The following is a 57671-nucleotide window of genomic DNA, read 5'->3' as shown; positions in this document are numbered from 1 at the left end:
CCAGACGGTCGATTTGTTCAACCAGCACAATGTCACCCTCGCCTGACTCGGCAATCAAACGCATCAACTCAGGTCGGTGCAATGTAGCACCGGAAACATTCTCTATATAAAAGGCAGCGATTCGCTGGCCATGCTGAGCAGCAAACTGAATGAGTGATTCGCGTGCCCGTTCAGCATTTTGTTCTTTGGTTGATGCACGAAGGTAAGCTCGAATGAACATCTAGGTCTCCACAGTCTGTTATAAGTGGTGCTTTATCTCTGGTCTGGTTTAGGTGGTTCTGTTGGTAGTAAAACCAGTCTGATGGCTAGTTCCGTTGATGTGTACTCAAAAGGAACCAGCTAAGGACCAAAAATCAATCATCAAACCTAATATGGTTTCGGTAGTCGTAATCAAAGCTATCAGGAATGCCAATACCAGTACCTAAATGCCCGCGTTTATCTATATCTATTGAGGTGTAATCACCATAGAACTCTGAATCGTACTTACGACTTTTCACCCTTTTACGATTCTTTATTGGGTAATTACTATCTAAATCAATTGGATATTTAAAAATTGCAACCACTATATATCCAATCCAAAGCGCTAAAGACATTTGCCAACACAAATAAGTAAGTGCACACCAAAATGGAACGGCTAGCCACCATTTGCGTTGGATAAATGTGAAAGCTTTAAAACACCAAATAGCTAATGGCAAACCTGCAAGCAAGAATCCCCATCCAGAGTCTTGAGTCAGCATCAATCCGAATAGCAGAACACCAAGCAACATTATATTTACTAAATCATTTTTGAGATTTTGACTCATGTTTTCCCTCCCACTCTTCAGCTTGAGGTTTGCTTTGGCCTGACAATTTCTGGTTGGCCCTATAGCTGTAAAGACACCAGAAGGTGACCAAACTAAAAAATAGGAATAGCCCAAGCATTCCCCACTCAAATGCAGTCATAGCAACCTCCGTTCACTCGAGTATCCAGTCCTTGCACACTGAATAACTTGGAAAACATAAAATCAGTCATTTCATCGAGTTCAGATGGTTCGAATTCGGGCACGGTAAGGGGCATACCGAAATACTGAAGGTTCCGGTAGGATGATGGCTCGAAAATGCCTTGCGGATAACGGTCGAACGTGTTGAAAGCCTGATTCAGTCTAAGATCAACAGTCCAACCACCTGAAAGCTCAATCCAGCTATGGGGATAGACTAATTCTCCCGTGCTCTTGCATTTGACACATCCAACTCTAGGCTGATGAAACACCGAATTTCTCGTCAATAGATGACTGATCAGGTAAGTAAGAATTATGGGATCCGTTTGGACTTCATCCATCGCCAAAACAATATTGTCTAGATCCTGATATTCACTTTTCATAATGCAGGCTCCTTAAACAGCAGTTGTTCCCCTTGCTCATACAACACTGGATATGGGAGAGATTGGCCATTCTTCACCACATGGTTTGGTGGAAAATAGATCACCATCCACGATGGCAATGCAGCACTGACGGCTCTATAAAACTCATCAATTGGAAAATCTTGTGATCCTGACTGACGGAACACAAAGCGAGAATAGTTCTTCAGGTGATTAGCGGCGATGTTATAGCTTTCGGACTCTCCATCTTTAATGTAGAGCGGACTCTTCCAGAGATAAGGAGTAGTAATGTTGTAAGCAACCACACATTGACCAATACCGCATCCATGCTCAGCGCTTTCAACAGACCAAAGAATCATGGGATGACCATCAATTTCTGGCGTTTCTACATTACTCAGTTTAGTGACATTCAATGCCATATCATCGGCCACATGCTGGATAGCCTGATCGACAAGATGCACATATTTCTCATAAGCCTGAGATTCTGAGGTAGCAGCAGATGCGGGCATCCATCCCATTAGACTTGGTCTAGCCGAGGGATTGTCTGGTGCCATCATTATATCGGTAGCGTTAAACGCGAACGTCTGCGTACCAGAAAGACGCCGAAGCGGATCATCAAATGAAGTAGTTAGCCTAGCGAGATCAAGCAATGGAACCAACATCCCCTTGCTATAAGAGTGGGTACCATCGTGGGAATCTCTCAAATCCAAATCGTAGATGCCCCCGGCTCGCGCTAAATTCAAAGCCCGAGATTCGTCTTGAGCATAATGACGAGGTCCAGCTGCACAACCTGACAAGGACACACATAAAGCAATTAATGATAAAGACGGGTATTTTTTCATGATTACCTCCTGCTTTATAAAGATTCGCATGGAGGAAGAAAAACGCAAGAGGATTTACTATTTTATTATTTAAAATCAATAGTTTGCACTAATAGAACAAACTTCAAAATGAGTAACAATAAAGATAATAATTTTGTCCCACTTTCCCAGATATCCCACTTTAAAAATGCTGCAAATCGCCTAGAATGGGTTCTTCCATGGCAAAACCTAACAAAAGGTTGCACTCCATATGTGCGCCAATAGCTTTCTAACACTTTGAGTGGTTTTACATTTTTAGTTTCTGTATTGGGAAGTAAGCTGACAAACCCTAACACTGATTCGGTTTAACGACAGCCACATTCACTGCCTGTGTCTTACGCCGGGCAGGTAGTGTAATACAGACCAGACAGGTGAAAATCAGTGCGACTCCGGCCCAGCCGGCGGTGGTGAGTTGTTCGCCGACAATAATGGCGGCGAGTGCGGCGGCGACAACCGGTTCCAGCAGTGTAATTGTGGTGGCGGTACTGGCGGGAATACGTGCCAGTGCATAACCGAAACAGACATAGCCCAGAAACATCGGTACACAAGCCATGTAAATGCCGACTGCGGCGTTCTGCCACGAATCCAGGAATGGTGCGCCGTAAAGTGCTAATACTGGCATCAGCAGTAATCCCCCGATCCCGAAAATACCGCCCATAGCTGCCCGTGACGGAATGTTGCGCTGCATCAGGCGGCGCGCGGCCCAGGAATAAAGCGCATAAGTAAAGGCGGCGAGTAATCCCAGTATGACACCTGTCAGTGTGGCGGATGCATCCGCTGCAGCAATCTGTTCCGTGCCGCCGGAAAGGGAAAGAAGCGCAATACCTGTCAGGCCGAGTACTGCACCGCTCAACCAGCGCAGTGTCATGCGGGCTCCGTCCATGATAATTTCAATAATTGCCGATAAAACCGGTGCCGTTCCGATCGATACTACGGTGCCGATAGTCACCCCGGCCAGTCGCATTGAGCCGTAAAAGGCGAGCGGATATACGGCAACAGCAACGGCACCCAATAACAGCAAATGCCATTGCTGCCGGAAAGTGCCGAGGCTGCGGCGGATCGGTGTGATGGCAATCGCGGCCTGGAGCAACCCGCCGAAACCCATGGCGGCAGCACCGATAGCAACAGGACTGACATCCGGTGCGAAGGTGGCAGAAACCCCGGTGGTTCCCCATAAGAAGGAGGCCAGGATAATGACGGCAATTCCGGCAAAGTGGCCTTTGGGTGTCTGGATCACAGCGCCTCCAGCATGGTTTTTGCCATGGCGGCAGCCTGTAATACCCGTGCCCCGTGCTCTTCCAGCCCGGCGAGTACAATCGCACCTTCCAGTAAGAACGCCAGGTGTGCGGTCAGTTGCTCTGCTTTCGCGGTGTCTTCCGGCAGCAACTGATAAAGGTTCTTGCGGATAATATCAGCTACTTCAGATTTGTGAGCACACACTTCGCGACGTTCCTCACTGCCGGCCGGAAACTCAGCGGCTGCGTTCAGCAGGCCGCATCCCCGGAATCCCCGTTCATAGGCAAACTCAGCATGGTCGTGATAAGCATCAAATACCGCCAGGATCCGCTGTACCGGGGTTGTTGCCTGTTGCAGACGGACATCATATAACGCCAGCCATTCTTCATGCCGCAGCCGGATGTAAGTGGTCACCAACTCAGCTTTGGAGCTAAAATTGTTATACAGACTTTTTTTGGCGACACCGGCCTTTTTGGTGATCGTATCAATACCGGTTGCCGCAATGCCCTCGTTGTAAAACAAGATGCCTGCGGCTTCCAGTAAACGGTCTCTGGCACTGAGCCGGGTCTGTGTTGCGTCGGTGTCCTTCATCCGGAAAATCTCTTGTGTTTAATTAATAGGTAGACCAGTATACCTATTAGCTCTGTGTGCACAAGAAATAATCACTGTCGTGAATACACTCAGCCGTTAAAAACCCTTGTTCAGCTGAAAACGTAATGAGAATGTCACCCTCCGTTTTGCACCTGGTGGCGGCGTACCGACAGCAGCAACCCTGATGACAGCATCCATTGCGGCGTTATCCAGTAATTCATAACCGGAAGAGCGGGTAACGACCGGTGCAAAAGGTTTGCCGTTATCGTCGAGAGAAAAGGAAATGGTGCTGATCCCCCGCTGCCCGGCGCTGCGGGCCCGGCGGGGGTAATGTTTTTGCTCCTCAATTTTTTGCCGCAGCAGGTTAAAGTAATCCTCCTGTGCTTTCCGGTTATCGGCTCCTGCGGTGGCAGAATTTGTCGGGGATACTGCCTGTCCGCCGGACTGCTGCTGTGTGGTTTTATCCTCTCCGGTATCTGCGGTGGTTGCTGTGGTAACCGGTTCTGATTTCTCCGCCTTTTTGTTCACCGCTTTTACTGCCGGTTTTGCTGATGGCGGTTTGGTTGTTTTCTCCGGTGTTTTCCGGCGGGCGGTTGCCAGTTCTGCCTGAGACGGTGATTCCTGTGGTGGTGGTAATTGTTCCGCTTCCGGCTCTGTTTCCTGATATACAGGTGTTGCATTCATCTGAATGGCAACGGAAACCGCTGGTGTTTGTCCCCGGTTATCAATCTGATGCTGTTGCGGGGTGGTCACCGGGGGGCTGCCCGTGATGAGCAGCCCGGCGACGGAGAAACACACACCGATCGCAGCAACAGAAACCATCTGCTGCCACGTTCCGGTTCTTTCCCGGGAAAACAGGAAAGGCGGATGCGGTAATGCTATTGCGCCGTACATAAATCAGAACCTCGCAGAGACATTGAATTTTACGGCCCGGCCCGGTGCAGGCATCATCGACCGGGTGAGCGGGTCGAGGTAATATTCATTGGTCAGGTTGGTGGCCGTCAGTTCGAGGGCAACATCCGGGGTGATTTTATATTTGGCATAAGCATCTACGGTCAGTACTGAATTCCATCGCATCGGGTAGTTATTAAAATTGCTGTATTGGTTAGGGACAATCGTCATCAGGCGTTTCTCCTGGCTGTTTTCCACTGCACTGTGGTAGAGCCAGCGGCTGCCGATTTCTAATGACTCCTGCAATAAACGCCCGCCGAGGTTAAAGGTCACAGAGTAGTGCGGCTGAATTTGGGTGCGCAGGAACCCGCCCGGATAACCACCGTCAATGCATGGCGGAATATCTTTCAGCCCGGTAGGATCCATAAAGGCATGGGATGTTTCATCACAGACTTTATTGGTGAGGTTATAGGTCACCCCCAGATCACTGAAGATCCAGCCATGATCATAACGGGCCTGGATTTCAATCCCTTTCAGGATCTGCTTATCCATCTGTGTAAAACGGAAATAATTATCACGATCAAAGACATTGAGGATATCCGTATGGAAGTAGTTCAGCCGGATATCTGCATGGCGGTCAGCATGAAGCAGTGATTTCCCGTTAAAAACTACACCGTATTCCCGTGTTACCGCACGTTCCGGTTTATAACGGTAACCGATATGCGGGACAGAGGAACCGGAAAACCCGACAGTATCCTCAAACAGGCTCGGCATACGTACGGTTTCCGCATAGCGGCCATACAGACGCAGATCATCAGTCAGATGCACCGAGGCAGACAGCATCGGTGTCCAGGCGCTAGCCTGGCGGCGGGGTTTTTCTTTCCAGGTGTGGGTGACTGCCTGAAGTTCTCTGTCACCGTGCGAAATAGGGAGGCTGCCATACTCATAGAGATAGGTTTCCTGCCCGGTATAGGGATCAATACCCCGTAATGCGGTATCGATATCCGGCCGGTCTTTCTGTTTCAGGCGTCCGTCACTGGTATCCACCGGCCAGAATGCCTGCTCATGTACCATTGGCCGGTCTTTCCGGTTGTTGAGGTAATCACGACGCCATTTTGGGTATATAGACTGAAAAATTTTTCCCCATGTTGCTTGTTTTTCTTCCGGGGTCAGTTCGTGCCACATACCCTGCTGCCGTTTTTTATAAACCTGTGATTCTATTTCGGTCATATTCCGGAAATAATTCAGGTAATAACCGGTAACTTCATAGTTTTGTTTGCAGTAGGGGTCTTTGCGGGCGGCGCACTCATTGGAGAGATCATCCACACTCCAGTATACGGTTTGTCTGCCGCCGGCACTAAGTGACAGCCAGGAGACCGGCTGCCAGTCCAGGCTGACGGATTGCTGATATTCAAAGCGGCGGCCTTTACGGGCGGGAACAGCGAACATAAAGAGTTTATAGTTTTCCAGGCTGGTATTACTGTCCAGATGCTCAAACTGCATATTGGCGGCCAGAGTCACCGACAGTTCCGGGGTAAAAGCAAACTTATTGCTGAAATCCAGCCCGTAGCGCTGATTCTGTACATTCAGGGCAGCGGTGTTAATCAGTGTTCCATCGATTGCCGGGTTGATGGTGTTGATATCCCCCTGTTTATAGCCGTAGTCCATATTCTTCGGGTAACGCGGCCAGCCGCCGCCGGAGTTGGTATTGCTGGTGGTCAGGGTGGTCCACAGGCGGATATCTGCATCAATATAGGTAAAATGTGCCGGTTGGGATTTCAGGTGAAGATAACCGGCCTGTGCATGCAGGTCAGCCAGCGGCCACTGCGGAATAATATTATCCTCAGCGCGGATCCAGCCCAGCCGGGAAGGCATAATATCGCCGAAATCCGAGCGGGTATCGCGCCAGCTGAGTTGCAGCGCGTGGTCATCATTCAGATACCAGGTATTTTTTATCAGCCAGGATTCCGTTTTTGCCGATGTATTGGGAACTTCATTACCCTTGCGGTAAATACGGGACACAAACGGCATATACGGGTCGTAAGTCATATTCGACATTTGCAAAATACCGATATCACTGTCAGACATTTCATCATTATAGTTTTCGCTGTGGCGTTTACCGGCAAAATAGTTTCCCCGGTCGCGGTAAGCATAAGCCAGCAGCAGATCCATATTTTCCTGACGGGTACCCACTGCCAGACGCCAGGCGTAGTCGCTTTTATTCAGTGTGGGGGCATTATCACGATTTTCCGGGGTTAAATGGGTGCCGGGGTCGTCAATGATAAGCCAATCAAATTGCATATTATCCACAAGGCGGTAATCTTCCCCGAGCCCCAGATTGGGTATCCGGGCTTTGGTGGTGTTACTGCTGTTTTCCAGCATCAGTGCAGCACCAAACTGGTCACCGTTTTTCACCACGTCATTGATAGTGAGCGTTTTCATGGCAACACCGCCGCCTACCGACGTTTTCAGGAGCGGGTTAAGGGACGGGCCTTTTTCAATCTCAATTTCACTGATCAGCATCGGGTCAAGGTAGTTACGGTTATTGGCACCGTTATAACCCCGGTACACCGTCACGGCCTGTTCGGTGCCGTCGATGGTGACCGGTACACGGCCCGGCCCCTGTATTCCGCGGATATTGACATCCAGCGCGTTGCCGTTGCGGGCATCACCGCTGAATACCCCGTTGGCGCCTTTGAGAATATCGGCGGCAGAGGCGCCTTTATAGCGCTCTATTTCTTCTTTGGTGAGGATCAGGGTGGAGACATTTTTGTCATAGATTTTATCTTTGGCGCTGTCAGCAGCGGTCTGTTCATTACGGAGCGTAATATCGCCCAGGTGCTGATCTTTTTCCTCTGCCGCCAGTCCCGGCAGCGGGATAAATAACACGGGCAGAAGCAGTGTGATTGTTTTATATGGGTGACCAGATAATGGTGAATGCGAAGACATAACGATTCCCGGATGATAAAAAATAAATAATCAGAAAGGGTTAAAACAGCCGTTCAAAACGCAGCATGATTTCAGTCTGCCGGTAGCTATAAAGCCATGGGACAGAACTGCGGTTGCGGGTGTGGATCAGTGAAAGCTGAGGTGAAATTTGCGCGAATGACGGCGGATAGAGCGCGAGTGTTGTACTGTACTGTCGGGTGAGATCCTCCCTGGCCTGGCGGTGTAACGGATGTGTATGGTGATAACGTTTACGGGTGTAAACGGCATGAACAGACTGGGACACAAAAGGGTGCCACAGATAGGTCAGGCCGGTATGCAGGGCAGCCGTCTGGTAATGTTTATAGGGATCATTTTTTTTGTGGACGGTGGTTTCTGCCTGTAAATACAGCGTGGCTGCCGGATGCGGACGCCAGGTTATCTGTGGTATCAACTGGTATTCAGTGCCGTTATGTGAATGCAGATAAGGCTGATAACGGTGCTGTCGAAGTGCAGCCAATCCGCCGAGAGACCACTCCGGGCTGAGTTGCTGATTCAGATACGTTTGTAAGCCGTAAGCTGAGGAAAAACGGCGCCCGGCGGAAAAATGCTGCTCCAGCAGCGGAGTCAGTTGCCATAAAGTATGGTGATCCTGATAGTGATAACCCGTTTTAGCAGTCAGTGTTAAGGTATTGGCTGCCTGATTCGCGGCATCATACCGGGTGGATACCCGGTAGTGCTGCGTCAGAAAATGGGAGCCGGACAGCGGCGTCAGCCTGCGCAGATCCCAGTCGCTGCGCCATTGTAAGACGGTGTGGGGGATCTGCGGAATAAGGCTGGCGTAACAGGAACCATCGGGGCTGTAGTGCAGGCAGTGTGTTTTCGGCAGTGGAGTCTGATAATAGTTATCCGTGTAATGGCTACCGGCGCTGAGCAGTAATGACCAACTGAGTGCCCGGGTGAGTTCGGTAATGGCGCGGGTAATCTCCGGATAGTGGGGAGAGGTCACCGGCAGGCGCTGGCTCAGTTCCCGGAACAAAAGCAAGGCGTTCCCGAGCTGACGATCAGCCCGGTAGCTGCGGGCCAGTTCCAGTTGTGCGGTAAAGAAATGGGGTTTCTGTTGCAGAATAGTGTTATATAACCGGATTGCAACCCCGGGGCGCTGGTTTAAATAGGCCAGTTTTGCCTGGCTGAAGATTATCAGTAACGGGTCAGCCTGATGTTCCTGCTGATAAACAGATAAGTAATGATAAATTGCTTTGAGGTTATTTTTCTTTAGTGAGAGATATAAATTTCGTGCAGTATTATCATTCTCTGAATGATTATTTTTTTGTATGGTTGCAGATACCGGTAATGAAAAAGCAAGTAATAATAAAAAAAGAATAAATCCGTAAATTAACTTTATCTGCGATGACATATTTATATCCGCTAAACACCAGGAACAGATAATCTGTTCCTGATGAAATGTATCAATAATGAATTAAGACTTGGTTCCGCCGAACGCGATATTCTTCGCTTTATCACTGCTGAACTCAGCATAACCGGCAACCTGCTGTGCATTGTCACCAAAGAAATGCCCGTTGGTCGTACCGCTGACGGCTGTGGTATCGGTACCGGTGGTGCTGACAGATGCGGTTCCATCAAAGGTTGAACCACTGATATCCCCGCTCAGGCTGTAGCTGAGCTCGGTTGAGCTTAGAGAGCCGCTAAAGGTATTGGCATCAAAATCCGTACTAAATGTACCGCTGATCTGTTCACCGCTGCTGTACCCGCTGAGTCCTTTAATGCTGTACTGTGCCGTCCCTTCGGATGGCATGGCGGCGGTAATATCTTTCCCGGCGTAATACACCATATGGGAATCATCGCTGAAATCAGTACCGGAAACCCATTCACCGTAATAAATATCGGCATCGGCTATTTTGGCAAAATTAAAAGAGCCCATACTGCGGTGTGACTGCGGAGTTGAGGTGATAACAGAAACACCGTTATCGTTTGGTGTTGCACGGTTGGGTCCCTGCAGTCCGGCAAAGCTGACTTTGGTTCCGTTGTGCATGCCGGAATAACCAATTCCCGGTTCTCCGCCCGGTGACGGATGCCCCTGACGCTCTGATGCAGCGGTTACGCCGACAGATATATAGTTACTTAAGCCTTCGGCAGATGATGATCCATAGCCCGCATCAGCCTGAGCCTGTACCGCGGAGAATGCGGCACACAGGGTAACCAGTGTCGCCAGCGGGGTTTTCATATTAAATGTATTCATAAACTAAACTCCTTGTAATTTAATGAATGACCGGATGAGTGAAATGCCTTTTTCCGGTATGATTGCCGGAAGCAAATAAACGATAAAGGAGAATGAATTTTCTGTAAATGAGAATTATTATCATTTGTTTGCAATGAGAATAATTTGATTAGAATGCTAATTAAATAACGAATTAAAAAATCACCATTTTTTATTTTTTGTGACAGATTTATTTCAAATATAAGAATGAAAATATGTGATGCACATTCAGAGTTTTTCTGTGCGGTAAACCGGGTTATTAATTCATAAATATCATTAAAAGTGATGATTATTTTTTCTTTTATTGATGGAGCGATTTTAAACGTAATAATAATGTATTTAATTAATGGTTATTATCGCATTTGATTTGGTATTTATGTTTCATACTGTCTGGTGTTTTAAGCTGAACGGATAGTCTGACAATGAAACAAACGCTGATATTTTTGCTGTTAACGGTGCTGGCCTGCGGATCCGCATCGGCCACATGGCCGCAAACCGGGAGAAGTGATTTTTCTGAGCGTTATGAGGTGATTACCCTGACACCGGCTATGCCGGTGCCCGGTGCGGTTAATAATGACCCGGCAACAAAAGGCCTGCGGCTGATCGGCCTGCGGCGTGACGGTAACGGGCAGTACACCGAGGTTACGCGCCAGTTTTCCCCCGGAGCGACGAAACACATCCGTTATAAAGGACGGCAGTACCGCATAGTCGGGGATGTTTACCGTGCAGATAATCTGTCAGATACCGGACGCTGGGATAAAGGGCAGTCCGTGGTGACGGAAGAGTATTACGAGATTCTGGATAAAGACGGAAAACGGACAGGAAAGGGATTTTATTTTTCGTCGCGTGACCGCTGATGTAAGTACAAATAAGGTATCAGCAATAAAGGTTGTATTAAGTTTTCTGCCCGGAAAACCGGTAACATACCGGAATCACCCTGATTAGCGGAGAAGTACATGTCATCAGTCCGGATCCTCAGTGTTGCACAGTGTCATGAATCGCTGCTGGACAGCGCGGAAGCACTGATTGCGGAACAATGGCCATTGTTTATGTTATCCAGTCCGGTTTCTGACCAGTACTGGGATGCACTTTATCGTGAGGAAAACTTGCCTTTTCAGCAGGTTGCGGTTGTAACCATTGCCGGAGAGGAGCAGGTCGTCGGGCTTCTGAGTGCGATTCCGTTTTATTTTCCGGAAGATGCACCGCTGACTGATCTGCCGGATGAGGGCTGGGATGCGGTGCTGACGCAGGGGGCAACCGATACCCGGAAACCGACATTTGTATCCGCACTGTCAGTGACCGTTGACCCGGATTTTCGCGGACGCGGTATCCCTGCACAGCTTATCACCGCGCTGAAAGCGGCCGTTGCACAGGCCGGGCTGAAGGGCGTGGTGGTACCGGTGCGTCCTACGCTCAAGGCACAGTATCCGTTACAGGATTTCGCGGAATATTGTCAGTGGCAGACCCCGCAGGGTGAGCCGTTTGACCCGTGGATCCGCACACATGTCCGGCTGGGCGGGCAGATTATCAAACCGGCTATGCGTTCGATGGATATTACATCCTCCGCTGATAACTGGTCTGAATGGACCGGCATGGCCTTTCCGCACGCCGGTCAGTACATTGTGCCGGGGGCTTTGGTACCGGTTCAGGCCGATCCTGAAACGGATCGGGTCATTTACCATGAGCCTAACCTGTGGATCTATCATCCGCTGGCTGAATAGTCAGGGGATCAGCCGTTCAGGGTGGGTATAGATGGTGGCCCGCCCTTTTTTACAGAAGCCGGCCAGTGTCAGGCGGCAGCGTTTGGCGGTTTCAATTGCCAGCGTGGTCGGGGCGGAAACCGCAAACAGAATTTCCGCGCCGCACTGCGCACTTTTCTGCACCATCTCATAGCTGGCGCGGCTGGAGACCAGCACAACACCATCAGTCCACTGTGCTTTTGCCCGCATACCGAGCAGTTTATCCAGCGCCACATGACGGCCGACATCTTCACAACCGCCCAGTAATTCACCCTGCGGAGAAATCCAGCCTGCGGCGTGAGTGCAGCCGGTCAGCTTTCCTATTTCCTGTACCTGCGGCAGCAGGCTGAGTGCCTCATCGAGGTGGCTGAGAGAAAAGGTCTGTGTGAAATCCAGCGGCGTGATCGGGCGGAAAATCTCGCTGATCTGCTCGGTGCCGCAGATGCCGCAGCCGGTGCGCCCGGCCATATTGCGGCGGCGCTCTTTCAGCCCGGCAAAACGGCGGGCGGATAATTCAACGTGGACTTCAAATCCGCCGTGGCAGGCATCCGTAATATCAATCCCGCGGATTTCATCAGCGGATTCAATAATGCCTTCGGAAAGGGAAAAACCGACCGCAAAGTCGTCGAGGTTTTTCGGGCTGGCCATCATCACCACATGGGAGATACCGTTGTACACCAGGGCAACCGGCGTCTCTTCTGCGACCCAGTCATTTTCATTATGCCCGGGTTTATCTTTTTGTTGCACATTTGTGAGATGCGCACCGCGAATTAGGCAATTATGTAACGATTCTATGGAATAAATGTCATCCATCAGATGAATTCCTGCGCTTAATAATACATAATAATAGTATGGGTAAAAGTTTACACCATTCCACCAGGCAATGAACCTGATCGCACGCACCACTGTGCGGATAAAAAGAAAGTTCGCTGTGGCTTATTTTGCAGCGGCATAAGAGCAATGTAATAAGGAGATCTCCATGCAAGTCAGCAGAAGGCAGTTCTTTAAGATCTGCGCTGGCGGTATGGCGGGTACAACGGCGGCGGCTCTGGGCTTTGCCCCGGCGGTCGCTATTGCCGGTTCACGTCAGTATAAGCTTTTACGCGCACGTGAAACCCGTAATACCTGCACGTACTGTTCCGTCGGCTGCGGGCTGTTAATGTACAGTCTGGGTGACGGGGCAAAAAACGCCAAAGAATCTATTTTTCACATTGAAGGGGACCCGGATCATCCGGTAAACCGCGGCGCACTGTGCCCGAAAGGCGCAGGTCTGATCGATTTTATCCACAGCGAAAGTCGTCTTAAGTATCCTGAAGTCCGTGAGCCGGGCACCAACGAGTGGAAACGTATCTCGTGGAATGAGGCGTTTGATCGTATCGCCCGCCTGATTAAAGATGACCGCGATACTAACTTTATTGAAAAGAACAGCGATGGCGTTACCGTCAACCGCTGGTTAACCACCGGGATGTTATGCGCATCTGCTGCCAGTAACGAAACCGGATTTGTCACCCAGAAATTCTCCCGCGCCCTCGGCATGCTTGCCGTGGATAACCAGGCGCGTGTCTGACACGGACCTACGGTAGCAAGTCTTGCTCCGACATTTGGTCGCGGTGCCATGACCAACCACTGGGTTGATATTAAAAATGCCAACCTTGTTGTTGTGATGGGCGGAAACGCTGCGGAAGCTCACCCTGTCGGGTTCCGCTGGGCGATGGAAGCCAAAATTCATAACAATGCCAAACTGATCGTTATTGACCCGCGCTTTACCCGTACAGCGGCTGTGGCGGATTTCTACACGCCTATCCGTTCCGGTACTGATATTGCGTTTCTGTCAGGTGTCATTAAGTACCTGATGGAAAATGAAAAAATCAACCGTGAATATGTTGAGGCGTACACCAACGCCAGCCTGATCGTCCGTGAAGATTACGATTTTAAAAACGGGCTGTTCACCGGTTATGATCCTGAAACACGCCAGTACGATAAAACCACCTGGAATTACGAACTGGATGAAAACGGCTTTGCGAAACGCGATACCACACTGCAGCATCCGCGTTGTGTGTGGAACAAGCTGAAAGAGCACGTCAGCCGTTATACCCCGGATGTGGTGACCAATATCTGCGGGACGCCGAAAGAAGATTTCCTGAAAGTCTGTGAATATATCGGCGAAACCAGCGCGAAAGATAAAACCGCCTCATTCCTGTATGCACTGGGCTGGACACAGCACACTGTCGGTGCGCAGAACATCCGTACCATGGCCATGATCCAGCTGCTGCTGGGTAACATGGGGATGCTGGGCGGCGGTGTGAACGCGCTGCGCGGTCACTCCAATATCCAGGGCTTAACCGACCTGGGTCTGCTGTCTCAGAGCCTGCCGGGCTACCTGACGCTGCCGTCTGACAAACAGACGTCATTGGAAAGTTATCTGGCTGCCAACACGCCGAAACCAACGGTACAGGGCCAGGTTAACTACTGGGGCAACTATCCGAAGTTCTTTGTCAGCCTGATGAAAACCTTCTACGGTGACAAAGCACAGAAAGAGAATAACTGGGGCTTTGACTGGCTGCCGAAGTGGGATAAAGGCTACGACGTTCTGCGTTATTTCGACATGATGGATAAAGGGGAAGTGAATGGCTATATCTGCCAGGGCTTTAACCCGTTAGCCTCATTCCCGAACAAAAACAAAGTGGTTAAGGCGCTTTCAAAACTGAAGTTCCTGATCACCGTTGACCCGCTGAATACCGAAACATCGAACTTCTGGCAGAACCACGGCGAGATGAACGATGTGGATCCGGCACAGATTCAGACCACGGTGTTCCGTCTGCCGTCCTGCTGTTTCGCGGAAGAGAACGGCTCTATCGTTAACTCTGCCCGCTGGTTACAGTGGCACTGGAAAGGCGCGGATGCCCCGGGCGAAGCTATCAGCGACGGCGAAATCCTCTCCGGGATTTTCCACCGTGTCCGCAAGCTGTATGAAGCGGAAGGCGGTAAGGTGCCTGAGCAGGTGCTTAACATGACCTGGAACTACTTTGATCGCGATAATCCGACACCGGAAGAAGTCGCTCAGGAGAGTAATGGTCTGGCGCTGGTCGATCTGAAAGATGCTGACGGCAATGTTATTGTGAAGAAAGGCGAGCAGCTCACCTCCTTCGCACAGCTGCGTGACGACGGTACCACGGCAAGCGGATGCTGGATTTTCGCCGGCAGCTGGACACCGCAGGGTAACCAGATGGCACGCCGTGACAACGCTGACCCGACCGGACTGGGTAATACCCTCGGCTGGGCGTGGGCATGGCCGCTGAACCGCCGCGTCATTTATAACCGTGCATCTGCGGACCCGGCGGGTAAACCGTGGGATCCGAAACGTCAGATTCTGGAATGGAACGGCAGCAAGTGGATCGGTATGGATGTGCCGGACTACAGCAATGCCGCGCCGGATTCGGATGTCGGGCCGTTTATCATGCAGCCGGAAGGGATGGGCCGCCTGTTTGCTATCGATAAGATGGCGGAAGGGCCGTTCCCTGAGCACTACGAGCCGATTGAAACCCCGCTCGGCACTAACCCGCTGCATCCGGATGTGGTCTCCAACCCGGCAGCCCGTGTCTTCAAAGATGACTGGGCGCAGATGGGTAAAGCAGCGGAATTCCCGTATGTTGGTACAACTTACCGTCTGACGGAGCACTTCCACTACTGGACCAAGCATTCACGGTTAAATGCTATCACTCAGCCGCAGCAGTTTATCGAAATCGGTGAGCGTCTCGCGAATGAGAAAGGCATTTCCCATGGCGATACGGTAAGAGTCAGCTCCAAACGCGGTTATATCAAGGCGAAAGCAGTGGTCACCAAACGCATCCGTACCCTGGATGTGAATGGTCAAAAAGTGGATACCATCGGTATTCCGATTCACTGGGGCTTTGAGGGTGTGGCGGTGAAAGGCTTTATTACCAACACACTGACACCGTTTGTCGGGGATGCGAACACCCAGACGCCTGAATTTAAAGCCTTCCTGGTTAATGTGGAAAAGGTGTAAGGAGATAAATTATGTCAATGCAATCACAGGACATTATTCGTCGCTCTGCCACCAATTCCCTGACCCCCGCACCTCAGGTGCGGGATTTTAAGGAAGAAGTGGCGAAGCTTATCGACGTGACCACCTGTATCGGCTGTAAAGCCTGTCAGGTGGCCTGTTCGGAGTGGAACGACATCCGTGACAAAATCGGTACCAACGTGGGGGTGTATGATAACCCGCAGGATCTGTCCGCCAAGTCATGGACTGTCATGCGTTTCTCCGAAGTGGAAGAGAATGGCAAATTTGAGTGGCTGATCCGCAAAGATGGTTGTATGCACTGTGCGGACCCGGGCTGTCTGAAAGCCTGTCCGGCAGAGGGCGCAATCATTCAGTATGCCAACGGGATTGTCGACTTCCAGTCAGAGCACTGTATCGGCTGCGGTTACTGTATCGCGGGCTGTCCGTTTAATGTGCCGCGTATCAACGAAGAAGATAACCGCGCTTATAAATGCACACTGTGTGTTGACCGCGTGGATGTGGGTCAGGAACCGGCGTGTGTGAAAACCTGTCCGACCGGGGCGATTCATTTCGGCTCGAAAGAGGATATGAAAGCGCTGGCCGGTGATCGTGTGACTGAGCTGCAAAGCCGTGGTTATGCCAAAGCCGGTCTTTATGATCCGCAGGGTGTCGGCGGTACGCATGTGATGTATGTGCTGCACCACGCTGATAAGCCGCAGTTATATCACGGCCTGCCGGAGAACCCCGAGATCAGTGCTGCGGTGAAATTCTGGAAAGGTGCGTGGAAACCACTGGCAGCAGTCGGTTTTGCGGCAACCTTTGCGGCGGCAATCTTCCATTATGTGGGTATCGGCCCGAACCGGGTATCAAAACGCGAGGAAGAAGAGGCCCTGAAAGATATTCAGGATGTTCCGGCAAAGACTGAGCAATCAGCAGGTCAGGAGGAGCAGAAATAATGCAACAGGATGATCGCGAAAAAATTATCCGCCACAAACCCATTGCGCGTATCAATCACTGGGCTGTGGTCATTTGTTTTCTGTTCACGGCCATCAGCGGGCTCGGGTTTTTCTTCCCGTCGCTTAACTGGTTTATGAACATTCTGGGTACCCCGCAGTTATCACGTCTGCTGCATCCGTTTACCGGTGTGGTGATGTTCTTACTGTTTGTGTTTATGTTTTTCCGTTATTTTAAACACAACTTTATCAACCGTGATGATATCGAGTGGGCGAAGCAGATCGGCAAAATCATGAAGAATGAGGAAGCCGGTGATGTCGGTCAGTATAACCTCGGTCAGAAAGGGGTGTACTGGGCGGCCAGTATCTGCCTGTTCCTGCTGCTGCTGAGCGGTATCGTTATCTGGCGTCCTTACTTTGCGGAGTATTTCTCCATTCCGGTGATCCGTATCGCGCTGCTGGTACACTCCATTTCCGCTATCGGGCTGATTATCACTATTATTGTTCACGCGTATGCGGCAATCTGGGTGAAAGGGTCAGTGCGTGCGATGACGGAAGGCTGGGTAACGCGCGGCTGGGCGAAGAAACATCACCCGCGCTGGTACCGTCAGATTGTGGCAAAAGAGCGCGAAGAGGATAAAAAAGGTCAGTGACCGTTTTTACTATTCTCGTGTGACCATTCAGAAGGCAGGGATTTCCCTGCCTTTTCGACATTTTAAGGCAGCCGGTTCATAATAGGGTTTTACTTGCCGGACCGGCTTATCCTCTCCATATCAGAAGAAGAGCAATATCATGAGTATCCGAATTGTATCCAAAGAAGAGCTGGGACAGGCTCAGAAAAATGAAAAAGGGATTGGCTTTATCCCGGCCGTACTGTTTCCTAATCTGAAGAATCTGTATCAGCGCCGTGCCGAACGTTTTGATGAGCTGGCCAAAGATAACCCGTTTGCAGATTACCTGGAATTTGCGGCTGAAATCACCCGCGCCCAGCAGAAAGCCCTGTATGACAATCCGCTTGAAATGGATATGGATGCCCTGATGGCCGCCAATATGCCGGGCAAAGCCCTGCTCGACTGCCACACTTTTCAGCGCACTGAACACTGGCGCAAACTGCTGAAAAGCATTATTACCGAGCTGCTGCCGGTCGCGCCGGATCATGCCCGCCCGACTCTGGAAAACCTGGACAAAGCCTCTGAGAATGAGCTGGAAGACATGGCAACGGCCTTGTTTAATCAGGAATTTTCCGCTGTATCACCGGATAAGTCCGTGTTTATCTGGGCCGCATTATCCCTGTACTGGGCGCAGATGGCGTCGATGATCCCGGGCAAAGGCCGCGAAGAGCACGGTGAACACCGTCAGTTCTGCCCGGTCTGTGCGGCAATGCCGGTCTCCGGCGTGATCCAGATCGGCACCACGCAGGGGCTGCGTTATCTGCACTGCGGATTATGTGAAACCGAATGGCATGTGGTCCGTATTAAGTGCACCAACTGCGAACAGACCCGTGATCTGAATTACTGGTCACTGGAAAGTGAGCAGGCGGCGGTGAAAGCAGAAAGCTGTGGTGATTGCGGCAGTTACCTGAAAATTCTGTCACAGGAAAAAGACGCGAAAGTGGATACCGTGGCGGATGACCTGGCAACCCTGATCCTGGATGCCCGGATGGAAGAAGAAGGTTTTGCCCGCAGCAGTATCAACCCGTTCCTGTTCCCGAATGAATAAGTCAGTGAAGTGAGTCCGCTATGAACGAACGTGCATTATACAGTCAGATACCTGCCATTGACGGGTTATTACATGAAACACCGGTTGCCGCACTGACAGAACAGTACGGACAGACCTGTATCGTCGGTGTGCTGCGGGAGATGCAGGATGATGCACGTGACGCGATCCGTGAGCGGCAGCAGCTGCCGGACTGGCACGGTTGCTGGGCGGATGAACTGTCCCGCCGTCTGGACAGCGATCGGGAAGCACTGCGGCCGGCCATTAACCTGACCGGTACCGTGCTGCACACCAATCTCGGCCGGGCATTACAGGCGGAAGCGGCTATTGAGGCGGTGACCAATGCCATGCGCTGGCCGGTCACGCTCGAATATTCCCTTGATGATGCCGGGCGCGGTCACCGCGACAGCATTGTCGCGGAGCGCCTGTGTCAGCTGACCGGCGCGGAAGCGGCCTGTATCGTCAATAATAATGCGGCGGCGGTATTACTGGTGCTGGCGACGATGGCCGCCGGGCGGGAAGTGATTGTTTCCCGCGGTGAGCTGGTGGAAATCGGCGGTGCCTTCCGCGTGCCGGAAGTGATGAGCCAGGCGGGCTGTCGTCTGGTTGAGGTCGGCACCACAAACCGGACCCATCTGCATGATTATAAAAATGCCGTCAGTGAGCAGACGGCGCTGCTGATGAAAGTCCACACCAGTAATTATCATATTGAAGGTTTTACGGCAGAGGTCTCCGGGCAGGAACTGGCGGAACTCGGCCGGGAATATACTATCCCGTCAGTGATTGATCTCGGCAGCGGTGCTCTGATTGATATGACACAGTGGGGATTGCCGGAAGAGCCGATGCCGCAGCGCTATCTGGCGCAGGGTATTGATATTGTGACTTTCTCCGGTGATAAACTGCTCGGCGGGCCGCAGGCGGGGATTATTCTCGGCAAAAAAGTGTGGATTGAGGCAATACAGCGCCATCCGCTCAAACGCGCCCTGCGGGCAGATAAAATGACTCTGGCGGCGCTGGATGCCACGCTTCGTCTGTACCGCCGTCCGGAAAAACTGGCGCAGACACTGCCGTCACTGCGCCTGCTCACCCGGTCTGCTGACGATATTTATGATATGGCACAACGGCTTGTGCCGAAAATTCAGGCATATTACGGTGATGAATGGGTGATCCGCGCAGAGCCCTGCTCCTCGCAGATTGGCAGCGGATCCCTGCCGGTGGAACGCCTGCCCGGCTGGGCAGTGACGTTTACCCCGCAAAACGGAAAAGGCAGCGCCTTAGCCACCCTGACGCAGTCTCACCGTCAGCTGACCATTCCGGTGATCGGGCGGGTGAGTGACGGGCGTCTGTGGTGGGATCTGCGTTGCCTTGAAGATGAAAACCGACTTTTACAGGCACTGTTACCATGATTTTTGCTACAGCCGGCCATGTTGACCACGGAAAAACGGCTCTTATTCAGGCGGTAACCGGCGTGGATACCACCCATCTGCCGGAAGAGAAAAAACGCGGAATGACCATCGACCTCGGCTATGCCTACTGGCCGCAGGATGATGATACGGTTATCGGCTTTGTGGATGTGCCGGGCCATGAAAAGTTTCTCGGCAATATGCTGGCGGGTATCGGCGGGATCCGCCATATCCTGCTGATTATTGCCTGCGACGACGGAGTGATGGCACAGACCCGCGAGCATCTGGCGATTCTGCGCTTAGCAGGGCGTCCGCAAATCTCTGTGGTGCTGACCAAAGCCGATCGCGTCCCGGCGGAGCGGGTTGAGGAAGTCCGGCAGGAAATCACAGAACTGCTGTTATCTGACGGCTGGCCGGAAAGCCCGGTCTTTGTCACCTCATCCCATACCGGCGAAGGGCTGGATGCACTGCGGGCCCATCTGCGTTTGCACCATCAGCAGCAATCTTCAGAAAGCCGGACAGAAAAACGTTTCCGGATGGCGATTGACCGTGTTTTCAGTGTCAAAGGGGCGGGGCTGGTGGTGACCGGTACCGCGCTGGCCGGGCGTGTCAGCACCGGTGACACATTATGGGTGACCGGCAGTGACAAATCTGTCCGTGTGCGCGGTATTCATGCCCAGAACCGTCAGCAGGAACAGGCTCAGGCCGGTGACCGCGTGGCTATCAACCTGAGCGGGGATGTCAGCAAAGAGACGGTTTCCCGCGGCGACTGGCTGCTGAGCGAAAAACCGGTGCAGTCTGCACACCGCATTCTGGCGGAAATTGAAACAGATGAAGGTCTGAAAAGCTGGCAGCCGGTGCATATTCACCACGGCGCCAGCCATATCACCGGGCGGGTTTCCCTCCTGAGTGACGATAACATCCGTCCGCTGCTGGCGGAAATCACCCTTGATACCCCGCTCTGGCTGGCGGAGGAAGACAGGCTGATCCTGCGCGATATCAGTGCGCAGCGCACACTGGCGGGTGCCCGTGTGCTGAATTTGTCTTCCCCGCGACGCGGAAAACGTCGCCCGGAATTTCTGGCGTGGTTATCAGAACGGGCAGCGGCACAGGATGATCGCGATGTCCTGATGTGCGAACTGCCGCGCGGGGAAATTTCTCTGCCGGTGTTTGCCTGGGCGCGGCAGCTGACAGCGGAAAAACTGGCGGAATGTACTGCCGGGCTGAATCTGCTGATCAACGACGGTTATGTCCTTTCGGCACAACGGGTTGAAACGGCAAAAGCCATTCTGCTGGCTACTCTGGCGGATTATCATCAGTCACACAGCGACCAGATGGGCGTCGGCCGTGACAGGCTGAAACGGATGGCATTACCGGTGCTTTCTGATTCCATCGTATTTCCGGTTATTGCACAATTACTGGATGAAAAACAGATTGTCAGAACCCGTGGCTGGCTCCATCTGCCCGGATTCGGTCTGGCTTTCGATCCGGCACAGGACGCGCTCTGGCACAGTGCGGAACCGCTGTTTCAGCAGGAGCCGTGGTGGGTTCGTGATCTGGCCGTTAAACTCGGCATTGATGAAACCGCCGCCCGTCAGTTTCTGAAAAAAGCCGCACAGCTGGGTCATATTATGGCGATTGTGCCTGACCGCTATTATCACCGGTCACAAATCACGGAATTCGCGCAGGTTATCCGTGAATATAATCAGACACATGAAGAAGGTATCGGCGCGGCACAATTCAGGGATAAATACGGCATGGGGCGTAAGCTGGCCGTACAGATTCTGGAGTTTTTTGACAGGACCGGTTTTACCCGCCGCAGAGGGGACAAACATATTTTGCGGGATGAGGGACTATTCTGATTTTCTTCAAAAAGGATTTAAGACATGAAGATCGATTTGGAAAATTTTGTCAGTGAATTCAATAAAGAGAAATTCCCGGGCTATTACGTCAGAAATGCAAAAATGTATGGCTGGTATTCAGGGATTATGAATCTCCGGATCTTTTTCAGAAGAGCCTTAAACGTGATTTTGATTTTAAAACACTGATTTATGACGGCCGGAATAAGAAATATGAATTCAGCCGGATCCCGCTGGATGAAACAGATACTGTCTCGATAGCCCGCGGAATTACCAATGAGATTATCGGTTTTTATAATGATATCGCTGCCGATTTTTATGCCCGTAAACAGACGGAGCTGACCTGTGCGATTGAATCTCATCAGTACCGTGATCTGCTGAATAAAATGCTGATGTATGAATTACGGAATATCAGCACCGGTAATTACAATACACTGGTGTGTGTTCCGGGTATGCAGACTGAGAACGATTCATGGCTTAAATTCTGGTCTCAGTACTGGTTTCTGACAAAATGTTATCTTGATCAACCGGTTTACGGTGATACCCGCGCCACGACTCCGGACGGTTTTTATCAGTCCGGTAAAAAACTGGCGGATGCCCGGATGGATATCTGGGCGGGTAAAAGACACCGATGCTTATAACGATATTGATCAGCTGACCGAACAGTGTCTGATGAAAAAAGAGATAGATCTCTTTCTGATTGCGGCAGGCCCGGCAGGTACGGTGCTATCTGCAAGGCTGGCAGACAACGGTAAAACAGCGCTGGATATCGGTAATCTGGTCAGCAGTTATAATACGGTTTTCCCTGAACAGCTTCAGGCGGAGTAATGACCGGCAGATAATAAAACAGGCCGCAAATGCGGCCTGTTTTGCACGGTATGCCGGAATCAGGCTTTAGTGGCTAAAATAACGCTGGAAGCTTTTATCAGTGCGACAATTTCATTACCTTCATGTAATTCCATTTCGTCGCGGCTTTCATTGGTAATAACCGCTGTCAGCGGCAGCCCTTTTTCGGTTCTCAGATGAATCGTGCTGTTGACCGCACCGTTCACCATTTTGCTGATTTTGCCGCGGAACTGGTTGCGGGCGGAAAAACGCAGGCCGCAATCCGGATTTGCCAGTACCACCCACGGCGCTTTAATAATCGCGACCGCTTCTTTTCCTTCGCGGATCCCTAATACGTCACAGCTCTCTTTGGTGATGACGGTTGTCAGAATTTCACCATGCTCAAGTGTTAATTCCACTTCATTATTAACAGCGCCGGCAACAACGCGGGAGACTTTACCGGTGAGCTGGTTACGTGCGGAAATTTTCATTGTGTGACCTCTTTCCTTTTAGTGATTAACTGAAATGGTTAATCTTCCTGTTGTATCACACGATATACGCAGCGGCGAGAATCCGTGAGTAAATATTCGACCCGTTCCACACTTGCATTTAAAACTGTCTGAAAGAGTTCCAGCTCGGCGCGGCAGAATCCCTGACACATGCGAGCGGCGGAGCAGATAGGACAGTGATTTTCAATAATCAGCCAGCTTCCTTCCGGTTCTTTTTCCCATTGCGCCATATAGCCTTCCTCTGTGCGGATGGCAACGAGGCGGATAATGCGTTCTTCCAGAGTTTCTGCGCCCTGAAGTTTATCAAAATAGTCGCGGCGGGCTTCATTCTCACGGGCGGTAATAATTTTGCCGATAGCATCCTCGCCGAGTTCGCGGCGGATGGTGGTCAGGATTTTGACCGTCAGCTCAGCGTGACAATCCGGAAAGCGTTTATTGCCCAGTGCGGTCAGGTGCCAGCGCTGCACCGGACGGCCGACACCCCGGCATTCGGAATGTGCCTCAACCATGCCGTCCCGGGCCAGTTTGGTAAACTGCTGACGGGCAGCTTCCCCGGTGGTACCCAGGTGTTCCCCGGCCTCGGATGCCTGCATCGGGCCATGCTTTTTCAGGAGAATAAGCAATTTTTCTCCGACAGATTGTGCGGAACTGAGGTTGCTTTCCAGGTTAGTTCTTGACATATTCTCGTGCCCGGTATTTATTTATCCAAGTTAATTCTTGTTTAATTTATCGTATTCAGCAAAGTATCACAAGACTAAAGGATGGTTCTATGTTGCCCGATGACAGCCGCTGGCGTGACCTTTTCTCAGGGAAAAACGCTGCGATTTCAATCGCTCTCTCGTTCGGTGTTGTTATTCACGCCGTTAATATCTTAATGGCGACCACCATTTTGCCATCCGTTGTTGCTGATATCGGCGGCCTGAATCTGTATGCCTGGAATACCACACTGTTTGTGGCGGCATCCATTATCGGTTCTGTACTCTCCGCCCGGCTGCTTGCCGTATACGGTGCCCGTATCGCCTACCTTATATCGGTGGTGGCCTTTTTCGCCGGCAGCCTGGCCTGTGCACTGGCTCCCCGGATGGAGATTATGCTGCTGGGGCGCACCATTCAGGGCTTCGGCGGCGGTGTTATGTTCGCACTGTCTTATGCCATGATCAATTTAGTTTATGTTCCGGCGCTGTGGCCGAGAGCCATGGCACTGATTTCCGGGATGTGGGGTGTTGCCACATTGGTCGGTCCGGCAGTCGGGGGTATTTTTGCCCAGTTAAACGCCTGGCGTTTTGCTTTTGGTGTGATGTTGCCGCTGATGGTTATCTATGGGCTCTTTTTGCTTACGATTATGCCGAAAAAGCAGAAAGATGACGGCACCCGGCCGCGTCTTCCCCTGATCCAGCTGACATTGCTGACTGCCGCTGTACTGGTGGTCTCTGCTGGGAGTCTCAGTCCGGATGTGTTCCTGAATGTGGGCGGCGTGGTGGTCTCGCTGTTGTTACTGATTGTGCTTGCATTGATTGAGCAGCGCAGCCGCATCCGGTTACTGCCGGAAAACACCTTCCGGCGCGGCAGTCATCATGCCGCGCTGTACATCACTATCTCTCTGCTGGCTATCGGGATGACCTGTGAAGTGTTTGTGCCGTACTTCCTGCAGCGCCTGCACGGTCAGTCGCCGCTGGCATCCGGTTATATGAGTGCGCTGATGGCGCTGGGCTGGACTGTCAGTGAGATCATCAGTGCCGGATGGAAAGGGGCGAAAATGCGTGCCAGTATTCTGCTCGGGCCGGTTTTTGTGCTGGCGGGGCTGGTTCTGCTGGCACTGACGCTCTCTGTACCGTCTGCCGGCACATGGGGCATTATGTCGCCGATCCTGCTGGGGTTATCGCTGGTCGGGTTCGGGATCGGGTTCGGCTGGCCGCATCTGCTGACCCGGATTTTACAGGTTGCCGCGCCTGCGGATAAAGAGATCGCTGCCGCTTCCATCACCACAGTGCAGCTTTTTGCCACAGCTCTGGGTGCGGCGCTGGCGGGAATGATTGTTAACGTCAATGGTTTCAATGACGGTACATTGACGGGCGTGATGTCTTCAGCCTACTGGCTGATGATGTTGCTGGCCATTGCCCCGCTGATTGCGATTTTCACCGCCCGCCGCTGCGCGGCCATTTCTTACGGCTGATTATCCCGTTTCTGATAATAGTGTATGCCGGAATGAGGACTGTATCCCGTTCCGGCGTTTTTTTACACTGACCGGATGTTTTCTGTCAGGGTAATGTCCGCTATGTTTCAGTATCATCTCGAATTTGAAAAACCAATCATTGAGCTGGAAGAAAAAATCGCCGCATTGCAGTCATTTAAAGAGCGCAGCAGCGATTTGGGGTTTGATCCGGATGATGAAATTGCCTGCCTGCGGAAAAAATGCGAAAAACTGACTCAATCGATTTATGCGGATCTCGGTGCATGGGAGATTGTCCGGCTGAATGAAGAACCGGCTCCCATCGAACTGAGAGCCGTTTATGCCAGCCGCCGTGAGGTGTTACCGGTTGTCGACAAATTCCTGCATTTTCTTGAAAGTTCGCTGCGGGATCAGGATAAAAATCAATAGCTGCGGAATACCGTCTGCTTTCCGTCCGCATCATAGGCGACCACATCATACGGCTCTTTCATATCCTTGTATTCCATACCCAGGCTGCCGACCGGCATCCCCGGAACCGAAATTCCTTTGGCACTTTCCGGCAGCGTATCAATGGCATCCAGGCTGTCCGCCGGGACGTGGCCAATCACATATTTGCCGTTCAGCGTGGCGAGGTGACAGCTCATCAGGTTCGCGGTGGCGCCGGAATCAAGCATCATTTTCTCCAGCTGTGCCTGCGGAATAATATTGGTTTCCACATCGTAACCGGCTTTTTCCACCCCTTCCGCCCACTGGCCGCAGCAGCCGCAGGTCGGGGATTTATACACGGTGACGGTTCCTTTCGCTGCCATGGCACCGGCAGAAAGTGTGGTTAATAATAAAGATAACGCCCAGACGGATTTTTTCATCGGTATTCCCTGTAATGAGTCGGATAATAATGATGAGATTAATGGTTTACCTTAGGGGAAGGTCAATACAGGGGAACGTATAGTTATGCGGAGAAGTGTAAAGGTTTAAACGGAGGTCATAATGGTAACGCACCTGACATTACAGATAACAGCAACAGAAACCCGGATTTTTTCTGCGGAGGCTGATGTGCGGCTTCCGCTCGGTGACAGTGTGATTGACGGGTTTGTTTTTCAGCACTCGCCGGTGACAGCTTATGAAGCGGAAGTGGCAATTGAGCATATTGAAAACCGGATTATCCCGGCGCGGGCGGCATTACCGGCGGGAGACCTGATTTTGCATTGCCCTGATCCGCGGCTAAACTATTTACTGACCGGTGATGACGCGGGCTTCTTATCCACTGAGGAAATAGAACGCGCATTTAATGAGATCGTGAATGTTATCAGCGGCAGCCCGGTATCATCAACATCACTCCCGTCAGACAAACAATTCACGGCATTTTTACTGATTATCCGTGAGATCACCCATCACTGGGGACTGGTCGGGCTGGTACCGGGAACTGCCGGAAAAAATGATGTGATTTAACATGTATACAGAATGACTCTTATCAAAATAAATTATAAAATTTGTATTATTATTTAGTCTCCGGGGCTGCCGCTCCGGCGATTGTATGATGACAGAGCAGAACAGATATGAGCATTACACTGATAAATAAGATTAAATCCGTTTCTTCCCGGTTTTCGGCCGGGTATTTCGGCATGGTCCTGGGGCTGATCGGCACCGGGATGGCATGGCGTTACGCAGCGGCTGAGCAGGGGTATCCGGCAATCATCGGTGAGGTGATTATTGGTGCCGGTTGTGCGGTCTGGCTGGTGCTGATCTCTCTGTTTATTATCCGCAGTTTCTGTTTCCCGGGAAAAATGACCGACGAGTTCCGTCATCCGGTCGCCAGCGGGTTCTCCAGCCTGTTACCGGCAACTACTGTTCTGGTGGCGATGGGGCTGACACCATACTTCCCGCTGTTTTCCACCGGATTATTTTCCCTCGGCGCAGTAGCACAACTGTCTTACGCCGCGTGGCTGGTCGGCTCCCAGTGGAAAGGGGAATACCCGAAAGCGGCGACCACCCCGGTACTCTATCTTCCGACTGTCGCCAATAATTTTATCTGCGCCATGGCGTGCGGCGCACTCGGTTTTACCGACCTCGGTATTCTTTTCTTCGGTGCAGGCGTTTTCTCCTGGCTGAGCCTGGAACCGGCGATTCTGAAACGGATCCGCAGTGACGGGCTGATGGATGAAAAATCGCGTCTCTCTTTCGGTATTCAGCTGGCTCCGGCACTGGTGGCATGCAGCGCCTATCTGGCGGTAAACCAGAATCATATTGATTTCTTTGCCAAAATGCTGCTCGGCTACGGGTTACTGCAACTGGTGTTTATGATCCGGCTCATCCCCTGGTTTACACAACAGGCATTTACCCTGTCATTCTGGAGCTTTTCATTCGGAGTGTCGGCACTGGCAAAATCCTCTCTGAATATCAGTATGTCTTCAGATAATGAATTTATTCACCTGCTGGCATTCACCCTGTTTATTTTTTCCAACGCCTTTATTCTGTTGCTGGTGGTGAATTCGCTGCGTCTGCTGGTCAGAAAGCAAATCACCCGCGCCCGTATCCGCGAAGAGAATTAATGTTCAGCCGCCGGTTCCCGGCGGTTATCAATTTGATTATTTATTAATCATTATTCTCATAATGATATCTGCGCTGAAAAACCCCGCTGTCGTGAGATGTTCAGTACGAATAGTGAACAATTTCACAAAGTGATCAAAAATTCCGTTATTAATCACATTTTATAACCCTTCTCCCCGCTAATCCGCCCTCCTGGTGTGGTTATTGCTTTATCTGTTGATACAGATTGCATGACAGCCGTCTGTTCTCCACAAGAGTCCTAAATAAAACAGATAGTTATTAACAGAGTCAGATAGTCAAATTCACGTACAGGAGAGAAGAGATGTCTGATCAACAAAACACAGCATCTGATCTTATTTACCAGCTCGAAGATAAACCCCCGTTTTTACAGGCGATTATTGGTGCCGTGACCCATCTGCTGGCCATTTTCGTTCCGATGGTCACACCGGCGCTGATTGTCGGCACGGCCTTACAGCTATCGCCTGAGACCAATGCGTATCTTGTTTCCATGGCTATGATCGCCTCCGGTGTCGGCACATGGTTGCAGGTAAACCGCTACGGCATGGTTGGTTCGGGGTTATTATCGATTCAGTCCGTTAACTTTTCATTTGTGACAGTGATGATTGCCATCGGAACCAGCATGCGGGCTGATGGTGTTGATGAAGAGCTGTTACTGTCCACTATCTTCGGTATCTCGTTTGCCGGCGCATTCTTAGTTGTGGGATCGTCTTTTATCCTGCCCTATCTGCGTCGTGTCATCACCCCGACAGTCAGCGGTATTGTGGTTCTGATGATCGGGCTGAGCCTGATAAAAGTCGGGATTATTGATTTCGGCGGCGGCTTCTCCGCCAAGTCCTCCGGCACCTTCGGTGATTATCAGAATATCGGTGTCGGGTTACTGGTTCTGCTGGTTGTTATCGGGTTTAACTGCTGTAAAAGCCCGCTGCTGCGCATGGGCGGGATCGCGATCGGGCTGATTGTCGGTTATATCTGCGCCCTGTTCCTGGGGATGGTGGATTTCAGTCAGATGAGCAAAGCCGCGTTTATCACGATCCCAGTACCGTTTAAATATGGTTTCTCGTTTAACTTCGCTCACTTCCTGGTGGTCGCTATTATTTATCTGCTCAGTGTGCTGGAGGCGGTCGGTGACCTGACGGCAACCGCGCTGGTGTCCGGGCAGAAAATTCAGGGACAGGAATTCCAGTCCCGTCTGAAAGGCGGGGTAATGGCGGATGGTCTGGTGTCTGTGGCGGCTTCCGCGATGAGCTCTCTGCCGCTGACCACCTTTGCCCAGAACAACGGGGTTATTCAGATGACCGGGGTGGCTTCCCGCCATGTCGGGAAAATCATTGCGGTTATCCTGGTGATCCTGGGGCTGTTTCCGGGGATCGGCTGGTTCTTTACGACGATTCCGGCACCGGTGCTGGGTGGTGCGATGACACTGATGTTCTCCATGATTGCCATTGCCGGGATCCGTATTATTCTGTCCAACGGTCTGCGCCGCCGCGAAACCCTGATTGTGGCGACCTCACTGGGGCTGGGGTTGGGTGTCTCTTATGACCCGGCGGTTTTCCACGTCCTGCCGACATCCCTTTACGCGCTGGCAGAAAACCCGATCTGTATGGGCGGTGTGACCGCTATTATTCTGAATTTAATTATTCCGATCAGTAAGGAAACCGAACCGGATGATATTGAAGAATCCGTGAGGGAAGAGGAAGTTTAATCAGCACAGCCTGACAGCCCGCTTATCTCAGCGGGCTGTCAGTATACGGACTTACCGGTGACTGAGTGCCAGCTTCACGGCAAAAACATAAAAAGTCCGCCGGTCAGGCGATCCATCCACCGGATAAAGCGCCGTGATTTCAGCAGGCGTGAGGCGTAACCGGTCATCATAATCAGAGTCAATGACCAGAGCGTACCGATAACCACATGAATAGTGACGAGCAGAAATGTCCGGGCTATCAGCGGCTGTCCGGCAGGAATAAACTGCGGCAGGAAAGAGACATAAAATATCCCCTTGTGTTGTACTGAATGATTGACGGGGGTGCAGAATTAACTGAATACCCAGCCAGAGCAGATAAAGTGCCCCGCACCATTTAACGATATCGTAAGCCGTGGCAGACGCGGCGAGCAGTGCACCGAGACCCGGCGCCACGAAAAGCCCCCGGAAAAAGATAAAAAAGTGGTTTAACGATATTTTCCCAATAAGTATCAACTATAACAATAAGAGAAACGGCAAAGAAAGAATACGCTACCATGATTTTCCACACTTTTTTGAAGACAGTAACTGATTTACCAAATTTCCTGTTTTTCTGAACATCAGTGAGTTCTTTATACAAGTTTTCTTTTTCTTTATCTGACATTTTTTCACTGCGGATTTTCTGCAGCAGGCGTGTTTCAGTTTTTGTATGAAACAATGGCATCCATTAATTCAATATATTGCGGAGAGTGCTTATTACTGTTCATTTTGTCCTCATGAGTACTATTCAGTATTGTTCTGACAATAAAAAAAGCCGGCGGATACAGAGCATCAGCCGGCTTATGGATGTGTATTGAGTTACTGTGAAGTGTTACTCAATATTCTGAATCTGCTCACGCATCTGCTCAATCAGCACTTTCAGTTCAATCGCAGAGCTGGTGATATCGGCATTGATGGACTTTGAGGCGAGGGTGTTCGATTCGCGGTTGAATTCCTGCATCATAAAGTCCAGACGGCGGCCGACGGCCTCTTTTTTCTTCAGGATATTATGGGTTTCTTTCACATGGGCATCGAGGCGATCTAACTCTTCCGCCACGTCAATGCGCTGTGCCAGCAGGATCAGTTCCTGCTCCAGACGGTTCGGATCGACCTGAATCTGTGCGTCGTCCAGTTTGCTCTGCAGACGCTCACGTTGCCATAACAGGATATCCGGCATCTGCGCACGGACTTTGCGGACTTCTTCGGTTACACCGTCGAGGCGCTGTTCGATTAAGGTCTTCAGTGCCGCACCTTCACGTTCACGGGCATCGATAAAGGCGGTGATGGTGTCATCGAGAGCGGCCAGCAATTCTTCACTGATGGTGTCCAGATCCTGTTCCTGTGCGGACATTACGCCCGGCCAGCGCAGAATTTCCAGCGGATTGATTTCCCCTTCGTGACTGTAGTTTTTAACCCAGTTTGCGGCAGCAACCAGCTGTTTCGCCAGGTCTTCATTCATATTCAGCCCGCTTTGCGCGTTACTGCTCAGGTCAAAGCGGAGGTTACACTCAACTTTACCACGGGTCAGACGCTGACGCAGACGCTCGCGGATCACCGGCTCCAGGCTGCGGAGCTGTTCCGGCAGGCGGATGTAGGTTTCAAGGTAGCGCTGGTTAACAGAGCGGAGTTCCCATGCGGCAGTGCCCCACGGGCGTTTGACTTCCTGACGGGCAAACGCGGTCATACTACGGATCATGATATCTGTCCTGTGATGGATTTATTGCTCTGATTATAGCGCTGTTATGGTGTTAAGGCATAGGCATTCACCGGTTTAAGCCGTATAATGCGCCCCCAACAGTTAACTGAACCGGAGAATCACTATGAGTCAGTCATCACGTCCCGCTGGCCGGGGAACAGACCAGGTGCGTCCTATTACTATCACCCGTCATTATACCAAACATGCCGAAGGCTCTGTGCTGGTCGAGTTCGGTGACACTAAAGTGTTATGTAATGCCTCCGTTGAAGAAGGTGTACCGCGTTTCCTGAAAGGTCAGGGACAGGGCTGGATCACAGCCGAATACGGCATGCTGCCGCGCGCAACCAATTCCCGTAATGCCCGCGAGGCCGCCCGTGGCAAACAGACCGGCCGCACAATGGAAATCCAGCGCCTGATCGCACGTTCACTGCGTGCTGCGGTTGATCTGACCAAACTGGGCGAGTTCACCATCACCCTCGACTGTGATGTTATCCAGGCTGACGGCGGTACCCGTACCGCTGCGATCAGTGGCGCCTGTGTGGCACTGGCTGATGCCCTGAATCAGATGGTCGCGAAAGGTCAGCTGAAAGCCAGCCCGCTGAAATCCATGGTTGCCGCCGTTTCTGTCGGTATCGTGGACGGCGAGCCGCGTTGTGATCTGGAATATGTCGAGGATTCTGCGGCAGAAACCGATATGAATGTGGTCATGATTGATGACGGACGGATGATTGAAGTCCAGGGTACGGCAGAAGGTGCGCCGTTCAGTCATGATGAGTTGTTGTCGTTACTGGCCCTCGCAAGAGGCGGGCTGGAAACCATTTTCTCCGCTCAGAAGGCGGCATTAGAAAATTAATCAGAAGGCGACGTGATAGTCGCCTTTTTTATGCCTGTGATTCAGGCACGTTATCCGTCAATCAGAATCAGGAGATCCCGATGAAAGCTTATCAGCGCGAATTTATTGAACTTGCGATGAAAAAACAGGTACTGAAATTTGGTGAATTTACGCTGAAATCCGGCCGGAAAAGCCCGTATTTCTTCAATGCCGGGTTATTCAATACAGGGCGGGATTTGGCACTGCTCGGACGCTTTTATGCGGCAGCATTATGCGACAGCGGCGTACAGTATGATGTCCTGTTCGGGCCTGCCTACAAGGGTATTCCGATTGCAACGACGACAGCCGTCGCACTGGCCGAGCATCATGATCTTGATATGCCGTACTGTTTTAACCGTAAGGAAGCCAAAGATCACGGGGAAGGCGGAACATTGGTCGGCAGCCCGCTGAGCGGGCGGATTGTGGTGGTGGATGATGTGATCACCGCCGGAACGGCGATCCGTGAGTCGATGGAAATCATCAGACAAAACAATGCTTCGCTTACCGGTGTGATGCTGAGTCTTGATCGTCAGGAAAAAGGCAAAGGCGAGTTATCCGCCGTCCAGGAAGTGGAGCGCGATTACGGTTGTCAGGTATTTTCCATTATCACACTGAATGATTTAATCAGCTATCTGGCGGAAGATCCGCAGATGGACAGCCATTTACAGGCTGTACGGGCTTACCGTGAGCAGTACGGGATTGAGATCTGAGCCGGACAGCAGGCAAAAAAAAGCCCTCGCCCAATAAAACGGGCGGGGTGAGTAGTTTAACTAAAAACGGTATTACTGAAGTTGTGCAAGGATCAGCGGCCAGCGGGCTTCAAATTCCTGTGTTGGCCGGTACTTAAATTCTGAGCGTACAAAACGGGACAGCATGCCTTCGCAAAAGGCGAGCAACTGAGATGCTAACAGGCTTTCGTCATAAGTAAAACCGCTGCCGTCACGGATCCGCTTTTCTTTTAAGACCTGACGCAACTGAGCTTCGATTCGTTCATACAACTGATTAATTCTGCTCTGTAATTTATCCTGCTCAAACATCAGTGCGTGACCGGTCATGATACGGGTCAGGCCGGGGTTCTTTTCCGAGAATCCCAGAATCAGCATCAGAATCAGTTTTATCCGCGAGATAGTCTCTTTTTCATCCTGAAGGATGAGGTTTATCCGCGAAATCAGTGAGTCCTCAATAAATACGATCAGGCTGTCGAACATTTTTGTTTTGCTGGAAAAATGACGATAGAGCGCTGCTTCTGAAACACCCACACTGGCGGCAAGTTTGGCGGTTGTTATACGCTGACTGCCGTCACTGGACTCAAGCATCAGCGCAAGCGCCTGCAGGATCTCCTCGCGCCTGTTCTTCTTTTTTGTACTTTCTGCCATGTCAGATAAAACCCCTGCGTTAACGCAAAAACAAATCTGCCGACTGACAGCCGTACACCAGTACTGCTGTCAGAAAAGCGACGGAAATAACGGCGTTATTAGTATTATTGACGGCCTGAATGGCCAAATCCGCCGGCTCCGCGCTCGCTTTCGGTAAATTCTTCAACAATATTGAATTCAGCCTGAACAACAGGAACGATAATCATCTGTGCGATACGTTCGCCCGGTTCAATCGTGAAGGTGGTGTCGCCACGGTTCCAGACGGATACCATCAGTTGTCCCTGATAATCAGAGTCGATTAAGCCCACCAGGTTGCCGAGAACCACGCCATGTTTGTGGCCGAGGCCGGAACGCGGCAGTACCATTGCCGCCAGGGACGGGTCTGCAATATGGACGGCAAGGCCGGTCGGCAGTAACAGTGTCTGGCCCGGCTTCAGTTCAGTGGCTTCATCCAGGCAGGCACGTAAGTCCAGACCCGCAGAACCCGGCGTGGCGTAGGCCGGTAACGGAAATTCCCCGCCGATGCGCGGATCAAGAATCTTAATGTCGATTTTTTTGGTCATAGTGTTTCAGTATTTCGTCCAGTAAATGGTGGCTGAGCTCGGATTTGCTCATGTTCGGTAAGCTGATATCGCCGGTATGCCAGTACAGATGCAGGGCATTGTTATCACTGTTAAAGCCTTGGTTTTCAACAGAAACGTCATTGGCGCAAATCATATCGAGCTGCTTTTTCACCAACTTGCCGCGCGCGTATTCTTCCACATTTTGGGTTTCAGCTGCAAATCCAATCACAAATGGCCGGTTTTTTTCCAGTGCACCGACACCGGCGATCACATCCGGATTTTTCACCATCGTGAAGGTGATTTCGTCGCCCTGTTTTTTAATTTTCTCAGGCGCAACCGCTTTGGCGCGGTAATCCGCGACGGCAGCACAGCCGATAAAAATATCCTGCTGCGGGGCTGTTTTCTGTGCGGCATCATTCATTTCACAGGCACTGCTGACATCAATACGTTTAACACCCGCTGGTGTCGGTAGTGTGACAGGCCCGGCAATCAGTGTGACATCCGCGCCGCGTGCTGCGGCAGCCGCTGCAATGGCAAAACCCATTTTGCCGGAGCTGTGATTGCTGATAAAACGCACCGGGTCGAGTGCTTCGCGCGTCGGCCCGGCGGTAATGGCCAGACGGATGCCGGACATATCCTGTTTTTTACGGAAGTGCTGTTCTGCCCGTGAGACTATCTCTGACGGATCCAGCATGCGTCCCGGACCAACATCACCGCAGGCCTGGCTGCCGCTGTCCGGTCCCCAGACCGCAAAACCGAGCTGTTCCAGGTGCGCGAGATTTTCCTGAGTGGTCTGTGCGCGGTACATCTGCTGGTTCATGGCCGGTGAAACGGCAATAGTGGCATCAGATGCCAGGCAGATAGTGGTGACCAGGTCATTTGCCATGCCGGCGCTCAGGCGGGCAATCAGGTCAGCCGTGGCGGGCGCGAGAATAATGAGATCCGCCCATTTCCCCAGCTCAATATGACCCATTGCCGCTTCTGCAGCCGGGTCAAGAACGCTTTCGGCCACCGGGAAGCCGGAAACGGCCTGGAGTGTCAGCGGGGTGATAAATGCGGTTGCCGCAGGTGTCATGGCGACACGGACAACCGCACCCCGGTCACGCAGACGGCGGACAATCTCAGGGGCTTTATAGGCTGCGATACCACCACTGATACCCAGAACTATCTGTTTTCCTGTCAGTTCGGACATTGTGTTTTATCCAGTTATTTTTCGGAGATACGCGATTTTACCACAACACCGCCGTATAGGTAGGGTGCTGTGTATTTATCCAGCTAAATAATGTTTTTTCTTCGGCGCGTCTCGCAAAAATGGCGTGTTTTATGCGAAAAAACCGCCGGTACTGACATACTTTTTCCGGTAAAGCAGAGAAAACGGCGGGGGAAAAATGGATAACATAACCGGAAATACGGCACTGATGCCGAGAGAAAAACTGATTGCTTACGGGGCATCTGTTCTGAGTGATTCAGAACTGCTGGCTATTTTTTTGCGTACCGGTACCCGTGAGCGGCCGGTGCGGCAGTTTGCGGAGTATCTGCTGGACGTCTTCGGGTCACTGCACCGGTTGCTGACAGCAGGGTATGAGGAGTTTAAGCCTCTGCCCGGGATAGGGGACAGTAAGTTTTGCCAGATGCAGGCGATTGTCGAGTTGTCCAGGCGCTATTTCAGCAGTCAGTTTCAGGAAACGCAATTTCTCAGCAGTGCCTGTACTGTAAAGGCGTATCTTAACCAGCGGATGGCCGGGCAGGAGCGGGAAGTCTTTGCAGTACTTTTTCTCAATAATCAGAACCAACTTATACGTTACGAGGAGATGTTTTCAGGGACGGTAAACTGTGTGGAAGTACATCCCAGAGAGATTTTGCGCCTGGCGCTCAAAGTGAATGCAGTTTCTGTGATTCTGGCGCATAATCACCCCTCCGGTAACGAAAACCCCAGCCGGGCTGACCGTCTGCTGACAAAAAAAATTGTTCAGGCATGTGAGTTGGTGGGGATTAACGTGTTGGATCACCTGATTATCGGGAAATTCAATATGTTTTCGTTTGCAGAACACGAGCTGATCTGAGCAGTTTTTTTCGCAGAAACACACGATCTTTACTGTTCGGGTCTTGAGCGTTTGCGCCGGAAAGCGTATACTACGCCACCTTTGAGGATCTTGGGTTTGGCGAGAAGAGCCTATCTCAGCATATTTTTGCTGGTTGACAGAGCAATTTCCCGGCGAGTCAAAAGTAAGCTGAGATGGGCTCCTAAGCCTGACGAGGCAGCCTCACCCAATACAAAGCTCGAGCTGATTAGATTTTTGGAGAATAGACATGTCCCGAGTCTGCCAAGTTACTGGCAAGCGTCCGATGAGCGGTAACAACCGTTCTCACGCATTAAATGCGACCAAACGTCGTTTTCTGCCGAACCTGCACTCTCACCGTTTCTGGGTTGAGTCTGAAAAACGTTTCGTGACTCTGCGTGTATCTGCTAAAGGTATGCGTATCATTGATAAAAAGGGTATCGAAGCTGTTTTAGCTGATTTACGTACCCGCGGTGAGAAGTACTAAGGAGCTGAAAAATGGCTAAAGGTATTCGCGAAAAGATCAAACTGGTTTCTTCTGAAGGTACAGGTCACTTCTATACCACTACGAAGAACAAACGTACTATGCCTGAAAAACTGGAAATGAAAAAATTCGATCCGGTTGTTCGTAAGCATGTAATGTACAAAGAAGCAAAAATTAAGTAATTTCTGCTTCCTGATTGAAAAAACCCGGCTTCGGCCGGGTTTTTTATTGCCTGTTTACAGGGAAAGGCAGACTGGCAGAGGGTAATATTGTCATCTGTCTTCACTCTCTGAGTTGGTTGATATAATATATTACTCTTTTATAAATTATTGGTGTTTTTATATAAAACGATATCTTTTCAAACGTTAATTGAAGATAAAATGGCAGATAAATCGGATACTTATCTTAAATACTGATTGTAAGAGTATTAAAATATTCAGATTGTTGTATCATTTACGGGTACTATTGTTTTATCAGAACATACAACTATAACGGCTGATTTATTTATTATTTTTATATAGTTTTTATATGATTACTGAGTTGGCGTGCCAGTGACAGCCAGAATCTGAATCAGTTTACTTCGCAGATAAAAACGAATGTTGGAATATGATATGAGTAACTCGGTTATTTCGGTCATGATTGCAGTACATAATGCGGAGTCATCAATCCTGGCCGCGTTAGAGAGCCTGGATAATGCCCTGAATGAGAATAGTTCTCCGGAGCAGGTTGAAGCGATCATTATTAATGATGGCTCCACCGATAAATCGCTGGATCTTATCAACCATTATCAGCCACGAAACTTTATTAAAGTCGTTGAAACAGTTAACTTTTCCAATGTCGGGAAAGTCCGCCATTATGCATATTCATTATCCCGCGGCAAATATATCACGGCGTTAGACAGTGACGATATGCTGAAAAACGGCGCACTGAGCCGGATTATGGATATTATGCGGGAGCATCCGTTCGATCTGCTGATAACCCGTCTCGATGAACATCATGATCGTAATCCGGTATTAGAAATTGAGGATAAACCTGTAGTATCCATCACTCAGGACAGGTTAAAAGAACTCTATCTGGAACATAAGACGGTAAAAGGTCATTTACTCGGCCGGTTTATCCGCAGGGATATCCTGACAGATGATATGTTCCCTGAAATTTATTGCTATGAAGATGTGGTTATTACTGCAAATGTTATTTGCGCTGCTCAGAATATCCTGATCACAGATACTCAGATTTATTGCTACTATAAACATCGCGGCAGCTTATCCACAGAGAAAAGTATGAATAAAACCGTTCTTTTCCTGCAAATTGTTTTATCAATGGAAAGCTTCTTTGTAAAAAATAAAAATGAAAAAGTGATGTTTGAAGGACTGTTCGTTAAAGTATGTTCTGATTATTTATCAAGAAATAATAAACGTAAGCTTCCTCATTTTGTTATGGATCGGTTTAATGATATCAAAGTATTCCGCTTCCTGTTCAGCTCTAAAGTAAGATTAAGCAGAAAAATTATGTTTTTAAAAATAAAATCAGCAGGAGTTTTTTAAATGTTCACAAGCAGAACATTACCAATTCTCATTGGTATGCTGATGACTTTCTCAATGGTTATTGCTTCTTTCGTGGATACCTTGTCACGGGATTCTTATTTTATACTGAGTTATTTATCCGTTATCGTGACATTCTGGCTGGTTTTTTTCAAAAGAATGTCACTTTTCCGTGACCGCGCTGTGTTGCTTGTTGCAGTATCATTCCTGTTGTTTGGTATTTCCCGGGTTGCCTGGTCATTTCTGATGAATGATGACGGGTTGAGTATTTATAAAAACTACTCACCCACAGCATCGAGAATTATACTCGGAGCGTTTATTTTTTGTGTTTGTATTTTATTAAAAAATGAGCTGAAGTGTTTTTTTAGTAATAAATATATTTCAGCTATTATTAAGGTATTACCGCTCTATATTTTATTGTATGCGCTTTATGATATCTTTGTTTTGCATAAAGACAGAGTTGAACTGGATACAAACAGGGCAACAGTAACTGCCTACTTTATCAGTGCAATATTTTTTGTCAGCCTTCATTTTTGTACACAGGTAAAAAATAAACTGAATGTTTCATTGTTTTTTACTAACCTGATTATTTCAAATGCGATTATTATTCTGACGCAAACCCGTGCTGCAATAGCTATTTATCTTCTGCTTTCTGTTTTCTATACCGCCATTGTTTTCCGGAAGAGCCTGAATGTAAAAAAAGCCAGTATGGTTGTGGTATTTCTGCTGATTTTTGCCGGCATATCATATGAATTTTTATATAAATCCCGTATTAATGCTGCTATTTTGGAAACCCAGAATTATGATGTAACAAAACCGGGGGGATCGCTGGGTAATCGTTATACTATGTGGTATGCGGGACTGTCTGCGTTTAAGCATGCCCCGATGGGGGAGTCTTTTCAGGCCCGCAATGATTTTATTTCAGAAAAAATAGCGGCTGGTAACATCAGTGATTCAATAGATGAATTTCTGACGGTACATCTGCACAGCGAATTAATTGAGGTGCTGTCATTGCAGGGGGTTATCGGTGGTGTGCTGCTGGTGCTGATTTATCTCTCTCTGTTGTATGCCGGTATTCGTAATAAGAACGTATTACTGATAATGATTACCTTGTGCCTGGCCGGTTATGGTCTGACAGATGTATTGTTCTTCAGTCGTGAGAGTATTACTGTTTATCTCCTGTGTATTGCAGTGGCCCTGGTGACCGGCGGTAAAGAAGATACCGCAGAACAGCCGCTGCCGATTGATCGCTGAGGAGGTATCTGTGCCTGAATTGCCCGAAGTCGAAACCAGCCGGCGCGGCATTGAGCCGCATCTGGTCGGTAATACAGTGCGTTATGTTGAAGTCCGTAACCGGCGGCTGCGCTGGCCGGTGTCAGAACAGATTGAGCGCCTGAGTGACCGGCCGGTGCTCAGCGTACAGCGCCGCGCAAAATATCTGCTGATTGAGTTGCCGGAAGGGTGGATTATCATCCATCTGGGAATGTCCGGCAGTTTGCGTATTCTTTTGGAAGAAACGCCGGAAGAGAAACACGACCATGTGGATATGGTGCTCGGTGACGGTAAAATTCTGCGCTATACCGACCCGCGCCGTTTTGGTGCCTGGTTGTGGGCAGATGATCTGGCAACCTGTCCGGTACTGGCGAATTTGGGGCCGGAGCCGCTGAGTGATGATTTTGATGCCGCGTATCTGTTCGCCAAATCCCGCAAACGAAACACACCAGTCAAAAGCTGGCTGATGGATAATAAAATTGTGGTGGGGGTGGGGAATATTTATGCCAATGAATCCCTCTTTTTATCCCGCATTCATCCGCTGCGTCCTGCCAAAGATCTGACTGAAGATGAGGTTGCCCGCCTGGTTGCCACCATAAAGCAGGTACTGACGGAATCCATCAAACAGGGCGGCACCACGCTGAAAGATTTTTTACAGTCGGACGGAAAACCCGGTTATTTTGCCCAGGAACTGTTTGTGTACGGAAAACAGGGAGAGTGCTGTGCGAACTGCGGACAGAAGATTGAAGTGGTGAAAGTCGGTCAGCGGAGCACGTTTTTCTGCCCCGCCTGTCAGCACTGATTATACTTTACCTAGTTTTTGCATCATCGCCTGTGCGACGGACTCCGGCAGAAATGCAGAGACATCACCGTCGTGCAGGGCCACGTCTTTAATCAGGGATGAAGAAACAAAAGAGAGATTCTGCGACGGCAGGAGGAAAACACTCTCGAGATCCTGCGCAAAATGGCGGTTCATATTCGCCAGCTGCCATTCATATTCAAAGTCAGCAACAGACCGGACACCCCGGATCAGCACATTGGCATTTTGCTTTTTGGCAAAATTCGCCATCAGCTCAGAAAACCCCAGAACTTCCACATTCGGGATGTGAGAACATACATCTTTTGCCAGCGCAACCCGCTCATCGAGGGTAAACATCGGATTTTTACGGCTGCTGTTGGCGATCGCGAGCAGGATGTGATCAAACATTTTTGAGGCGCGCTCAAGAATATCGATATGTCCGCAGGTAATCGGGTCAAAAGTGCCGGGATAGATTGCGCGTGTTTTCATGATGCTGACTCATCGTTGTTACTGACGGACCACAAAGTGGCGTATTTATTAAAGGTATATTGTGCGTTCACAAATGCAAGGATAAGCCCCTGTTTACCATCCAGGAATCCGGCTCTCAGCAGCCAGGTTTTACAGAACGCACCGGCGGTGTGAGTCAGAACAGAGAGGAAAGAGCAGCGTTTACCGGCCAGATGACGGGCTTTTGCCCAGTCAGCAGCATAGCGCAGCTGCTTTTGCTGAAACTCCGGTAAATCGCGGCAGGTCAGGTGTAAGACATCCCCTTTCAGTGTGATGATATTGGCACCCTGTGTCTCCAGAGATTCATGAACTGCATTGCTGTTGTACTGATATTGCTCACGGGGATATAACCGCAGGACATGATCCGGATACCAGCCGCTGTGTTTCATAAAACGCCCGAGAAACAGATTGCGGCGGGCAAAACGATACACTGTATTTTTCTGCGGTGCGGTAAGTACCTGTTCAACGGATTGTTTCAGCTCCGGCGTAACCCGCTCGTCGGTATCGAGCATCAGGATATAATCCCCGGTGGCATACTGCTGGGCAATCTGCCGCTGACGGCCGAAGCCCGGCCACTCCCGGTTTTCATATACCTGAGCCCCGGCATTACGGGCGATGGTCAGTGTGTCGTCCTGACTGCCGGAATCGAGCACAATGATTTCATCCGCCAGTCCCTGAACAGAGTTCAGGCAATCACCGATAACATCGGCATTGTTTTTACTGATCATCACAACGGAGAGACGTTTTTTATCTGTCATCAGTGGCTCCGAGGTGGCAGATACGGCCCGAGCAACTGCATCAGACGGTGCAGTGCGCCCTGATTTTCGTGAAGTACCTCAGCGGCATGCCGCCCGCAGTACAGCCGGTAATCCTCATCATTGAGCAGATTACTGACGGCGTCACTCAGACTCTGTTCATCGGTGACAGTCAGCAGGGCATCGGCCTGCTGTAATTTGCCGCAGATATTTTTGAAGTTGAAGGTGTGCGGTCCCATCAGTACTGGCAGGGCGTGCGCGGCAGCTTCCAGCGGGTTATGTCCGCCGCGTTCAACCAGGCTGCCGCCGACAAACGCGATATCTGCCAGTCCATACAGCAGCATCAGTTCACCCATAGTGTCTCCGACCACCACCTGTGTTTCCGGTGACGGAATGGTGTTGCTGCTGCGCATGACATAGGTCAGACCGGCTTTTTCGGTCAGTTCCCGTGCTTTGGCAAACCGCTCCGGATGGCGCGGCACCAGGATCAGCAGCAGGTTCGGAAAGTGGTTCAGCAGAGCTTTATGAGCATTGAGGATAATTTCCTCTTCGCCTTCATGAGTGCTGGTTGCGATCCAGACCGGACGGCGGGCAGCCCACTGACGGCGCAGTGTGACGGCTTTGGCGGCCAGTTCCGGTGTGACAGAAATATCGAACTTCAGGCTGCCGGTCACATGCAGTTGCTGGCGGCGCAGGCCGAGCTCAATAAAGCGTTCCCCGTCTTCCTGATTCTGCGCGGCCACCAGGGTGATCCGGTTCAGGATGGTTTTTACGAAACTGCCTGCTTTCTTATAACCGGCGGCCGAGCGCGCTGACAGGCGGGCATTGGCGATCACCAGCGGAATTTTCCGGCGGTGCAGCTCGGTTATCATGTTTGGCCACAGTTCGGTTTCCATCACGATCACCAGTTTCGGCTGAACAGTATTGAAAAACCGTTTCATTGACCCCGGCAAGTCGTAAGGCAGATAGACGTGATAAACATCATCACCTAATGCTGATAAAACCCGCTCTGAGCCGGTCGGTGTCATAGTGGTGACAGTGATAGGTAACGTCGGATAATGGTGGCGCAATGCTCGGACCAGCGGCACTGCGGCGAGTGTTTCGCCGACAGAAACCGAGTGCAGGATGATACCGCCGGTGCCGGTTTTTCCTTTACAGAAACCATAACGTTCGCCCCAGCGTCTGCGGTAGGCCGGGGAGCGGCGGCTGCGCCATAACAGACGTAACCAGATAAGAGGTTGGATCAGGTAAAGCAGAACCTGGTATACACGCAGTAACATTTTATCAGTTTCGCAGATAAGATTGCGGCAATAGTAGCATAAAACTAACACGAATAGCGCATTAAAAAGCATAAACCCGGCGTCGCTGACGGCGGGATCCCCGCTGCCCGGCACAACACACTGCGCTATCTGTTAATACTGCCGGGAACGATTTGTGGTAATCTGTGCCTCAGAGATTGATACACCTTATTCCCTGATTTCTGTCTGACCCAAATGGAACTCTTATGCAAACAGCATCAGCGCCGGTACAGCGTATTTTAGTAATAAAACTCCGTCATCACGGCGATATGCTGCTGATAACGCCGGTGATTAATACTCTGAAAGCGAATTACCCGGATGCTGAGGTTGATGTCCTGCTGTATCAGGAAACAGCACCGATGCTCAGCCGCCATCCCGGCATCAGCCATATTTTTGCCATGGACAGAGCCTGGCGTAAAGAGGGAACCTGCAAACGTATCGGGCATGAGTGGCATTTACTGAAATCACTGCGCCGCCGCCGTTATGACCTCGTGGTGAATCTGGCTGATCAGTGGTACAGCGCGATTGTGACCCGTTTCACCGGTGCCCGTATCCGTATCGGGCTGGATCTGCGGAAACGGCAGAGTATTTTCTGGAAAAAATGTTACACCCTGCTGGCAGATACCTCACAGGAACTGACCATGCATACGGTGGAGCAGAATCTTAACGGATTAACCCCGCTGAATCTGCCGGTGACTGATAACCATGTCACCATGGCCTGTTCAGAGGAAGACCGGCAGAAGACTGAACAGCTTTTGCAGCGCAAACAGGTGACCGGTGACTATATTGTGGTACAGCCGACATCCCGCTGGTTCTATAAATGCTGGGATGACGACAAGATGAGTGAGGTTATCCGCACACTGGCGGATGACGGGCACCAGATTGTGCTCAGCAGCGGGCCGGATCCGCGCGAAAAAGCGATGATTGAATCTATTCTTGCGCCCTGTCAGCAGGCTGTTGCCGACGGAAAAATTGTGTCCGTTGCCGGAGAACTGACGTTGCCGCAGCTCGCGGCACTGATTGATCGTGCAAAACTGTTTATCGGTGTGGATTCTGTGCCGATGCACATGGCTGCCGCCCTGCAAACGCCGATGGTGGCTCTGTTCGGCCCGACGAAACTGGTGTTCTGGTCGCCGTGGCAGGCAACCGGTGAAATTATTAAAGCATCGGATTACGGGGAACAGCCGGACCCGGATGACGTGGACACAAGGACGGACGAACGTTACCTGAGTCCGATTCCGGCAGACGCAGTGATTACCGCTGCACGGAGATATTTATGAAAAATATGCGTCTGGCGATTGTTCGTCAGAAATACCGCCCGGACGGCGGCGCGGAGCGTTTTGTATCCCGGGCGCTGGAAGCACTGGACAACCGGAATCTGGAGCTGAATGTTATCACCCGTTCCTGGCAGGGTGCTGCGGCTCCCGGCTGGCATATTCATGTGGTGAATCCGCCGAAATGGGGACGGATCAGCCGTGAACGGGGATTTGCCAACGCTGCCCGTGCCTGCTGGCAGAATGAAAAATTTGATATTGTTCAGAGCCATGAACGCATTGCCGGCTGTGATATTTTCCGGGCCGGGGACGGTGTGCACCGCCGCTGGCTGTTACAGCGGGCGCGGGTACTGCCCGCCTGGCGGGCAAAACTGTTGTTTGCCTCGCCGTACCACCGTTATGTGATGAAGGCGGAGCAGGAGATGTACCATGATCCGCACTTTAAGCAGGTGATTTGTAATTCGGAAATGGTAAAAAAAGAGGTGATGGAAGACTTTGGTTTGTCAGAGTCGCAAATAACCGTCATCTATAACGGGATTGATTCTGAAAAGTTCCATCCGCTGCCGGAATCAGAGCGTCTCGCGCTCCGGCAGACTTATCAGATCCCGGCGGCGGCAAAATGTCTGGTGTATGTCGGTTCCGGGTTTGAACGCAAAGGACTGGCGGCGGCGATTATGGCGGTCAGCCGCAATGATGCGTATCTGCTGGTGGTCGGTCAGGATAAGGCAGAAAAAAAATATCGACAGCTGGCAGCATCCCTGGGTTGTGCGGATCGCATCCGTTTTGCGGGTATGCAGAAACAGACACTGCCGTTTTATCAGATGAGTGACGGGCTGCTGCTGCCGACACTGTATGATCCGTTCCCGAATGTGGTACCCGAGGCGATGGCCTGCGCACTGCCGGTGATCACCAGTACCACCTGCGGCGGGGCGGAATTTATCTCACAGGGTGAAGAGGGTTTTGTCTGTGATGCGCTGGATATTGGCGGTCTGGCAGAGGCGGTCTCGCAACTGCCCTGTGATCACCTGAGCAGCCGGATGTCTGAATGTGCACGGCAGCGGGTTTTACCTTATACACCGGCGGCGTTATCACAGCAGCTTATCGATCTCTACGGGCGGGTCCTGGCATAATGAAACAGCATATTTTATTTATTATTGACGGTTTACCGGGCGGCGGTGCTGAACGGGTGGTGCTGAGCCTGAGCCACGGGCTGGTTCTGACCGGTTATGATGTCACTCTGTTATCTCTCAGCAATACCCGCGATTATGATATCCCGGAAGGGGTGGATTATCAGGTCTCTGCGGATACTTACCGTGGCTTGTTCCACCGCCAGACTGAAATCCGGCGCCGTGCCGGAAAAATGGATGCTTTCTTATCTGATCTGTTTGCCCGCAAAGGTAAACCGGTACTGGTGGTGTCCAATCTGCATAAAACTGACCGTATTGTCGCCGCATCACAGGCACTGACCGGGCTGAATGTCTGGTTCTGCCTCCACGGCATGTTTTCAGCCAGTTATCTCGGCAATAAAACCGGCCTTCGCCGCCGTCTGAAACAGGAAAAAATCCGCCGGGTGTATAACGGACGGAATATTATTGGCGTCTCCGGTGCGGTGTGCCGGGATCTGTGTGAAAACGTAGGCGTGACGCCGCAGCAGTGCGTGACCATTTATAACCCGTTTGATGTTGCGGATATTCAGTACCAGTCGCAGAAAGATAACCCGTACCAGGGGCAGGATTACATGGTTCACCTCGGGCGTTTTCATGAGGTGAAACGGCAGGATCGGTTACTGACCGCGTTTGCACTGGCTAATCTGCCGTGCAAACTGCTGCTGGCGGGACAGGGCAGCCAGTCTGCCACACAAACACTGAAAAACCAGGTAGCTGAACTGGGGCTGGAAGAGAGAGTGGAATTTATCGGTTTTCAGTCAAAACCGATGCCGATTATCCGAGGTGCGAAAGCTGTGGTATTAAGCTCTGACAGTGAAGGACTTTCTTCTGTTCTGATCGAATCACTGATCTGCGGCACACCGGTGGTCAGTACCCATTGCCCGGGAGGAATCGGCGAGATCATGACCGGCGAACTGGCAGCGTATCTTTCAGATATGACACCGGTGAGTCTGGCGGAAAAAATCCGTCTGGTTTATGAACACCCGCCGGTGATCACCCCTGAGATGTATCAGAAATTTGAGCAGCAGACGATTGTCAGCCAGTACTGTGATTTAATTCAGCCAGTCCCGTCAACACACGCGTGAGGAGCACAACTATGGCGAAACCCGCTTTTATCATTACCCTTGATACGGAAGGGGATAACCTCTGGGAATCCGGTCCGGTGATCACCACGCAGAATACCCGGTTTTTACCGCGCTTTCAGGCATTGTGCGAGAAATACAGCTTTAAGCCGGTCTGGCTGACCAACTATGAAATGGCAACGGATGATGCCTATATTGAATTTGCGCAGGATGTGATTGCCCGGCAGACCGGGGAGATCGGCATGCATCTGCATGCCTGGAACAGCCCGCCGCTGAAGGCACTGACGTCAGACGATGATCGCTTCCAGCCTTACCTGATTGAATACCCTGATGATGTGATGAAAGAAAAAGTTAACGTCATGACATCGCTGCTGGAAGATAAATTACAGACTAAAATGCTCAGCCACCGCGCGGGCCGCTGGGCATTCAATGAAAAATATGCCCGTTTGCTGGCAGAATTTGGTTATCAGACAGACTGCTCTGTGACACCACGGGTGAACTGGGCATATACTCCGGGAGCACCGGCACCCATCGGTAACGGCGGCACCAATTACCTGAATTTTCCGTCTGAAGCGTATTTTATGGATCTGAATGATATCCGCCGTCCCGGGGATTCAGCGCTGTTACAGGTACCGATGAGCGTACAGTTCCGCCATTCCCCGCTGATGAACGGCCTGAAACAGTTTTATGATAAGTTACGCGGCAAAAAACGCTCGCCGTCCGTGAACTGGCTGCGGCCGAAAGGCGGGAATCTGGCACAGATGCAGCAGGTGGTGGATGCCTGTCTGGCGCAGGGAAACTCTCACATTGAGTTTATGCTGCATTCATCCGAATTTATGCCGGGCGGCAGCCCGACATTCAGGGATGAGGCGGCGATTGATGCACTGTATGATGATCTGGAGCAACTGTTTGCGTATATCGCCCAGCGGGCGGAAGGGATGACGCTGGCGGAGTTTTATCAGCGCAAACTCGCACAGCGTCACGCATCATAATCTTAACGCGGCATGTGCTCTGCCATGGCGGCGAGCACATCATCCGCACTGACAGAGGATAAATCCCCGTCCTTTGATGTCAGGGCAAACTGCCCCTTACCGTAACCACCGATCAGCCCCGGGTCCGTCGGGCCGTACAGGGTGATATTGGGTTTATCCAGCGCGGCCGTCAGGTGGCTCAGCCCAGTATCGACTGAAATCACCCCTTCCGCACCGGCAATTTCTGCCGCCACATCCGCCAGTGATAATTTCGGCAGTACATGCACATGGGTGAATCCTTCCGCCAGACGCAGTGCCCGTTCCTGTTCATGCGGTGCACCCCACGGCAGGCGGACATGCAGATCAGTATCAGCCAACTGGGCAAACAGCGCCCGCCAGTGTGATTCCGGCCAGTGTTTGGTATCACGGGTGGTGGCGTGGAGACAGACCAGATACGGCACGGCATCCGGCGATACCGCACGGTTATTCAGAAAATGGGCGGCAATCGCGTAATCACCCTGTGTCTGCGGTTTTTCATAGCCGAGGCTCAGGGCAAAAAGCTGACGGATCCGCTCAACAGCATGCTGTGTTTTGCTGACAGCGTGTTTCTCATCATAGAAAAAGCTCGCCAGCGGCTCGCGGATACTGTGCCGGTCGTAGCCGTGTTTGCGGCCGCGTGCCAGCCGGGTAACCAGCAGGGCACTTTTAATCAGCCCCTGTGCATCAATCACCGCATCATAGGTCTGTGACTGAACAGCGTCGCGGAACCGGCGGCGTTCATCACGGATATCGCGGCGGAACCAGTTTTTCCGCCAGCGGCGGATAGCAACCGGAATGACGCGATCAACAGCAGAGTGCCAGCCCGGGATCTGGGCAAAACCCTCTTCAACCACCCAGTCAAAGGTGAGAGCCGGGAATACCTGCACGGCATCGGTCAGTGCGGGCAGGGTATGCAGCACATCCCCCATCGACGAGGTTTTGACGATTAACACACGGCGCATGGCGGGGAACTCTTCAGCAAATCATCCAGTTCAGACAGAACCTGCTCCGGCTGAATATCAATCAGGCTCTGATGGTAGCCCTCATGGGCATCCCCTTTGCGGACTTTATGATAACCGGTGATCAGGCGGATAACGCGGGCTTTCTCTGACAGCGGCGGCGTGAAATCCGGGCTGCTCGGGCCGTATAAGGCGACCAGCGGGCGATCCAGCGCGGCGGCCACATGCATCAGACCGGAATCATTGGTGATAATGGCATGACAACCGGCGATCAGATTCACCGCCTGTTCCAGTGAGGTTTTTCCGGCCAGGTTCAGACAGTTTTCGCGCTGCTCATCACTGAGCATGGCGAGGATTTCCTCACCGGCAGCGTGATCTTTTTCTGAGCCGAACAGGACTATCTGAAAATCACGCTCATCAATCAGTTTCTTCGCTAATTCACCGTAGTGATAATGCGGCCAGCGTTTGGCCGGGCCAAATTCGGCCCCCGGACAAAAACCGACGACCGGGCGGTGATCACTGATATTAAACGCAGCCATGCTCTCGGCAATATCCTCATCACGCACCACCAGCTTCGGCCACAGCAGGGGCTGCGGCAGAGCGGCGGCGGCAGGGACATCCGCTTTATCATACGCGAGGGCAACATAACGCTGCACCATCAGCGGAAAAGCGGCTTTGTCGAGCTTCCGGTGATCGTTGAGCAGGCCGTAACGCATTTCGCCCAGCCAGCCGGTGCGCACAGGGATTTTCGCAAAAAACGGCACCAGTGCCGATTTTAACGAGTTCGGCAGCACATAAGCACGATCATACTTATTATCACGCAGGGAATGACCGAGACGGCGGCGCTCACCGAGTGCCAGTGCACCGTGGCCGATCGGCATAGCGACAGCCTCATCCACTTCCGGCATTTTTGCCAGCAGCGGACGGCACCACGCGGGTGCCATCACATCAATTGTTGCCTGCGGATAACGTGTTTTCAGGGTACGGTAAAGGCTTTGTGACATCATCATATCACCGACCCACGACGGCCCGATCACCAGAATTTTCATGTGCGTTTAATTAATTCCCCTGATTTAACCAAGCCATATATTCACGGACACCTTCAGCAACCGTTTTGAACTCACCCGGGTAGCCCGCTGCACGCAGATTAGTCAGGTCAGCCTGGGTATACGCCTGATAGCGGCCTTTCAGTTTTTCTGGGAACGGGATGTAATCGAGCGCGCACTGGCGTTCGCTGTGGAAACCGGTCACAGCATCGGCGACAGCCTGAAAAGATTCCGCGCGGCCGGTACCGCAGTTGAAAATACCGGATTTGGCATTTTTCCAGAACCACAGATTTACATCCGCCACATCACCCACATAGATGAAATCGCGCAGGAAGTTTTCACTGCCGGAGAATAATTTCGGGTTTTCGCCGTTTAAAATCTGATTATTCAGATGGAAAGCGACACTCGCCATGCTGCCTTTATGGCCTTCACGCGGGCCGTAGACGTTGAAATAACGGAAACCGCAGATCTGAGACTCTGCTTCCGGCAGAATTTCACGGACATACTGATCAAACAGGAATTTGGAATAACCATACACATTTAATGGTTTTTCATACTGCCGATCTTCAATAAAGTTATCACTGCGCCCGCCGTAGGTGGCGGCAGAAGAGGCATACAGGAACGGGATCTGACGATCCAGACAATAATGCAGCAGTTCTTTGGAGTACTGATAGTTATTATCCATCATGTACTTGCCGTCCCACTCGGTGGTGGATGAGCAGGCACCTTCATGGAATACTGCTTCGATATCCCCGAAATCATCCCCGGCTACAATACCGGCGATAAAATCTTCTTTATCCATGTAATCGGCGATATTCAGATCGACCAGATTGACAAATTTGGTGCCGTCTTTCAGGTTATCCACGACTAAAATATCAGTGTAACCGTCATCATTCAGTGCTTTTACAATATTGCTGCCGATAAATCCGGCACCGCCGGTGACAATAATCATCACGCATTCCTCTGTTCGGTTCATTCAAGAAAATGAAAAAATCACTGCTTTTATCATAGCATTGAAGGGGGTCTGACGTGGATGAAAAATTGCAGCGGCAGGAAGATCTCCCGTGTTACCGGGTTGTTTTCCGCTGATGATCTGTTATACCGTGAACACTATTTATTAGGTTATCTTATTATGTTATCCGGCCGGACAGTGTCTCCGGACTTTAAAGGAATATGCATGAACCCGACCACTGTTTTCCGGTTACCGCTATTATTTGTACTGGCCTATGCACTTATTCTGAGTGGTTCGCTGATCCTGGTTTCTTACCCGGATGTCAGTGTCCGCTATCCTGAATTATCATTAGCGGCCTATTTGTCAAAAGTATTTGCTTTTCAGCTGATTCAGCTGACCGGGCTTTTTACTCTGACATCATTATTTTTTTATCATTACCGGATAACACAACTGAATCGTAAAACTGTTCTGGCAGTTATCGGTCTTACTCTCTTTCTGTATACAGCAAACATGATCCTCGGCAGCCTCAAAGCGGAATGGCTCAGTCATCTGATGGCGACAATGATTGCGGAGAAAGCGGAGTTTGCTGACGTTATTCTGCTGGTCAAAACCGCAGATATTGGCCTGTACCTGATCTCATTTGTATTACTGGGTATCGCGACCCGTCTGGTGGCGAAATATTATCTTAAAGTCAGCCATCCTGCAGTTATCCCGGACGGAAAAACTCCGGATATTTACGCACTGTTGTTCAGTTGCGGGATGGTGTATCTGATGTGGATGATCGCATTATTTCTGACGGCGGTGATAACACCGCACCTCCCCGGCGGCATACCGGCACCGCTGTCTGATAATGCGTATACCACCGCGGCGGGTCTGCTGATTTCGTGCGGTATTGTTTTTATTGCTGTCCGTCAGCGGTTCCCGGTGGCAGGCGGAATATTGCAGATCAGGCCGCTGGTAATTTCCGTTCTGCTCAGTACCGTGCTCAGTATTCTGGTTATGGCGGCGATCACCGCCGGAACGGTTTATATGGTATTACTCACCAACAGTTTCCGGCACTTCGGGGAGACTGAGTTATGGATTATAACTGCGGTTTGTGTCGCTCTGACACTGTGGATAAGCCGTGCTGTCACCGGTGTGATGTTCCGCCGGTGATAATCTGATCATACTGTCGGCCGGGCTGGTTATCCCGGTCCTGCTATCGCTGAGTCTCTGCCGCCGGTTCAGCCGGTACTTTTTCCGCGGCCTTCAGGTCAGTGCTGACTGACTCTTTTGCCGCAGGCGGCGCGGTATCCGGCTGCGGTAGCGCCATGCGGACGGATAACAGGACTTCCGCCACTTTGCCGTTCATCTGATCTCTCAGGAGTGCTTCCGTCAGCAGATTGATATAGTTGGTGTAGAACTCCCCGCCGATTTCTGCTTTACCCTCACACTGCTCAGTCATTGGTGTCAGCCACGGTTTTTCCTTCACCACCGGTTTGACCGGCACGACCGGTTTCTCCGGCTGCGGTTTCACGGCAGATGGTTTACCGGCATGCGTCAGCATATATCCCGGCGATACCAGCTCAATATCCGGCGGCAGTTGCGGGATGAGTTTATGCAGTGCGCGGACCGTCGACGGATGCGGGTGCCCGATAGCGATCACCGACCCCTGTTTGCGTGCCAGAGCAACAGCCCGGTTCAGTTGCTTGCGCGTCTCTTCCTCTGTCTGCACATTATCCAGAAAAACCTGGCGGCGCAGTACGCGAACCGGTGTTCCCTGTGCAGCCTGTGTCGCTTTGGTGCTGCCGATGGTCACACTGTCGAGGAAATAAAAACCGGAGCCGGAGAGAGACGCCATCACATGCTGCATGGCGGTCAGATCAGAGGTCATCGCGCTGCCCATATGGTTATTCATGCCGGTGGCATACGGCACCCGGGCAATCGCAGCTTTAATCAGGGTATCAATTTCTGCGGCACTCATGGACGGGTGCAGAGTGTCGCGCTCCAGTGGCTGTTTGCTGATCGGTGCCATAGGCATATGGATAAGAATTTCACGGCCCTGGCGGTGTGCTTTTTCTGCCATTTCTTTGCCGAACGGGGAATTCGGCAGGATAGCAATGGAGACCTGCGGCGGCAGTTCCAGGATGCGGTTATCATCCTGTTTGCGGTAACCGAAATCATCGATCACAATGGCGAGCTGCGCTGCAGCGGCAGAAAACGTTATCAGTGACGAAGTGATAAAAAGTAACGAAGTCAGTACGATATTTTTGGTTTTCTGCCGGTAAGTCACTGTGTGCTATCTCCCCAGCCAGGGCTGCGGGTTAACCGTCCGTCCCTGGCGCCGGATTTCAAAATAGAGGCCCGGTCTTTCCTGGCCCCCGCTGCTGCCCACCAGTGCAATCGGCTGACCGGCTTTCACCTGATCACCCACATTCACCAGTGCGCTCTGGTTATAGCCGTAAAGGCTCATATCCCCTTTACCGTGCTCGACCACCACCATCAGACCATAACCCTGCAGCCAGTCTGCCAGCAGGACCCGGCCATCTGCCACTGCTTTTACCTGTGTGCCTTCCGGCGCGCCGATTACCATGCCTTTCCAGCGCAGTTCGCCGGAGATACTGTCACCGAACCGGTGCAGCAGCGGACCACGAACCGGCCAGATAGCCTGACCGGCCGGACGGCCCAGTCCCCCGGTGCGGGACATCAGCGAGCGCTCGTCCTGAGTCGGGGTATAGGTGGAACCTTTTTTCTTCGCCTGCGCCTGTTTCTCGCGGATACGGGCGGCTTCACGGGCTTCGCGTTCCGCACGGGCTTTGGCTTCGCGCTCCGCTTTGGCTATCTTGTTACGCAGCTGGCTTTCGTTCTCCCGCATCACCAGCAAATCTTTCTGATCGGCTTTCAGCGAGCGCTCCAGCTCAGTCAGGGTGGATTTCCGGGCGGTCTGGGCACGATCCAGCTTTTTCTTTTCAGTCTGCTGTTTGCCGAGCAGGCTTTTATGCTCTGCACGTTTTTGTTGCTCAGTCTGGCGGCGGGCGTGTAACTGCTGCGTGGTCTCTTCCAGCTCTGCAATGGTTTTTTCCCGTGCGGCACCGATATAGGTGTAATAGGCAAGGATCCGCTCATCGCGCTGGCCTTCCTCACCCTTGAAAATCAGTTCAATACCCTGATGACGCCCCTGGCGGAATGCGGCGTCCAGTTGTTTTGACAGCAGCGCCCGCTGGGCTTTCTGCTTCGCATCCAGCTGTTTGATTTCTGCGCTGAGAGTCGTGATTTCACTGTCGAGCTGTTTCAGGGTTTTCTGTGTGGAATAGAGTTCACGACCGGCAGCGGCGATATCCTTTTCCTGATTTTTCAGCTGGGTTAACAGATTTGCACGTTTTCCCTGCTGCTCTTTGACGCTCTTTTCTTTCTCCGCGATATTCAGCTGGAGATTTTTCAGCTCATTCTTGCTGGCATCGGCGGTGGTTGTATTGGCGGCAGAAACAGCAAAAGAGACCGGCAACAGCAGAGCTGCCAGTAATGTGCGGACACCGGGGGACACCCGGCGGGAATGCGTGCGGAAAACGTGCTTATGCGCCAATTTATCTGACCCTGCCGTTACGCCAAAGAAACGATCGTATTTAACTATTCTAAACTGCAATTATTCCATGCCATTTAAAGCGTTACCAGTCCTGTTATCCGGGATTTACACTTCGGGACAATCCGGCGGCGGAGATTCATCGCGAATTTGTTGCGTTTGTTTTTTACCTTAGCCGTGAATCAATGGTAAATTAACCCCTCTGTCTGTCGGAAAAATGAATTTTCGCGGCATGCGCCGCAAAATTACGATGAAAACAGCCATAACCCGGGCAAGACCGGCTGTATTTGAACCGGCACACAGGTATACTTCTGCCCTTTGATCTTTGTTATTAACCAACGGGAGTTATTGTCCCCCATGCTGCAAGAAATTATGCCATTTGTCAGTAAGCACCCTATTATCAGCCTTGTATGGGTCGCGTTACTGATCTCAGTCATCGTACTGACTGTCAAAGGACTGTTTTCAAAAGTGAAAACAATTCCGCGTTCTACCGCTATCGCACTGATTAATAAAGAAGAAGCGATTGTCGTGGATACCCGTACCCGGGACGATTTCCGCCGTGGTCATATCATTGACGCGGTCAATCTGACGCCGTCAGAAATTAAAGACAACAACCTCGGTGAAGTGGAAAAACACAAAAACCGTCCTGTTATCCTGGTTTCCGCCAACGGTATGGAGCTGGTCAAACCGGCTGAAAGCCTGCTCAAAGCCGGTTTTGAACGTGTATTTGTGCTGAAAGACGGCCTCTCCGGCTGGACCGGTGATAACTTACCGCTTTCCCGCAGCAAAAAGTAATCCGGCAAAGGATGATTGGAACATCCCCTTTGTAACTCACACTCTTTATATGGATATCAAAAGGTAACACTATGTCAGAACAACAAAACACAGAAATGTCTTTCAACATTCAGCGCGTTTACACCAAAGATATTTCTTTTGAAGCGCCGAATGCACCTGCCGTTTTCCAGCAGGAGTGGCAGCCGGAAGTGAAGATGGATCTGGACACCGGCTCAACCAAACTGGCTGATGACGTTTATGAAATCGTTCTGCGCGTCACTGTGACAGCGACTATGGGCGAAGAAACCGCATTCCTGTGTGAAGTTCAGCAGGCCGGTATTTTCACCATCGGCGGTCTGGAAGGTACTCAGCTGGCACACTGCCTGGGTGCATACTGCCCGAATATCCTGTTCCCGTATGCCCGTGAGTGCATCGCAGGTCTGGTCGGCCGCGGCACATTCCCTCAGCTGAACCTGGCACCGGTTAACTTCGATGCACTGTTCATGAACTATCTGCAGCAGCAGGAACAACAGCAGGCTGCGCAGGAAGGTACACAGGAAGCATAATGACAGACGCTTCTATGACTGTACTCGGTGCCGGTTCATACGGCACCGCTTTAGCGATCACACTGGCCCGTAACGGGCACCGTGTGGTGCTGTGGGGGCATGACCCGGAACATATCCGTCAGCTTGAGGCTGATCGTGCCAACCAGGCATTTTTGCCGGATGTCCCGTTCCCGGATACCCTGATCCCTGAAGCCTCCCTTGAAAAAGCCCTCGCGGCCAGCCGTAATATTCTGCTGGTGGTGCCGAGCCATGTGTTCGGGGACGTGCTCAAACGTGTCAAACCGCTGCTGCGGCCTGATGCCCGGATTATCTGGGCGACCAAAGGTCTGGAAGCGGAAACCGGGCGCCTGCTGGGTGAAGTGGTGCGTGAAGTCCTCGGGGATAAAATTCCGCTGGCTATGATTTCCGGTCCCTCTTTTGCCAAAGAGCTGGCTGCCGGCCTGCCGACGGCGATTGCTGTCGCGGCGACAGAACCTGCCTTTGCGGATGAGGTTCAGCAGCTTTTCCACTGCGGAAAAAGCTTCCGTGTCTATAAAAACCCGGATTTTATCGGGATCCAGCTTGGCGGTGCCGTGAAAAACGTCATTGCGATTGGGGCGGGGATCTCTGACGGAATGGGGTTTGGTGCCAATGCGCGAACCGCGCTTATCACCCGTGGCCTGGCAGAAATGACCCGCCTGGGAGTGGCATTAGGCGCAGACCCGTCTACCTTTATGGGGATGGCCGGTCTGGGTGACCTCGTGCTGACCTGTACTGACAACCAGTCCCGTAACCGCCGTTTCGGTATGATGATGGGGCAGGGCGTGAGTGTGGATGAAGCACAGGAGCGTATCGGTCAGGTGGTGGAAGGATACCGTAATACCAAAGAAGTTCGTGCGCTGGCAGAGCGTGCAGGCGTTGAAATGCCTATCACCGAGCAAATCTATCAAATACTCTACTGCAATAAAGATGTGCTCGAAGCTGCCCGTGCCCTGTTGGGGCGTGCCACCAAAGAAGAAGGTGAGCACTTTTAAGCCCGTTTTTTTATCCGAAGTCTGTGAGGTAATTATGTCCTACGAAGAACTGGAAGAAGTCTGGAGCTATATAAAGCAGGAAGCGCGGGACTTTGCTGATTGTGAGCCGATGCTGGCCAGTTTTTTCCATGCGACATTACTCAAGCATGAAAATCTGGGCAGCGCGCTCAGTTTTATGCTGGCCAACAAACTGGCAACCCCGACCATGCCGGCGATTTCTGTCCGTGAAGTGGTGGAAGAGGCGTATCACAATGATCCGCAGATGATTAAATCCGCTGCCATGGATATTAAAGCCGTCCGCCTGCGGGATCCGGCGGTGGATAAATACTCCACGCCGCTGCTCTACCTGAAGGGCTTCCACGCTTTACAGGCTTACCGCATCGCTAACTGGCTGTGGAATCAGAACCGCCGCGCGCTGGCAACCTACCTTCAGAACCAGGTTTCCGTGACATTTGGTGTGGATATCCACCCGGCCGCCAAAATCGGCCACGGCATTATGTTTGATCACGCAACCGGCATTGTCATCGGCGAAACGGCGGTAGTGGAAAATGATGTCTCCATCCTGCAGTCCGTCACCCTCGGCGGTACCGGCAAAACCGGCGGTGACCGCCACCCGAAAGTCCGCGAAGGCGTGATGATTGGTGCTGGTGCCAAAATCCTCGGCAATATCGAAATCGGACGCGGTGCCAAAATCGGCGCAGGCTCCGTGGTTCTGCACCCGGTCCCGGCACACACCACCGTTGCAGGTGTACCGGCAAAGATAGTCGGTAAACCGGGGTGTGAAAAACCCTCTCTGGATATGGATCAGCACTTTAACGGGTGCGAGGGGATTTAGTTTCCTGATTCAGCAGCCAAAAGTAAAAAAGACAGCCAAGGCTGTCTTTTTTGTGACTGAAATACAGAACACATTAATCCCGTAATAACGCCCCTGCATAATCCAGTTGCCGCCAGGTTTCAAATACAATTACTGCAACGGTATTGGATAAATTCATACTGCGGCTGTTCGGCAGCATCGGCACGCGGATTTTTTGATCCACCGGCATATTATCCAGCACATAAGGCGGTAATCCGCGAGTTTCCGGGCCGAACAACAGATAATCCCCGGCCTGATAGCTGACATTACTGTGTCGTGGTGTGCCCTTAGTGGTCAGTGCAAACACCCGGTTACCAGTCGGCGACTGAGCATTATCAGAACTCAGCCCCTCGCTTTCGAGAAAGGCATAATAATCATGGTGATGTTTGATATCCGCAAACTCACTGTAATCCAGCCCGGCCCGCCGCAGCCGCTTATCATCCCAGGTAAACCCCAGCGGATGAATCAGATGCAGCCGAAAGCCGGTATTGGCGCATAACCGGATTATATTGCCGGTGTTTGGTGGTATTTCAGGTTCGAATAAGACGATGTTGAGCATGGTATTATATAAACT

Annotated in this window: 59 protein-coding genes and 1 pseudogene (1 of these 60 running past the window's edge); 31 read left to right on the top strand and 29 right to left on the bottom strand. The window is 51.3% G+C overall.

Going from position 1 to position 57671, the window contains the following annotated elements; all coding sequences use genetic code 11:
- From GN208_RS06835 to GN208_RS06790, 10 genes are all read right to left on the bottom strand, one after another.
- A protein-coding gene (locus GN208_RS06835) for a recombinase family protein (RefSeq protein WP_175233738.1) crosses the window boundary here: on the bottom strand, positions 1-220 show its start. The gene continues 407 nt to the left of window position 1, outside the view; 220 of the gene's 627 nt are visible here — the first part of the coding sequence; the start codon lies at positions 218-220; its stop codon lies beyond the left edge, outside the window.
- Between the two features lie 133 nt (positions 221-353).
- Positions 354-803 carry a hypothetical protein gene (locus GN208_RS06830; protein WP_243828319.1) on the bottom strand — a complete coding sequence of 150 codons (450 nt, stop codon included), beginning with the start codon at positions 801-803 and terminating at the stop codon, positions 354-356.
- A 125-nt stretch (positions 804-928) separates the two neighbouring features.
- Positions 929-1360, bottom strand: a complete 432-nt coding sequence (locus GN208_RS06825; protein WP_000834463.1) for a hypothetical protein — start codon at positions 1358-1360, stop codon at positions 929-931.
- A complete protein-coding gene (locus tag GN208_RS06820) occupies positions 1357-2199 on the bottom strand; it encodes a hypothetical protein (RefSeq protein ID WP_001971006.1) in 843 nt (280 codons plus the stop codon). Before GN208_RS06820 ends, GN208_RS06825 begins: the two co-directional genes overlap by 4 nt.
- A gap of 307 nt (positions 2200-2506) precedes the next feature.
- Positions 2507-3454 carry an EamA family transporter gene (locus GN208_RS06815; RefSeq protein ID WP_015422370.1) on the bottom strand — a complete coding sequence of 316 codons (948 nt, stop codon included), beginning with the start codon at positions 3452-3454 and terminating at the stop codon, positions 2507-2509.
- Positions 3451-4044, bottom strand: coding sequence for a TetR/AcrR family transcriptional regulator (locus tag GN208_RS06810; protein ID WP_004236707.1), 594 nt, complete (start codon positions 4042-4044; stop codon positions 3451-3453). Before GN208_RS06810 ends, GN208_RS06815 begins: the two co-directional genes overlap by 4 nt.
- A gap of 96 nt (positions 4045-4140) precedes the next feature.
- Entirely contained in the window at positions 4141-4938 is a 798-nt protein-coding gene (locus GN208_RS06805) for an energy transducer TonB (protein WP_004236706.1), read from the bottom strand.
- A gap of 3 nt (positions 4939-4941) precedes the next feature.
- Positions 4942-7884: a TonB-dependent receptor gene (locus GN208_RS06800; protein ID WP_004236705.1), complete on the bottom strand. Its 2943-nt coding sequence runs from the start codon at positions 7882-7884 to the stop codon at positions 4942-4944.
- A gap of 40 nt (positions 7885-7924) precedes the next feature.
- A complete protein-coding gene (locus tag GN208_RS06795; RefSeq protein WP_004236703.1) occupies positions 7925-9277 on the bottom strand; it encodes a surface lipoprotein assembly modifier in 1353 nt (450 codons plus the stop codon).
- A gap of 63 nt (positions 9278-9340) precedes the next feature.
- Positions 9341-10120: a Slam-dependent surface lipoprotein gene (locus GN208_RS06790; protein WP_004236701.1), complete on the bottom strand. Its 780-nt coding sequence runs from the start codon at positions 10118-10120 to the stop codon at positions 9341-9343.
- Positions 10121-10560: 440 nt separating this feature from the next.
- Between GN208_RS06790 and umoA the strand changes: the two genes are divergently transcribed.
- The gene (gene umoA / locus GN208_RS06785; RefSeq protein ID WP_004236700.1) at positions 10561-10995 is read left to right on the top strand and encodes a UmoA family flagellar biogenesis regulator; all 435 of its coding nucleotides are present in this window, start codon (positions 10561-10563) and stop codon (positions 10993-10995) included.
- A 99-nt stretch (positions 10996-11094) separates the two neighbouring features.
- A complete protein-coding gene (locus GN208_RS06780; protein ID WP_004236698.1) occupies positions 11095-11859 on the top strand; it encodes a GNAT family N-acetyltransferase in 765 nt (254 codons plus the stop codon).
- Here GN208_RS06780 and fdhD read toward each other — a convergent pair whose 3' ends face one another.
- Positions 11860-12690 (bottom strand): formate dehydrogenase accessory sulfurtransferase FdhD, encoded by an 831-nt coding sequence (gene fdhD, locus GN208_RS06775; protein ID WP_004236697.1) that lies wholly within the window; start codon positions 12688-12690, stop codon positions 11860-11862.
- Positions 12691-12856: 166 nt separating this feature from the next.
- Here fdhD and fdnG point away from each other — a divergent pair, with 166 nt between their 5' ends.
- The 7 genes from fdnG (at position 12857) to GN208_RS06740 (ending at position 22660) form a co-directional block, all read left to right on the top strand.
- A complete protein-coding gene (gene fdnG / locus GN208_RS06770; protein ID WP_079549259.1) occupies positions 12857-15904 on the top strand; it encodes a formate dehydrogenase-N subunit alpha in 3048 nt (1015 codons plus the stop codon).
- 11 nt (positions 15905-15915) lie between these two features.
- Complete coding sequence (gene fdxH / locus GN208_RS06765; RefSeq protein ID WP_004236694.1) at positions 15916-16857, top strand: formate dehydrogenase subunit beta; 942 nt, start codon at positions 15916-15918, stop codon at positions 16855-16857.
- A complete protein-coding gene (gene fdoI, locus GN208_RS06760; protein WP_004236693.1) occupies positions 16857-17507 on the top strand; it encodes a formate dehydrogenase cytochrome b556 subunit in 651 nt (216 codons plus the stop codon). Before fdxH ends, fdoI begins: the two co-directional genes overlap by 1 nt.
- Positions 17508-17646: 139 nt before the next feature.
- Complete coding sequence (fdhE, locus tag GN208_RS06755; RefSeq protein WP_243828318.1) at positions 17647-18573, top strand: formate dehydrogenase accessory protein FdhE; 927 nt, start codon at positions 17647-17649, stop codon at positions 18571-18573.
- Positions 18574-18593: 20 nt separating this feature from the next.
- Positions 18594-19976 (top strand): L-seryl-tRNA(Sec) selenium transferase, encoded by a 1383-nt coding sequence (gene selA, locus GN208_RS06750; protein ID WP_004236690.1) that lies wholly within the window; start codon positions 18594-18596, stop codon positions 19974-19976.
- The gene (gene selB / locus GN208_RS06745; protein ID WP_004236689.1) at positions 19973-21835 is read left to right on the top strand and encodes a selenocysteine-specific translation elongation factor; all 1863 of its coding nucleotides are present in this window, start codon (positions 19973-19975) and stop codon (positions 21833-21835) included. The genes selA and selB overlap by 4 nt, the downstream gene beginning before the upstream one ends.
- Before the next feature lie 591 nt (positions 21836-22426).
- Positions 22427-22660, top strand: coding sequence for a GT-D fold domain-containing glycosyltransferase (locus GN208_RS06740; RefSeq protein ID WP_004240163.1), 234 nt, complete (start codon positions 22427-22429; stop codon positions 22658-22660).
- Between the two features lie 59 nt (positions 22661-22719).
- On the opposite strand, the gene GN208_RS06735 is transcribed toward GN208_RS06740, so the two are convergent.
- Positions 22720-23148 (bottom strand): TOBE domain-containing protein, encoded by a 429-nt coding sequence (locus GN208_RS06735; RefSeq protein WP_004236685.1) that lies wholly within the window; start codon positions 23146-23148, stop codon positions 22720-22722.
- 38 nt (positions 23149-23186) lie between these two features.
- Positions 23187-23846: a metalloregulator ArsR/SmtB family transcription factor gene (locus GN208_RS06730; protein WP_004236684.1), complete on the bottom strand. Its 660-nt coding sequence runs from the start codon at positions 23844-23846 to the stop codon at positions 23187-23189.
- 89 nt (positions 23847-23935) lie between these two features.
- Here GN208_RS06730 and GN208_RS06725 point away from each other — a divergent pair, with 89 nt between their 5' ends.
- Both GN208_RS06725 and GN208_RS06720 read left to right on the top strand, forming a co-directional pair.
- Positions 23936-25339 (top strand): MFS transporter, encoded by a 1404-nt coding sequence (locus GN208_RS06725; RefSeq protein ID WP_004236683.1) that lies wholly within the window; start codon positions 23936-23938, stop codon positions 25337-25339.
- A 102-nt stretch (positions 25340-25441) separates the two neighbouring features.
- Entirely contained in the window at positions 25442-25765 is a 324-nt protein-coding gene (locus tag GN208_RS06720; RefSeq protein WP_015422371.1) for an Acetyl-coenzyme A carboxyl transferase alpha chain, read from the top strand.
- Here GN208_RS06720 and GN208_RS06715 read toward each other — a convergent pair.
- Positions 25759-26202, bottom strand: coding sequence for a DUF411 domain-containing protein (locus tag GN208_RS06715; protein ID WP_015422372.1), 444 nt, complete (start codon positions 26200-26202; stop codon positions 25759-25761). The genes GN208_RS06720 and GN208_RS06715 overlap by 7 nt on opposite strands.
- A 121-nt stretch (positions 26203-26323) precedes the next feature.
- Between GN208_RS06715 and GN208_RS06710 the strand changes: the two genes are divergently transcribed.
- From GN208_RS06710 to GN208_RS06700, 3 genes are all read left to right on the top strand, one after another.
- On the top strand, positions 26324-26785 hold the full coding sequence (locus GN208_RS06710; protein ID WP_004236679.1) for a hypothetical protein: 462 nt from the start codon (positions 26324-26326) through the stop codon (positions 26783-26785).
- A gap of 107 nt (positions 26786-26892) precedes the next feature.
- Positions 26893-27885 carry a dicarboxylate transporter/tellurite-resistance protein TehA gene (tehA, locus tag GN208_RS06705; RefSeq protein ID WP_004236678.1) on the top strand — a complete coding sequence of 331 codons (993 nt, stop codon included), beginning with the start codon at positions 26893-26895 and terminating at the stop codon, positions 27883-27885.
- Between the two features lie 320 nt (positions 27886-28205).
- Positions 28206-29606 (top strand): nucleobase:cation symporter-2 family protein, encoded by a 1401-nt coding sequence (locus GN208_RS06700; protein ID WP_004236677.1) that lies wholly within the window; start codon positions 28206-28208, stop codon positions 29604-29606.
- Between the two features lie 51 nt (positions 29607-29657).
- On the opposite strand, the pseudogene GN208_RS06695 reads toward GN208_RS06700, so the two are convergent.
- From GN208_RS06695 to GN208_RS06685, 3 genes and pseudogenes are all read right to left on the bottom strand, one after another.
- Positions 29658-30038: pseudogene (locus GN208_RS06695) on the bottom strand (LysE family translocator); the annotation flags it as partial.
- A complete protein-coding gene (locus tag GN208_RS06690) occupies positions 29980-30306 on the bottom strand; it encodes a hypothetical protein (protein WP_004236675.1) in 327 nt (108 codons plus the stop codon). The gene GN208_RS06690 and the pseudogene GN208_RS06695, both read right to left, overlap by 59 nt.
- A 147-nt stretch (positions 30307-30453) precedes the next feature.
- The gene (locus GN208_RS06685) at positions 30454-31317 is read right to left on the bottom strand and encodes a YicC/YloC family endoribonuclease (protein ID WP_015422373.1); all 864 of its coding nucleotides are present in this window, start codon (positions 31315-31317) and stop codon (positions 30454-30456) included.
- Positions 31318-31441: 124 nt separating this feature from the next.
- On the opposite strand from GN208_RS06685, the gene rph reads away from it, so the two are divergent.
- Both rph and pyrE read left to right on the top strand, forming a co-directional pair.
- Entirely contained in the window at positions 31442-32170 is a 729-nt protein-coding gene (gene rph, locus GN208_RS06680) for a ribonuclease PH (RefSeq protein WP_004236673.1), read from the top strand.
- Between the two features lie 80 nt (positions 32171-32250).
- The gene (pyrE, locus tag GN208_RS06675) at positions 32251-32898 is read left to right on the top strand and encodes an orotate phosphoribosyltransferase (RefSeq protein WP_004236672.1); all 648 of its coding nucleotides are present in this window, start codon (positions 32251-32253) and stop codon (positions 32896-32898) included.
- 72 nt (positions 32899-32970) lie between these two features.
- Here pyrE and slmA read toward each other — a convergent pair whose 3' ends face one another.
- The 3 genes from slmA to coaBC all read right to left on the bottom strand — a co-directional run bounded on the left by slmA (position 32971) and on the right by coaBC (position 35319).
- Positions 32971-33564: a nucleoid occlusion factor SlmA gene (slmA, locus tag GN208_RS06670; RefSeq protein ID WP_004236671.1), complete on the bottom strand. Its 594-nt coding sequence runs from the start codon at positions 33562-33564 to the stop codon at positions 32971-32973.
- Positions 33565-33668: 104 nt separating this feature from the next.
- Positions 33669-34127 carry a dUTP diphosphatase gene (dut, locus tag GN208_RS06665; RefSeq protein WP_004236669.1) on the bottom strand — a complete coding sequence of 153 codons (459 nt, stop codon included), beginning with the start codon at positions 34125-34127 and terminating at the stop codon, positions 33669-33671.
- On the bottom strand, positions 34105-35319 hold the full coding sequence (coaBC, locus tag GN208_RS06660; protein WP_004236668.1) for a bifunctional phosphopantothenoylcysteine decarboxylase/phosphopantothenate--cysteine ligase CoaBC: 1215 nt from the start codon (positions 35317-35319) through the stop codon (positions 34105-34107). The genes dut and coaBC overlap by 23 nt, the downstream gene beginning before the upstream one ends.
- Positions 35320-35515: 196 nt before the next feature.
- On the opposite strand from coaBC, the gene radC reads away from it, so the two are divergent.
- The 6 genes from radC to mutM all read left to right on the top strand — a co-directional run bounded on the left by radC (position 35516) and on the right by mutM (position 40286).
- Positions 35516-36190, top strand: coding sequence for a DNA repair protein RadC (radC, locus tag GN208_RS06655; RefSeq protein WP_004236667.1), 675 nt, complete (start codon positions 35516-35518; stop codon positions 36188-36190).
- A 247-nt stretch (positions 36191-36437) separates the two neighbouring features.
- Positions 36438-36674 (top strand): 50S ribosomal protein L28, encoded by a 237-nt coding sequence (gene rpmB / locus GN208_RS06650; protein WP_015422374.1) that lies wholly within the window; start codon positions 36438-36440, stop codon positions 36672-36674.
- A gap of 11 nt (positions 36675-36685) precedes the next feature.
- Positions 36686-36853 (top strand): 50S ribosomal protein L33, encoded by a 168-nt coding sequence (rpmG, locus tag GN208_RS06645; protein WP_004236665.1) that lies wholly within the window; start codon positions 36686-36688, stop codon positions 36851-36853.
- A 414-nt stretch (positions 36854-37267) separates the two neighbouring features.
- The gene (locus GN208_RS06640; RefSeq protein WP_243828317.1) at positions 37268-38215 is read left to right on the top strand and encodes a glycosyltransferase; all 948 of its coding nucleotides are present in this window, start codon (positions 37268-37270) and stop codon (positions 38213-38215) included.
- Positions 38216-39466, top strand: a complete 1251-nt coding sequence (locus GN208_RS06635; protein ID WP_015422376.1) for an O-antigen ligase family protein — start codon at positions 38216-38218, stop codon at positions 39464-39466.
- A 10-nt stretch (positions 39467-39476) separates the two neighbouring features.
- On the top strand, positions 39477-40286 hold the full coding sequence (gene mutM / locus GN208_RS06630; RefSeq protein ID WP_015422377.1) for a bifunctional DNA-formamidopyrimidine glycosylase/DNA-(apurinic or apyrimidinic site) lyase: 810 nt from the start codon (positions 39477-39479) through the stop codon (positions 40284-40286).
- Here mutM and coaD read toward each other — a convergent pair whose 3' ends face one another.
- From coaD to waaA, 3 genes are read right to left on the bottom strand one after another with little or no spacing between them, the layout of a single operon-like run.
- Positions 40287-40772 (bottom strand): pantetheine-phosphate adenylyltransferase, encoded by a 486-nt coding sequence (coaD, locus tag GN208_RS06625; RefSeq protein ID WP_004236659.1) that lies wholly within the window; start codon positions 40770-40772, stop codon positions 40287-40289.
- Complete coding sequence (locus tag GN208_RS06620) at positions 40769-41548, bottom strand: glycosyltransferase family 2 protein (RefSeq protein WP_004236658.1); 780 nt, start codon at positions 41546-41548, stop codon at positions 40769-40771. The genes coaD and GN208_RS06620 overlap by 4 nt, the downstream gene beginning before the upstream one ends.
- A complete protein-coding gene (gene waaA / locus GN208_RS06615) occupies positions 41548-42825 on the bottom strand; it encodes a lipid IV(A) 3-deoxy-D-manno-octulosonic acid transferase (RefSeq protein ID WP_015422378.1) in 1278 nt (425 codons plus the stop codon). The genes GN208_RS06620 and waaA overlap by 1 nt, the downstream gene beginning before the upstream one ends.
- Positions 42826-43049: 224 nt before the next feature.
- Between waaA and rfaQ the strand changes: the two genes are divergently transcribed.
- The 4 genes from rfaQ to GN208_RS06595 are packed head-to-tail and all read left to right on the top strand — an operon-like array spanning position 43050 to position 47357.
- On the top strand, positions 43050-44123 hold the full coding sequence (rfaQ, locus tag GN208_RS06610; RefSeq protein ID WP_004236656.1) for a putative lipopolysaccharide heptosyltransferase III: 1074 nt from the start codon (positions 43050-43052) through the stop codon (positions 44121-44123).
- A complete protein-coding gene (locus GN208_RS06605) occupies positions 44120-45247 on the top strand; it encodes a glycosyltransferase family 4 protein (protein ID WP_004236655.1) in 1128 nt (375 codons plus the stop codon). The genes rfaQ and GN208_RS06605 overlap by 4 nt, the downstream gene beginning before the upstream one ends.
- Complete coding sequence (locus GN208_RS06600; protein ID WP_004236654.1) at positions 45247-46368, top strand: glycosyltransferase; 1122 nt, start codon at positions 45247-45249, stop codon at positions 46366-46368. Before GN208_RS06605 ends, GN208_RS06600 begins: the two co-directional genes overlap by 1 nt.
- 11 nt (positions 46369-46379) lie before the next feature.
- Complete coding sequence (locus GN208_RS06595) at positions 46380-47357, top strand: polysaccharide deacetylase family protein (protein ID WP_004236653.1); 978 nt, start codon at positions 46380-46382, stop codon at positions 47355-47357.
- A 2-nt stretch (positions 47358-47359) separates the two neighbouring features.
- On the opposite strand, the gene rfaC is transcribed toward GN208_RS06595, so the two are convergent.
- Genes rfaC through rfaD form a run of 3 tightly spaced genes read right to left on the bottom strand, consistent with a single transcriptional unit; the run spans position 47360 to position 50332 of the window.
- Positions 47360-48337 (bottom strand): lipopolysaccharide heptosyltransferase RfaC, encoded by a 978-nt coding sequence (rfaC, locus tag GN208_RS06590; RefSeq protein ID WP_004236652.1) that lies wholly within the window; start codon positions 48335-48337, stop codon positions 47360-47362.
- Complete coding sequence (rfaF, locus tag GN208_RS06585; protein WP_004236651.1) at positions 48322-49383, bottom strand: ADP-heptose--LPS heptosyltransferase RfaF; 1062 nt, start codon at positions 49381-49383, stop codon at positions 48322-48324. The genes rfaC and rfaF overlap by 16 nt, the downstream gene beginning before the upstream one ends.
- A gap of 10 nt (positions 49384-49393) precedes the next feature.
- Positions 49394-50332, bottom strand: coding sequence for an ADP-glyceromanno-heptose 6-epimerase (gene rfaD, locus GN208_RS06580; protein ID WP_004236650.1), 939 nt, complete (start codon positions 50330-50332; stop codon positions 49394-49396).
- Positions 50333-50557: 225 nt separating this feature from the next.
- Between rfaD and GN208_RS06575 the strand changes: the two genes are divergently transcribed.
- Positions 50558-51487: a hypothetical protein gene (locus tag GN208_RS06575; RefSeq protein WP_223302436.1), complete on the top strand. Its 930-nt coding sequence runs from the start codon at positions 50558-50560 to the stop codon at positions 51485-51487.
- A 43-nt stretch (positions 51488-51530) separates the two neighbouring features.
- Here the strand turns inward: GN208_RS06575 and GN208_RS06570 are convergent, their stop codons facing one another.
- Both GN208_RS06570 and envC read right to left on the bottom strand, forming a co-directional pair.
- Entirely contained in the window at positions 51531-52604 is a 1074-nt protein-coding gene (locus tag GN208_RS06570) for a divergent polysaccharide deacetylase family protein (protein WP_015422379.1), read from the bottom strand.
- A 6-nt stretch (positions 52605-52610) separates the two neighbouring features.
- Entirely contained in the window at positions 52611-53822 is a 1212-nt protein-coding gene (envC, locus tag GN208_RS06565) for a murein hydrolase activator EnvC (RefSeq protein ID WP_230587890.1), read from the bottom strand.
- A 426-nt stretch (positions 53823-54248) separates the two neighbouring features.
- Here envC and GN208_RS06560 point away from each other — a divergent pair, with 426 nt between their 5' ends.
- From GN208_RS06560 to cysE, 4 genes are all read left to right on the top strand, one after another.
- Positions 54249-54686, top strand: coding sequence for a rhodanese-like domain-containing protein (locus GN208_RS06560; protein WP_004236644.1), 438 nt, complete (start codon positions 54249-54251; stop codon positions 54684-54686).
- Positions 54687-54757: 71 nt separating this feature from the next.
- Positions 54758-55231, top strand: coding sequence for a protein-export chaperone SecB (gene secB, locus GN208_RS06555; RefSeq protein WP_004236643.1), 474 nt, complete (start codon positions 54758-54760; stop codon positions 55229-55231).
- Positions 55231-56244, top strand: coding sequence for an NAD(P)H-dependent glycerol-3-phosphate dehydrogenase (gene gpsA / locus GN208_RS06550; RefSeq protein WP_004240117.1), 1014 nt, complete (start codon positions 55231-55233; stop codon positions 56242-56244). Before secB ends, gpsA begins: the two co-directional genes overlap by 1 nt.
- 34 nt (positions 56245-56278) lie before the next feature.
- On the top strand, positions 56279-57079 hold the full coding sequence (cysE, locus tag GN208_RS06545; protein ID WP_004236641.1) for a serine O-acetyltransferase: 801 nt from the start codon (positions 56279-56281) through the stop codon (positions 57077-57079).
- A gap of 73 nt (positions 57080-57152) precedes the next feature.
- On the opposite strand, the gene trmL is transcribed toward cysE, so the two are convergent.
- Positions 57153-57656 carry a tRNA (uridine(34)/cytosine(34)/5-carboxymethylaminomethyluridine(34)-2'-O)-methyltransferase TrmL gene (gene trmL / locus GN208_RS06540; RefSeq protein WP_004236639.1) on the bottom strand — a complete coding sequence of 168 codons (504 nt, stop codon included), beginning with the start codon at positions 57654-57656 and terminating at the stop codon, positions 57153-57155.
- Positions 57657-57671: the final 15 nt, after the last annotated feature.

Origin of the sequence: Morganella sp. HSTU-ASny43 (assembly GCF_022819185.1) — a bacterium.
GTDB classification, from domain to species: Bacteria; Pseudomonadota; Gammaproteobacteria; order Enterobacterales; family Enterobacteriaceae; genus Morganella; species Morganella morganii.
This window is presented reverse-complemented; position numbering and strand designations above follow the sequence as displayed.

Coding starts and splice junctions, on each gene's coding strand:
- GN208_RS06800 (WP_004236705.1), bottom strand. CDS start 7,884: ATGTCTTCGCATTCACCATTATCTGGTCACCCATATAAAACAATCACA.
- GN208_RS06690 (WP_004236675.1), bottom strand. CDS start 30,306: ATGCCATTGTTTCATACAAAAACTGAAACACGCCTGCTGCAGAAAATC.
- GN208_RS06685 (WP_015422373.1), bottom strand. CDS start 31,317: ATGATCCGTAGTATGACCGCGTTTGCCCGTCAGGAAGTCAAACGCCCG.
- dut (WP_004236669.1), bottom strand. CDS start 34,127: ATGACCAAAAAAATCGACATTAAGATTCTTGATCCGCGCATCGGCGGG.
- GN208_RS06805 (WP_004236706.1), bottom strand. CDS start 4,938: ATGTACGGCGCAATAGCATTACCGCATCCGCCTTTCCTGTTTTCCCGG.
- radC (WP_004236667.1), top strand. CDS start 35,516: ATGGATAACATAACCGGAAATACGGCACTGATGCCGAGAGAAAAACTG.
- GN208_RS06595 (WP_004236653.1), top strand. CDS start 46,380: ATGGCGAAACCCGCTTTTATCATTACCCTTGATACGGAAGGGGATAAC.
- trmL (WP_004236639.1), bottom strand. CDS start 57,656: ATGCTCAACATCGTCTTATTCGAACCTGAAATACCACCAAACACCGGC.
- GN208_RS06605 (WP_004236655.1), top strand. CDS start 44,120: ATGAAAAATATGCGTCTGGCGATTGTTCGTCAGAAATACCGCCCGGAC.
- tehA (WP_004236678.1), top strand. CDS start 26,893: ATGAGCATTACACTGATAAATAAGATTAAATCCGTTTCTTCCCGGTTT.
- GN208_RS06825 (WP_000834463.1), bottom strand. CDS start 1,360: ATGAAAAGTGAATATCAGGATCTAGACAATATTGTTTTGGCGATGGAT.
- coaD (WP_004236659.1), bottom strand. CDS start 40,772: ATGAAAACACGCGCAATCTATCCCGGCACTTTTGACCCGATTACCTGC.
- GN208_RS06715 (WP_015422372.1), bottom strand. CDS start 26,202: ATGAAAAAATCCGTCTGGGCGTTATCTTTATTATTAACCACACTTTCT.
- gpsA (WP_004240117.1), top strand. CDS start 55,231: ATGACAGACGCTTCTATGACTGTACTCGGTGCCGGTTCATACGGCACC.
- GN208_RS06575 (WP_223302436.1), top strand. CDS start 50,558: ATGAACCCGACCACTGTTTTCCGGTTACCGCTATTATTTGTACTGGCC.
- GN208_RS06795 (WP_004236703.1), bottom strand. CDS start 9,277: ATGTCATCGCAGATAAAGTTAATTTACGGATTTATTCTTTTTTTATTA.
- cysE (WP_004236641.1), top strand. CDS start 56,279: ATGTCCTACGAAGAACTGGAAGAAGTCTGGAGCTATATAAAGCAGGAA.
- coaBC (WP_004236668.1), bottom strand. CDS start 35,319: ATGTCCGAACTGACAGGAAAACAGATAGTTCTGGGTATCAGTGGTGGT.
- GN208_RS06635 (WP_015422376.1), top strand. CDS start 38,216: ATGTTCACAAGCAGAACATTACCAATTCTCATTGGTATGCTGATGACT.
- GN208_RS06740 (WP_004240163.1), top strand. CDS start 22,427: ATGCCCGGATGGATATCTGGGCGGGTAAAAGACACCGATGCTTATAAC.
- GN208_RS06810 (WP_004236707.1), bottom strand. CDS start 4,044: ATGAAGGACACCGACGCAACACAGACCCGGCTCAGTGCCAGAGACCGT.
- slmA (WP_004236671.1), bottom strand. CDS start 33,564: ATGGCAGAAAGTACAAAAAAGAAGAACAGGCGCGAGGAGATCCTGCAG.
- GN208_RS06820 (WP_001971006.1), bottom strand. CDS start 2,199: ATGAAAAAATACCCGTCTTTATCATTAATTGCTTTATGTGTGTCCTTG.
- rpmG (WP_004236665.1), top strand. CDS start 36,686: ATGGCTAAAGGTATTCGCGAAAAGATCAAACTGGTTTCTTCTGAAGGT.
- rfaD (WP_004236650.1), bottom strand. CDS start 50,332: ATGATTATTGTCACCGGCGGTGCCGGATTTATCGGCAGCAATATTGTA.
- GN208_RS06620 (WP_004236658.1), bottom strand. CDS start 41,548: ATGACAGATAAAAAACGTCTCTCCGTTGTGATGATCAGTAAAAACAAT.
- rpmB (WP_015422374.1), top strand. CDS start 36,438: ATGTCCCGAGTCTGCCAAGTTACTGGCAAGCGTCCGATGAGCGGTAAC.
- GN208_RS06780 (WP_004236698.1), top strand. CDS start 11,095: ATGTCATCAGTCCGGATCCTCAGTGTTGCACAGTGTCATGAATCGCTG.
- GN208_RS06560 (WP_004236644.1), top strand. CDS start 54,249: ATGCTGCAAGAAATTATGCCATTTGTCAGTAAGCACCCTATTATCAGC.
- secB (WP_004236643.1), top strand. CDS start 54,758: ATGTCAGAACAACAAAACACAGAAATGTCTTTCAACATTCAGCGCGTT.
- GN208_RS06720 (WP_015422371.1), top strand. CDS start 25,442: ATGTTTCAGTATCATCTCGAATTTGAAAAACCAATCATTGAGCTGGAA.
- GN208_RS06725 (WP_004236683.1), top strand. CDS start 23,936: ATGTTGCCCGATGACAGCCGCTGGCGTGACCTTTTCTCAGGGAAAAAC.
- rfaF (WP_004236651.1), bottom strand. CDS start 49,383: ATGAAAATTCTGGTGATCGGGCCGTCGTGGGTCGGTGATATGATGATG.
- GN208_RS06600 (WP_004236654.1), top strand. CDS start 45,247: ATGAAACAGCATATTTTATTTATTATTGACGGTTTACCGGGCGGCGGT.
- GN208_RS06640 (WP_243828317.1), top strand. CDS start 37,268: ATGTTGGAATATGATATGAGTAACTCGGTTATTTCGGTCATGATTGCA.
- GN208_RS06710 (WP_004236679.1), top strand. CDS start 26,324: ATGGTAACGCACCTGACATTACAGATAACAGCAACAGAAACCCGGATT.
- GN208_RS06790 (WP_004236701.1), bottom strand. CDS start 10,120: ATGAATACATTTAATATGAAAACCCCGCTGGCGACACTGGTTACCCTG.
- fdoI (WP_004236693.1), top strand. CDS start 16,857: ATGCAACAGGATGATCGCGAAAAAATTATCCGCCACAAACCCATTGCG.
- selA (WP_004236690.1), top strand. CDS start 18,594: ATGAACGAACGTGCATTATACAGTCAGATACCTGCCATTGACGGGTTA.
- GN208_RS06730 (WP_004236684.1), bottom strand. CDS start 23,846: ATGTCAAGAACTAACCTGGAAAGCAACCTCAGTTCCGCACAATCTGTC.
- fdhD (WP_004236697.1), bottom strand. CDS start 12,690: ATGGATGACATTTATTCCATAGAATCGTTACATAATTGCCTAATTCGC.
- GN208_RS06735 (WP_004236685.1), bottom strand. CDS start 23,148: ATGAAAATTTCCGCACGTAACCAGCTCACCGGTAAAGTCTCCCGCGTT.
- rfaQ (WP_004236656.1), top strand. CDS start 43,050: ATGCAAACAGCATCAGCGCCGGTACAGCGTATTTTAGTAATAAAACTC.
- rph (WP_004236673.1), top strand. CDS start 31,442: ATGAGTCAGTCATCACGTCCCGCTGGCCGGGGAACAGACCAGGTGCGT.
- pyrE (WP_004236672.1), top strand. CDS start 32,251: ATGAAAGCTTATCAGCGCGAATTTATTGAACTTGCGATGAAAAAACAG.
- GN208_RS06700 (WP_004236677.1), top strand. CDS start 28,206: ATGTCTGATCAACAAAACACAGCATCTGATCTTATTTACCAGCTCGAA.
- fdhE (WP_243828318.1), top strand. CDS start 17,647: ATGAGTATCCGAATTGTATCCAAAGAAGAGCTGGGACAGGCTCAGAAA.
- waaA (WP_015422378.1), bottom strand. CDS start 42,825: ATGTTACTGCGTGTATACCAGGTTCTGCTTTACCTGATCCAACCTCTT.
- selB (WP_004236689.1), top strand. CDS start 19,973: ATGATTTTTGCTACAGCCGGCCATGTTGACCACGGAAAAACGGCTCTT.
- fdxH (WP_004236694.1), top strand. CDS start 15,916: ATGTCAATGCAATCACAGGACATTATTCGTCGCTCTGCCACCAATTCC.
- GN208_RS06830 (WP_243828319.1), bottom strand. CDS start 803: ATGAGTCAAAATCTCAAAAATGATTTAGTAAATATAATGTTGCTTGGT.
- umoA (WP_004236700.1), top strand. CDS start 10,561: ATGAAACAAACGCTGATATTTTTGCTGTTAACGGTGCTGGCCTGCGGA.
- rfaC (WP_004236652.1), bottom strand. CDS start 48,337: ATGCGCCGTGTGTTAATCGTCAAAACCTCGTCGATGGGGGATGTGCTG.